This is a genomic window from Saccharococcus thermophilus, from assembly GCF_011761475.1.
Taxonomy (GTDB): Bacteria; Bacillota; Bacilli; order Bacillales; family Anoxybacillaceae; genus Saccharococcus; species Saccharococcus thermophilus.
In genome coordinates this window covers 229,443-287,113 of record NZ_JAASRS010000001.1, presented here as the reverse complement: position 1 = coordinate 287,113, position 57,671 = coordinate 229,443, and the positions used below count along the sequence as shown (strand labels likewise).

The 57,671-nt window shown below is 44.0% G+C and carries 52 protein-coding genes and 1 pseudogene (2 of these 53 cut by a window edge); 13 read left to right on the top strand and 40 right to left on the bottom strand.

Translation table 11 applies throughout. The features are described 5' to 3' along the window. From qoxB to BDD39_RS01595, 3 genes are all read right to left on the bottom strand, one after another. Positions 1-1,565, bottom strand: partial view of a cytochrome aa3 quinol oxidase subunit I gene (qoxB, locus tag BDD39_RS01605; protein WP_166907531.1) — the 5' portion only. The gene continues 382 nt to the left of window position 1, outside the view; the window shows 1,565 of its 1,947 coding nt (coding positions 1-1,565); it begins with the start codon at positions 1,563-1,565; its stop codon lies off the left edge, out of view. Positions 1,566-1,589: 24 nt separating this feature from the next. Beyond that, a complete protein-coding gene (gene qoxA / locus BDD39_RS01600) occupies positions 1,590-2,525 on the bottom strand; it encodes a cytochrome aa3 quinol oxidase subunit II (protein ID WP_166907529.1) in 936 nt (311 codons plus the stop codon). 229 nt (positions 2,526-2,754) lie between these two features. Further along, positions 2,755-3,468 carry a TrmH family RNA methyltransferase gene (locus BDD39_RS01595; RefSeq protein WP_166907527.1) on the bottom strand — a complete coding sequence of 238 codons (714 nt, stop codon included), beginning with the start codon at positions 3,466-3,468 and terminating at the stop codon, positions 2,755-2,757. 335 nt (positions 3,469-3,803) lie between these two features. Here BDD39_RS01595 and BDD39_RS01590 point away from each other — a divergent pair, with 335 nt between their 5' ends. Beyond that, the gene (locus tag BDD39_RS01590) at positions 3,804-5,198 is read left to right on the top strand and encodes an amino acid permease (protein ID WP_208404314.1); all 1,395 of its coding nucleotides are present in this window, start codon (positions 3,804-3,806) and stop codon (positions 5,196-5,198) included. 111 nt (positions 5,199-5,309) lie between these two features. Here BDD39_RS01590 and BDD39_RS01585 read toward each other — a convergent pair. From BDD39_RS01585 to BDD39_RS01575, 3 genes and pseudogenes are all read right to left on the bottom strand, one after another. Beyond that, positions 5,310-5,696 (bottom strand): annotated as a pseudogene (locus BDD39_RS01585) (PspA/IM30 family protein); the annotation flags it as partial. 15 nt (positions 5,697-5,711) lie between these two features. Next, positions 5,712-6,056 (bottom strand): lmo0954 family membrane protein, encoded by a 345-nt coding sequence (locus BDD39_RS01580; protein ID WP_166907525.1) that lies wholly within the window; start codon positions 6,054-6,056, stop codon positions 5,712-5,714. A gap of 174 nt (positions 6,057-6,230) precedes the next feature. Continuing rightward, entirely contained in the window at positions 6,231-7,592 is a 1,362-nt protein-coding gene (locus BDD39_RS01575; protein WP_166907523.1) for an ATP-binding protein, read from the bottom strand. Between the two features lie 221 nt (positions 7,593-7,813). On the opposite strand from BDD39_RS01575, the gene BDD39_RS01570 reads away from it, so the two are divergent. Then, entirely contained in the window at positions 7,814-9,340 is a 1,527-nt protein-coding gene (locus BDD39_RS01570) for an FAD-dependent oxidoreductase (protein WP_166907520.1), read from the top strand. A gap of 182 nt (positions 9,341-9,522) precedes the next feature. Then, positions 9,523-10,479, top strand: a complete 957-nt coding sequence (gene manA, locus BDD39_RS01565; RefSeq protein WP_166907518.1) for a mannose-6-phosphate isomerase, class I — start codon at positions 9,523-9,525, stop codon at positions 10,477-10,479. A gap of 146 nt (positions 10,480-10,625) precedes the next feature. Here manA and BDD39_RS01560 read toward each other — a convergent pair whose 3' ends face one another. The 3 genes from BDD39_RS01560 to desB form a co-directional block, all read right to left on the bottom strand. Continuing rightward, positions 10,626-11,768: a glycerate kinase gene (locus BDD39_RS01560; RefSeq protein WP_166907516.1), complete on the bottom strand. Its 1,143-nt coding sequence runs from the start codon at positions 11,766-11,768 to the stop codon at positions 10,626-10,628. A gap of 19 nt (positions 11,769-11,787) precedes the next feature. Further along, the gene (locus BDD39_RS01555) at positions 11,788-13,056 is read right to left on the bottom strand and encodes a GntP family permease (RefSeq protein WP_380741377.1); all 1,269 of its coding nucleotides are present in this window, start codon (positions 13,054-13,056) and stop codon (positions 11,788-11,790) included. Between the two features lie 142 nt (positions 13,057-13,198). After that, positions 13,199-14,317, bottom strand: coding sequence for a Delta(10) desaturase DesB (desB, locus tag BDD39_RS01550; protein ID WP_166907512.1), 1,119 nt, complete (start codon positions 14,315-14,317; stop codon positions 13,199-13,201). Between the two features lie 387 nt (positions 14,318-14,704). Between desB and BDD39_RS01545 the strand changes: the two genes are divergently transcribed. After that, entirely contained in the window at positions 14,705-15,940 is a 1,236-nt protein-coding gene (locus BDD39_RS01545; protein ID WP_166912208.1) for a diguanylate cyclase, read from the top strand. Between the two features lie 38 nt (positions 15,941-15,978). Here BDD39_RS01545 and rlmH read toward each other — a convergent pair whose 3' ends face one another. The 20 genes from rlmH to BDD39_RS01445 all read right to left on the bottom strand — a co-directional run bounded on the left by rlmH (position 15,979) and on the right by BDD39_RS01445 (position 35,752). Continuing rightward, positions 15,979-16,458, bottom strand: a complete 480-nt coding sequence (rlmH, locus tag BDD39_RS01540; RefSeq protein WP_166907510.1) for a 23S rRNA (pseudouridine(1915)-N(3))-methyltransferase RlmH — start codon at positions 16,456-16,458, stop codon at positions 15,979-15,981. Between the two features lie 83 nt (positions 16,459-16,541). Further along, the gene (locus BDD39_RS01535) at positions 16,542-16,697 is read right to left on the bottom strand and encodes a CxxH/CxxC protein (RefSeq protein WP_166907508.1); all 156 of its coding nucleotides are present in this window, start codon (positions 16,695-16,697) and stop codon (positions 16,542-16,544) included. Between the two features lie 78 nt (positions 16,698-16,775). After that, a complete protein-coding gene (locus BDD39_RS01530; protein ID WP_166907506.1) occupies positions 16,776-17,999 on the bottom strand; it encodes a S1C family serine protease in 1,224 nt (407 codons plus the stop codon). 121 nt (positions 18,000-18,120) lie between these two features. Beyond that, positions 18,121-18,915, bottom strand: coding sequence for an MBL fold metallo-hydrolase (locus BDD39_RS01525; protein WP_166907504.1), 795 nt, complete (start codon positions 18,913-18,915; stop codon positions 18,121-18,123). Positions 18,916-18,921: 6 nt separating this feature from the next. Further along, the gene (locus tag BDD39_RS01520; RefSeq protein WP_166907502.1) at positions 18,922-19,701 is read right to left on the bottom strand and encodes a two-component system regulatory protein YycI; all 780 of its coding nucleotides are present in this window, start codon (positions 19,699-19,701) and stop codon (positions 18,922-18,924) included. After that, positions 19,688-21,025 carry a YycH family regulatory protein gene (locus tag BDD39_RS01515; protein ID WP_166907500.1) on the bottom strand — a complete coding sequence of 446 codons (1,338 nt, stop codon included), beginning with the start codon at positions 21,023-21,025 and terminating at the stop codon, positions 19,688-19,690. The genes BDD39_RS01520 and BDD39_RS01515 overlap by 14 nt, the downstream gene beginning before the upstream one ends. After that, positions 21,018-22,847 carry a cell wall metabolism sensor histidine kinase WalK gene (walK, locus tag BDD39_RS01510; protein ID WP_166907498.1) on the bottom strand — a complete coding sequence of 610 codons (1,830 nt, stop codon included), beginning with the start codon at positions 22,845-22,847 and terminating at the stop codon, positions 21,018-21,020. The genes BDD39_RS01515 and walK overlap by 8 nt, the downstream gene beginning before the upstream one ends. Before the next feature lie 9 nt (positions 22,848-22,856). Further along, positions 22,857-23,564 carry a response regulator YycF gene (yycF, locus tag BDD39_RS01505; protein ID WP_166907496.1) on the bottom strand — a complete coding sequence of 236 codons (708 nt, stop codon included), beginning with the start codon at positions 23,562-23,564 and terminating at the stop codon, positions 22,857-22,859. Positions 23,565-23,737: 173 nt separating this feature from the next. Beyond that, on the bottom strand, positions 23,738-25,024 hold the full coding sequence (locus BDD39_RS01500) for an adenylosuccinate synthase (RefSeq protein ID WP_166907494.1): 1,287 nt from the start codon (positions 25,022-25,024) through the stop codon (positions 23,738-23,740). Positions 25,025-25,197: 173 nt separating this feature from the next. Next, positions 25,198-26,562, bottom strand: a complete 1,365-nt coding sequence (gene dnaB / locus BDD39_RS01495) for a replicative DNA helicase (RefSeq protein WP_166907492.1) — start codon at positions 26,560-26,562, stop codon at positions 25,198-25,200. 155 nt (positions 26,563-26,717) lie between these two features. After that, positions 26,718-27,167 carry a 50S ribosomal protein L9 gene (rplI, locus tag BDD39_RS01490; protein WP_166907490.1) on the bottom strand — a complete coding sequence of 150 codons (450 nt, stop codon included), beginning with the start codon at positions 27,165-27,167 and terminating at the stop codon, positions 26,718-26,720. Further along, positions 27,164-29,140 carry a DHH family phosphoesterase gene (locus BDD39_RS01485; protein ID WP_166907488.1) on the bottom strand — a complete coding sequence of 659 codons (1,977 nt, stop codon included), beginning with the start codon at positions 29,138-29,140 and terminating at the stop codon, positions 27,164-27,166. The genes rplI and BDD39_RS01485 overlap by 4 nt, the downstream gene beginning before the upstream one ends. 45 nt (positions 29,141-29,185) lie before the next feature. Continuing rightward, a complete protein-coding gene (locus BDD39_RS01480) occupies positions 29,186-30,112 on the bottom strand; it encodes a YybS family protein (protein WP_166907486.1) in 927 nt (308 codons plus the stop codon). A gap of 73 nt (positions 30,113-30,185) precedes the next feature. Further along, positions 30,186-30,422 carry a 30S ribosomal protein S18 gene (rpsR, locus tag BDD39_RS01475; protein ID WP_013401907.1) on the bottom strand — a complete coding sequence of 79 codons (237 nt, stop codon included), beginning with the start codon at positions 30,420-30,422 and terminating at the stop codon, positions 30,186-30,188. 57 nt (positions 30,423-30,479) lie between these two features. Continuing rightward, positions 30,480-30,974, bottom strand: a complete 495-nt coding sequence (gene ssb / locus BDD39_RS01470) for a single-stranded DNA-binding protein (RefSeq protein ID WP_166907484.1) — start codon at positions 30,972-30,974, stop codon at positions 30,480-30,482. A 27-nt stretch (positions 30,975-31,001) separates the two neighbouring features. Then, positions 31,002-31,289 carry a 30S ribosomal protein S6 gene (gene rpsF / locus BDD39_RS01465; RefSeq protein ID WP_166907482.1) on the bottom strand — a complete coding sequence of 96 codons (288 nt, stop codon included), beginning with the start codon at positions 31,287-31,289 and terminating at the stop codon, positions 31,002-31,004. A gap of 108 nt (positions 31,290-31,397) precedes the next feature. Beyond that, complete coding sequence (ychF, locus tag BDD39_RS01460; RefSeq protein WP_166912206.1) at positions 31,398-32,498, bottom strand: redox-regulated ATPase YchF; 1,101 nt, start codon at positions 32,496-32,498, stop codon at positions 31,398-31,400. Positions 32,499-32,577: 79 nt separating this feature from the next. After that, positions 32,578-34,590: a molybdopterin-dependent oxidoreductase gene (locus tag BDD39_RS01455; RefSeq protein ID WP_166907480.1), complete on the bottom strand. Its 2,013-nt coding sequence runs from the start codon at positions 34,588-34,590 to the stop codon at positions 32,578-32,580. 43 nt (positions 34,591-34,633) lie between these two features. Next, positions 34,634-34,831 carry a DUF951 domain-containing protein gene (locus BDD39_RS01450; protein WP_017435777.1) on the bottom strand — a complete coding sequence of 66 codons (198 nt, stop codon included), beginning with the start codon at positions 34,829-34,831 and terminating at the stop codon, positions 34,634-34,636. Between the two features lie 21 nt (positions 34,832-34,852). Next, positions 34,853-35,752, bottom strand: a complete 900-nt coding sequence (locus BDD39_RS01445) for a mechanosensitive ion channel family protein (protein ID WP_166912204.1) — start codon at positions 35,750-35,752, stop codon at positions 34,853-34,855. 173 nt (positions 35,753-35,925) lie between these two features. Here BDD39_RS01445 and yyaC point away from each other — a divergent pair, with 173 nt between their 5' ends. Then, on the top strand, positions 35,926-36,549 hold the full coding sequence (yyaC, locus tag BDD39_RS01440) for a spore protease YyaC (protein ID WP_166907478.1): 624 nt from the start codon (positions 35,926-35,928) through the stop codon (positions 36,547-36,549). Positions 36,550-36,606: 57 nt separating this feature from the next. On the opposite strand, the gene BDD39_RS01435 is transcribed toward yyaC, so the two are convergent. The 4 genes from BDD39_RS01435 to noc all read right to left on the bottom strand — a co-directional run bounded on the left by BDD39_RS01435 (position 36,607) and on the right by noc (position 39,957). Then, on the bottom strand, positions 36,607-37,308 hold the full coding sequence (locus tag BDD39_RS01435; protein WP_166907476.1) for a DUF554 domain-containing protein: 702 nt from the start codon (positions 37,306-37,308) through the stop codon (positions 36,607-36,609). A 50-nt stretch (positions 37,309-37,358) separates the two neighbouring features. Next, positions 37,359-38,219, bottom strand: coding sequence for a ParB/RepB/Spo0J family partition protein (locus BDD39_RS01430; RefSeq protein ID WP_166907474.1), 861 nt, complete (start codon positions 38,217-38,219; stop codon positions 37,359-37,361). Continuing rightward, positions 38,212-38,973 (bottom strand): AAA family ATPase, encoded by a 762-nt coding sequence (locus tag BDD39_RS01425; protein ID WP_166907472.1) that lies wholly within the window; start codon positions 38,971-38,973, stop codon positions 38,212-38,214. The genes BDD39_RS01430 and BDD39_RS01425 overlap by 8 nt, the downstream gene beginning before the upstream one ends. Positions 38,974-39,111: 138 nt before the next feature. Beyond that, the gene (gene noc / locus BDD39_RS01420; RefSeq protein ID WP_166907470.1) at positions 39,112-39,957 is read right to left on the bottom strand and encodes a nucleoid occlusion protein; all 846 of its coding nucleotides are present in this window, start codon (positions 39,955-39,957) and stop codon (positions 39,112-39,114) included. Positions 39,958-40,195: 238 nt separating this feature from the next. Here noc and BDD39_RS01410 point away from each other — a divergent pair, with 238 nt between their 5' ends. Next, positions 40,196-41,377, top strand: coding sequence for an IS701 family transposase (locus BDD39_RS01410; RefSeq protein WP_081189990.1), 1,182 nt, complete (start codon positions 40,196-40,198; stop codon positions 41,375-41,377). A gap of 56 nt (positions 41,378-41,433) precedes the next feature. Here BDD39_RS01410 and rsmG read toward each other — a convergent pair whose 3' ends face one another. The 7 genes from rsmG to rpmH form a co-directional block, all read right to left on the bottom strand. After that, the gene (gene rsmG / locus BDD39_RS01405) at positions 41,434-42,090 is read right to left on the bottom strand and encodes a 16S rRNA (guanine(527)-N(7))-methyltransferase RsmG (RefSeq protein WP_166907468.1); all 657 of its coding nucleotides are present in this window, start codon (positions 42,088-42,090) and stop codon (positions 41,434-41,436) included. A 22-nt stretch (positions 42,091-42,112) separates the two neighbouring features. Continuing rightward, the gene (mnmG, locus tag BDD39_RS01400; RefSeq protein ID WP_166907466.1) at positions 42,113-44,002 is read right to left on the bottom strand and encodes a tRNA uridine-5-carboxymethylaminomethyl(34) synthesis enzyme MnmG; all 1,890 of its coding nucleotides are present in this window, start codon (positions 44,000-44,002) and stop codon (positions 42,113-42,115) included. 16 nt (positions 44,003-44,018) lie between these two features. Next, the gene (gene mnmE, locus BDD39_RS01395; RefSeq protein WP_166912202.1) at positions 44,019-45,404 is read right to left on the bottom strand and encodes a tRNA uridine-5-carboxymethylaminomethyl(34) synthesis GTPase MnmE; all 1,386 of its coding nucleotides are present in this window, start codon (positions 45,402-45,404) and stop codon (positions 44,019-44,021) included. Between the two features lie 254 nt (positions 45,405-45,658). Next, positions 45,659-46,285: an RNA-binding cell elongation regulator Jag/EloR gene (jag, locus tag BDD39_RS01390; RefSeq protein ID WP_166907464.1), complete on the bottom strand. Its 627-nt coding sequence runs from the start codon at positions 46,283-46,285 to the stop codon at positions 45,659-45,661. Beyond that, positions 46,282-47,049: a YidC family membrane integrase SpoIIIJ gene (spoIIIJ, locus tag BDD39_RS01385; protein ID WP_166907462.1), complete on the bottom strand. Its 768-nt coding sequence runs from the start codon at positions 47,047-47,049 to the stop codon at positions 46,282-46,284. Before spoIIIJ ends, jag begins: the two co-directional genes overlap by 4 nt. Positions 47,050-47,180: 131 nt before the next feature. Beyond that, a complete protein-coding gene (gene rnpA / locus BDD39_RS01380; protein WP_166907460.1) occupies positions 47,181-47,519 on the bottom strand; it encodes a ribonuclease P protein component in 339 nt (112 codons plus the stop codon). Positions 47,520-47,596: 77 nt separating this feature from the next. Then, positions 47,597-47,731, bottom strand: coding sequence for a 50S ribosomal protein L34 (rpmH, locus tag BDD39_RS01375; RefSeq protein ID WP_043906386.1), 135 nt, complete (start codon positions 47,729-47,731; stop codon positions 47,597-47,599). A gap of 478 nt (positions 47,732-48,209) precedes the next feature. Here rpmH and dnaA point away from each other — a divergent pair, with 478 nt between their 5' ends. The 7 genes from dnaA to BDD39_RS01340 form a co-directional block, all read left to right on the top strand. After that, positions 48,210-49,562, top strand: a complete 1,353-nt coding sequence (dnaA, locus tag BDD39_RS01370) for a chromosomal replication initiator protein DnaA (protein ID WP_166907458.1) — start codon at positions 48,210-48,212, stop codon at positions 49,560-49,562. A 176-nt stretch (positions 49,563-49,738) separates the two neighbouring features. Continuing rightward, entirely contained in the window at positions 49,739-50,875 is a 1,137-nt protein-coding gene (gene dnaN / locus BDD39_RS01365) for a DNA polymerase III subunit beta (protein ID WP_166907456.1), read from the top strand. 104 nt (positions 50,876-50,979) lie between these two features. Then, the gene (yaaA, locus tag BDD39_RS01360; RefSeq protein ID WP_166912200.1) at positions 50,980-51,201 is read left to right on the top strand and encodes a S4 domain-containing protein YaaA; all 222 of its coding nucleotides are present in this window, start codon (positions 50,980-50,982) and stop codon (positions 51,199-51,201) included. An 11-nt stretch (positions 51,202-51,212) separates the two neighbouring features. Further along, complete coding sequence (gene recF, locus BDD39_RS01355; protein ID WP_166907454.1) at positions 51,213-52,337, top strand: DNA replication/repair protein RecF; 1,125 nt, start codon at positions 51,213-51,215, stop codon at positions 52,335-52,337. Positions 52,338-52,376: 39 nt separating this feature from the next. Continuing rightward, positions 52,377-54,299 (top strand): DNA topoisomerase (ATP-hydrolyzing) subunit B, encoded by a 1,923-nt coding sequence (gene gyrB, locus BDD39_RS01350; RefSeq protein WP_166907452.1) that lies wholly within the window; start codon positions 52,377-52,379, stop codon positions 54,297-54,299. A 64-nt stretch (positions 54,300-54,363) separates the two neighbouring features. Beyond that, the gene (gyrA, locus tag BDD39_RS01345; protein ID WP_166907450.1) at positions 54,364-56,835 is read left to right on the top strand and encodes a DNA gyrase subunit A; all 2,472 of its coding nucleotides are present in this window, start codon (positions 54,364-54,366) and stop codon (positions 56,833-56,835) included. Positions 56,836-56,959: 124 nt separating this feature from the next. Continuing rightward, on the top strand, positions 56,960-57,671 hold the 5' portion of the coding sequence (locus BDD39_RS01340; protein ID WP_166907448.1) for an HD-GYP domain-containing protein. 368 nt of this gene lie beyond the right edge of the window; 712 of the gene's 1,080 nt are visible here — the first part of the coding sequence; the start codon lies at positions 56,960-56,962; its stop codon lies off the right edge, out of view.

Below are 57,671 nucleotides of genomic sequence, written 5' to 3'. Positions count from 1 at the left end.
ATGTCGCGCTCGCCGTACCGCGCGCTGTAATAAATGTTATAGCAAAGCATGATAAAGCCGATACCCATCAGCGCCGCGCCAATCGTCGCGACAACGTTCAGCGGCGTCCAGCCAAGTCCGGCAGAGTACGTGTACATGCGTCGCGTCATTCCCATTAATCCTAAGAAATACATTGGAAAGAAGCAAACGTTAAATCCAATCATAAAGAGCCAGAACGTCCATTTTCCTAAACGTTCATTTAATAGATGACCAAACATTTTCGGATACCAATAATGAAGCCCAGCAAAACAAGCAAACACCGTACCAGCAATTAATACATAATGGAAATGGGCAACTAAGAAATAACTATTATGATATTGATAGTCCGCCGCTGCCATGGCGAGCATGACGCCAGTAACCCCGCCAATGACGAAGTTTGGAATAAACGCTAACGCCCAAAGCATCGCTGTCGTAAAACGAATTCTTCCTTTGCGCAGTGTAAATAGCCAGTTGAACACTTTTACCCCAGTCGGAATCGCAATCGCCATCGTTGTAATCGAGAAAAACGAGTTTACCGCTGGGCCTGCACCCATCGTAAAGAAGTGGTGCACCCAAACGAGAAAGCTTAAAAAGGCGATGCCAACGATCGAACCGACCATTGCTTTATAACCAAATAGACGTTTGCGGGCAAACGTGCTGACAATTTCCGAAAAAATCCCGAAAGCTGGCAAAACGACGATATACACTTCCGGATGGCCCCAAATCCAGAACAAGTTTGCCCAAAGCATGGACATACCACCGTTAGCCATCGTGAAAAATTGCGTGTCAAACAAGCGGTCAAACGTCATTAACGCTAATGCGACCGTTAAGACTGGAAACGCGAAAATAATGATTACACATGTAATTAAAACCGTCCATGTAAACATCGGCATGCGCATAAGCGTCATACCCGGCGCCCGCATTTTTAAAATGGTCACCAAAAAGTTAATTCCGGTCATCAACGTCCCAATTCCGGAAATTTGTAAGGCAACTGCGTAATAGTTATTGCCAACCCCTGGGCTAAATTGATTGCTAGCAAGTGGAAAATACGACGTCCAGCCAGCATCTGGGGAGCCACCAATGACAAACGAAATATTAAAAAGCAGTGCGCCAAAGAAAAAGAGCCAGAAGCTTAACGCATTTAAGTACGGATACGCGACATCACGCGCCCCGATTTGCAGCGGTACGACAACGTTCATTAATCCAATAATAAACGGCATCGCCATAAATATAATCATAATCGTACCATGCGTGGTAAAAATTTCATTGTAATGTTGCGCATTGAGAAATTTCAGATTCGGTGCCGTTAGCTGTGCCCGCATTAATAGCGCGTCTACGCCGCCGCGGAACAACATTAATACGGCACAAATAATATACATGATCCCAATTTTTTTATGGTCTACTGTCGTTAACCACTCATCCCAAAGCCATTTCCATTTTTTAAAATACGTCAACACAAAAACGATACCGATAATCGTTAACACAATCGCGACATCCGCTGCATAAATAAGCGGCTCGCCAGTGACAAAAAACTCGCTCCACTTCATATGCGGTTCCTCCTTTCCCGCCAATTAATGTGCGTGGCGATCGTTTTCCATGTTCCCATGATGATCGCTATGTTCTTCCTTGTTCGTATTGTTTGTATTGCACATATTGTCCATATTGTGGTTGTTTTGTTTCGCATGGTCTATCCACTCAAGATGCGTATTCAAAAACGTCATCCGTCCGACTAACCCAGGTTTTAAAATTTGCGCATATTTCTCTTTATTTAGCTTTGGCGCCGTTTGTTGCACTTCTTTTACCCATTTACCGAAGTCTTCTTTCTTCTGTGCGACAACTTCAAACTCCATATGCGTAAATTGTTTTCCTGAGAAGTTTGCGCTTCGTCCCATATAGGTACCTGGTTTGTCTGCTTGCAAAATTAATTGTGTTTCCATACTGTCCATCGCATATTTTTGTCCGCCTAATTCCGGCACCCAAAATGAGTTCATCGGACCGACGGATGTCAGTTTAAACTTTATTGGAACACCTGCAGGGATATTTACATAATTCACCGTTTCAATATGTTGGTCTGGATAGCTGAAAATCCATTTCCAGTTTGCCGCGGTGACATGGATCGTTAACGGCTTGACATCATGGCGCTGCGGTTTTTCGAGCGCAAACGTCGCTTTCACCGTTGGAATTGCCAACAAGGTGACAATCATAATTGGAATTGCCGTCCATACGATTTCCAATAATGTATTTCCCTCTTCTTCCGGTGGCTCATAATCGGCATTTTCCGGCTTTTCGCGATATCGAATCAGCACAACCGCAAATAATACGAAAACAACAATCATAATAAATGCCATAAAACCAATCGACCACATAATTAAATGATATTGTGTTTTGGCGACAGGTCCTTGCGGATTCAATACCGCTATCTTTTCACTGCAACCACTTAATAGAAGCAACAATGATAGGGGAAGCAATGAAAACCATTTCCGTCCCCGCTGTTTTGCCTGCTTCATCGGCATGCTTCCTCCTTTATGCTCGAATAACATGACTATTTGTTTCTAACATATCAAAAGTGAAAATAGTTGAAACTCATAAGAAGGTAATTTCATAAATTCGAAACACATTTGTCACAAACCATTCAATAATTGTTCAATAAATATTCACGATTGTGACTAAAAAATGAAATTTACCCAATAATATCCCTTTCAAAAAAAATTAACCTTCCCCATGAACTAGGGAAGGTTAAAAAGAATAGCCTAACCGTGCCTTAAGCTGTTTGCGAATGCGTGGATTTAACGTCTGCCACATCCATTTTTCATATAGTTCCTTTTTTTCTTGAAATGATAAATAATAGCGCTCGCCTGCTTGTTGGCGTGCTCTTTCGGTTACATCATATAATGAAAGCGCAGCTGCTACCGATATATTAAAACTTTGGACAAACCCATACATCGGAATCATAAACGTCGCATCGGCAACATGAAGCGCCTCTTGCGACACGCCGCTATGTTCGTTGCCAAAGAGAAGCGCCGTCGGTCGCGACACGTCGATGTTAGAAAGAGGAATCGTTCCTTCTCCAAGATAGCTGGCATACACTTGATATCCCTTTGCTTGCAACTCTTTAATCGCCGTTACAATATCCGGTTTTCGATAAAGCGTCAGCCATTTATCGGCATGCCGCGTCACTAAAGGATTCGGTTCAAAAGGCGCTCTTCCCGTGACGATATGGACATCCTGCACGCCAAACGCTTCCGCTGTCCGCAACACCGCTGCCTGGTTGTGCGGATCATCGACCGCTTCAGTCAACAAGGTAACATAACGCGTCCGCCGGCAAAGCACGTCATACATCCGCTTTAACCGTTCCGGCAAAATCATTTCCCAAATAGGACGCGTTTCTTCCGTCAGCAGTCCTTCTTCTTGCAGCTGTTCAATGAACGTTTTTGCTTCTTGTTCGTTCATTGCCATCACCTTCATTCCGCATAATAATTAAAGCGAATTTCATTTTACAAAATTTCAAGCACGTGGGCAATCAGGCCTGCAAATTACCAAAATGAATTCCCTCATGGGAAAGCATACTAAGTATAACAAGGCAAATTATAATATCCTAATTTTAAAAATATTATTAATATTATAATAATAAATAAAACATAGACTATTTACCATATAAATACATTTACAAATACTCATGAATTATGTATATTTAATGTAAACGTTTTATAAATTATTTTTTTCGCTATAATTTTGTTTATTTTTAGAAAAATAATCTTTGTCCTGACGGATGGGAGGAAACAAGGATGCAAATCTCAAAAAATGAACAAAAACTGCATCGCGGGCTAGAGGAGCGACATATTTCGCTGATGTCCCTTGGAGCCGCGATTGGGGTTGGCTTATTCCTCGGATCAGCATCAGCGATTAAGCTGGCGGGGCCAGCTATTTTACTGGCATACGCGGTAAGCGGCGCGGTCATGTTTTTTATTATGCGCGCTCTCGGAGAAATGGCCGTCGAAAATCCCGTCGCCGGTTCCTTTAGCCGCTATGCGCACAACTATTTAGGACCGCTTGCTGGTTACTTAACTGGATGGAACTATTGGTTTTTATGGGTCGTTACCTGTATAGCGGAAATTACCGCTGTCGGCATTTATATGCAGTTTTGGTTTCCGGATACACCAAGATGGGTATGGGCGTTAGCAGCTTTAGTACTGATGACGACTATCAACTTTCTCGCCGTAAAAGCATATGGAGAATTAGAATTTTGGTTTGCCCTTATTAAAATTGTCACGATTGTATTTATGATTGTCGTCGGCTTGGGCATGATTCTGTTTGGCATCGGCAACGGCGGAATCGCCACCGGCATCAGCAACCTTTGGAAACATGGCGGCTTTTTCCCGAACGGCATTACCGGTGTATTAATGTCCTTGCAAATGGTCATGTTCGCTTATTTAGGCATTGAAATGCTTGGCGTCACTGCCGGCGAAGTGAAAAACCCGGAAAAATCGCTCACTCGGGCCATTAACAGCGTATTTTGGCGCATTTTAATTTTCTATGTCGGCGCGCTGTTTGTCATTATGTCGATCTATCCATGGAATGAAATCGGGCAAAAAGGAAGCCCGTTTGTGCTGACGTTTGAAAAAATCGGCATTCACACCGCTGCGGGAATCATCAACTTTGTCGTGTTAACCGCGGCCTTGTCTTCCTGCAACAGCGGTATCTTTAGCACCAGCCGGATGCTCTTTAACCTTGCCGAACAAAAGGAAGCGCCGTCTTCTTTCGCCAAATTGACGAAACGCGGCGTCCCTGGAATCGCACTGATCGTTACGGCCATCGCAATGCTGTTTGGCGTTTATTTAAACTATGTATCCGAGAAAGTATTTCAATGGGTAACGAGCGTCGCCACATTCGGCGCGATTTGGACATGGGCGATTATTTTGCTGGCGCAATTGCAGTTCCGCAAACGCTTAAGCCCAGAAAAGCAACGACAATTAAAATACAAAGTGCCGTTCTATCCTTACAGCTCTTATATTTCTCTCGCCTTCCTCATCGGAGTTGCTGCTTTAATGGGCTACTTCAAAGATACACGAATCGCGCTCATCATCGGACCAGCCTGGCTCATCTTGCTCGTGGCCGTCTATTATGCAAAAGGCTTGCATAAGCGGCATATCGAAGCTGCGGACAAAAAGCAAGTCGGCTAAACGAGACATCCATCCCCTTGCCATCTACCTAGGGGATGGATGTTTTTTTATCGCCGTCTTCATGTCGTTTTTGTACTTTATTTATGGCCTTCATGGCCTTCGTTGCGTTATTTTCCTTTCTTCATATTTTCTTTCCAACTGCTCTAGCTCGTTTGTTACTTGCTGGAGCAGCTCTTGTATTCGCGATGCCCTTTCTTCATATTTTGTCTGCTCTAAAATGGCAAATTCATATAGTTCATTTTCCCCCGCTTGGGAAGCGATTTGCGCTTGGTACTTCCGCTTATCCGCAAGCTCTCTCGCCTGATTGTATTCGCGCGTGAGTTCTGTCTTCAATAGGTGCTGCCGCTCAAGCAAATGACGAACCCTTTCTACCTCCTTTTCGCATTGCCGTAAATATTCATTTAATAAGGCAATTGGATTTTGCTTTTCTTTTTGATTGATCATCTCATGCAAATCAGCCATGATGATATTTTTAATTCTCGTCAATAAATCGGCCACCACGGTTTTCCTCCTTTAAAAGCTTCGTTCTAACTCTGCCCACTGCTTTTCAAAATGAGCAAACGGGTCATCGATTTCCTTCGTCTGTTTTGTTTCATTCCATTTTTTATAAACTACATACAACACATACGCTGCGGCAACTGCAATGAGCGCAGGCGCATTCAAAGCGGAAGCAACGAAAGCGATAATTCCGACCGCGATCCAAAACAGTTTTTTCATCGTTGTGTTCGCTTTCATCCATCGCTTCCATGCGTAATACAAAATGACAAGGCTCACTGCTAAAACGGCGAGAGAACTGATGTTTGCAAAGAACATAACCGCCGCAATCGCACCGATGATAAACAATCCAAGCTTTTTCACCTTTTTCTCCTCCTTTCTGTCTTCCATCCTACCAATCATTCCATATTTCGCTAATGAGCCAAGGTGTTATTTTTCTCTAAGACTTGAGTCGTAATTTTCTAATCAACATCTGTATGGTTTCGATGCGCACCATTTACGTGACATAAAAAAGAAGGCTGCCTGGTCGGCGCCTTCCTATTCCGTCGCTTTCATATACGCTTGTTTCGGATGATTCGGCTGATCTGGATATTTCAGACGGATTTTTCCTTCCTCTAATAGCTTGCCTAAATAGTTGTTTCTTAATCCATCCGGCGTTCTTTCCAATAGTGCCGCTAATTCCTTTAACATCAACGGCCTTTGCTCACAAAGCTGCAAAATGATATTTTCCATCACACTTGGAGGCAATCGTTTTTTCTTTCTTGCTAACTCTGCGATATTCCATAGTTTCTCATCGATTTCATCAGAGGATAACTCATTATTTACGGAGTTGAGCAAGCTATTTACGGAGTTATCCCCTTTATTTATGGAGTATACATCACTATTTACGGAGTTAGAGTCTATATTTACGGAGTTTCGTTTGTTATTTACGGACTTTTTGCGATTATTTACGGAGTTAGGGTCGTTATTTATGGAGTTAAACTCCTTATTTAAGGAGTTGAGATTGTTATTTACGGAGTCCGGTTCTTCGTCCATAAATGAGATATCGATGTCTTCCTCATCATGCTGTTTCATATTTTGATATATATCTGTTTCATAAGTAGCCGCTGTTTCAGCTGGAAAATGAAATGGATATAATACAACGATCGTCCGTTCCGGATTCGAATGTTGAATAAATTCTGGCTGCTTCCAGCGCCGATCGTTCCAGGTAGCCGCAATATGTCTTAAACCAAATCCGGCCCGTTTGCAAAGGCCAATTAAAATAAACATTTTAAATAAATTCGGATTGCGAAGATTGCTCATATGTCCGGAAAGAGCGGAATCGACTGGGATGCGGAACAGCCCTGGATTGGCAAAACGAAATATGCCATTTTCTTTTTCGATGATAATGCCGCCTTCTCCTAAATAATCGGCATGCACAATCGCATTCATTAATGCTTCATATACCGCTGTTTGCAGCGCGGGATCCATCTCATGGCGCTGAAACTGCGATATTACTTTATGATAAAAATCATATAAATTACCTGACCACGTACCGTCCTGCGAGGTAAACCGCGTCGTCCAATCGCCGGTTACTATACCGTTCAAACTTTCCCGATATTCAAGAAAGTATTGTGGCAAAACTTCTGTAATGATGCGCTCTTCGCTAAACATTAACAATCCCGCTAATGTTACCCCTTCTTTGCTGCTGTCCCGCAGTTTTCCCCATGCACCAATTTTGTATAAAAATTCTTTCGTCTCCAGCCCATTCCATGGATGATTGGGTTTTACCGAAGCAAATTTTTCCCGATAACTTTTCACCGATTCAAAATTTAGTTCATTTAAACCGTAATGCTCTAAAATCGAGCTATCATGCCAGACAGCTGCATTTTCTTCGTGAAAATTTGAATATTTATTCACTCCCGATCTTCCTTTAACTATTATTTTTATAAAATATTCGGATCGTTCTTTACTCCTATTGTATCATCTTTCGTTTTTCTTGCGTGCAATTACCAAAAAAAGAAAAGCAGATGCCGTTCTTTACACCTGCCTTTCCGTACATCATTTTTTCTAACCACGGCGGATAGTTTTTCCCTTATCAAGCCAAACTAATAAAAACACGACAAGGAGGCTTGTGTGATATGCCATCTCTTCCTTCATCATTGGAGCCATATTGGCGGACATCAGTCGATCTGCCTTCGTTTCCAAAACTAGAAGAAGATATTCGTACCGGTGTTGCCATTATCGGCGGAGGAATCTCTGGAATTACCACGGCTTATTTGCTTGCTACAAAGGGGGTTCGTGTCGCTTTATTAGAAGCGGATCGCCTTCTTAACGGAACAACCGGGCATACGACCGCAAAAATTACGGCACAGCACGACATCATTTATGATGAGTTTATTCAACACCTTGGACAGGAAAAGGCAAAACTGTACTATGAGGCATGCATGGACGCATTGCATTTTATCCGCAATACAGTCAAGCAGCACGACATCAATTGTGATTTCAAGGAACAGGATGCATACATATACACTACTTCTTCCGACTCGCTAACGAAGTTAATCAATGAATGGAAAGCATATGAAAAGCTCGGCATTGACGGGGCGTTCTTAGAAACGATCCCGCTTCCAATCCCGGCGAAAGCCGCGGTCGTCATGAAAAATCAAGCGCAATTTCACCCGCTGAAATACTTAACGAAACTAGTCGACACTGTTGTCCAGGCAGGCGGAAAAATTTACGAACACACGCCCGCCGCCGACATCGAGCAAGGACAAGAGCTGACTGTCGTCACCCGAGACAAAAAGCGGGTGACGTGCGAACATGTCGTCATTTGTTCCCATTTTCCGTTTTATGACGGCGGTTTCTATTTCTCCCGCATGTATGCGGAACGCTCTTACGTATTAGGCGTGAAAATCGCTGAAGCCTATCCTGGCGGCATGTATTTAAGCGCCGATCATCCAAAACGCTCGATCCGCTATACGTCCATGAATGGGGAAAACTTAATTTTAATCGGCGGGGAAAACCATAAGACAGGACAAGGCGTCCCAACGATGCGGCATTACGAGGCATTGCAGTCGTTTGCCTCGGAGTTATTTACAGTGACCGACATCCCTTACCGCTGGTCGGCGCAAGATTTAACGACACTTGATAAAGTGCCGTACATTGGGAACATGACCGCGGACACGCCGAATATTTATGTCGCGACAGGGTACCGCAAGTGGGGCATGACGAACGGAACAGTGGCGGGGTTACTAATCAGCGACCTGATCCTGGGACACGACAACCGCTACCGTGACTTATATACGCCGTCGCGGTTTTATGCCGACCCAAGCGTCAAACATTTTCTCACACAAAATATCGATGTCGCGAAACACCTTGTTGAAGGGAAAATCGAAGTGGTCGTCCGCAAGCCGGAAGACTTGGCCAACGGCGAGGGCGCGGTCGTGACCGTAAACGGAAAGCGCGCTGGCGCGTATAAGGACGAAGACGGGACATTGTTCCTCGTAGATACGACATGCACCCATATGGGATGCGAAATTGAGTGGAACAGCGGCGACCGCACTTGGGACTGCCCGTGCCACGGCTCGCGCTTCTCCATTCACGGTGATGTCGTCGAAGGGCCGGCGAAACGGCCTTTAAACAAAATCGAGGATTATCCATCACAATAAAGGGCTGCCCAAATAAGGCAGCTCTTTTTCTCTTTCCATGAGGATGATGAATTTCGCGAACATCTTCTACAAGCCAAAACAAAAGAAGAAGTCATACGATTATTTGAACAAGTATAAACAAAAATATTTTTGTATAATGAAGTTAGGAAAACCTGTATAACTCTATAAAAGGGGTGATTTCCGTGCAAATCGAGCCAATTTTTCTCACTCCTATTTTTCAAGAACGAATTTGGGGCGGTACAAAGCTGGCAGAACGATTCGGCTATTCGATTCCTTCGCCGCATACAGGCGAATGCTGGGCGGTATCGGCCCATCCAAACGGGCAAACCGTCGTTCAAAATGGACCATTTCAAGGAATGACACTTGGCCAATTATGGGAAGAGCGGCGCGACTTATTCGGCCACTTTCCGTCGGACCGCTTTCCGTTATTGACGAAAATTTTAGATGCGAACGCGGATTTGTCGGTGCAAGTGCATCCCGATGACGCATACGCAAAAGAACATGAAAATGGCGAATTCGGAAAAACGGAATGCTGGTATATTATCGACTGCAAACAAGGCGCAGAGCTTGTTTATGGGCATCATGCAAAGACGAAAGAAGAACTGAAGGAAATGATGGAACAAGGACAGTGGGACAAGCTGCTTCGCAAAATCCCGATCAAGCCTGGCGACTTTTTCTATGTCCCGAGCGGCACGATGCACGCCCTTTGCGAAGGAACGCTCGTCCTCGAGACACAGCAAAGCTCGGATACGACCTATCGCGTCTACGACTATGACCGCGTCGACAGCAACGGGAAGAAACGCGAACTGCATTTAGACAAAGCGCTCGACGTCATTACCGTCCCGCATCACGACGCCGCTGTCCACCCGCGCGTCACACAAATGGACGGCGCTGTCGTTACCACCTTTATCGAAAGCGACTACTTTGGCGTGCAAAAGTGGGAAGTCGACGGGACTGCCGAATTCGAACAAACGCGGCATTTTTTGATCGTCAGCATCCTTGACGGACAAGGGGAACTCGTATCCGGGGAACGTTCTTACGCACTGAAAAAAGGAGATCATTTTATTTTGCCGCATCAATTTGGCCGCTTTGCCATCAAAGGAACATTAGAAGCAATCGCCTCATGGCCGCGCGCATAATACAAAGGGAGCTGTCTATAATGGTCAGCTCCCTTTGTATGTTTTCATTTACTGTTTTAGCGCGAGAGGTTGAATATCTTTTTCTCAAAAATCCGCGCCGGTAATCCCTAGCTTCACTGGGTCAAAGATAGTGTCTTTTGACCTTCTCACTCTATATTTTTTCCAATTTTGCATGCCGCAGCAATGTTCCGCGCCACCTTTGTAATATAATATTCGGCGTTTTCGATTGCTTTTTCCAGTGAAATAATTCCTGGGACAATGCTGTAAAGCGCGTCAATGCCGTGGTTCAGCACAACGTCGCTGTCATCGGACAGAGAACCGGCAATAGCGATGACCGGTATACCGTACCGCTTGGCCGTTTTAGCGACACCAACAGGCGTTTTTCCGAAAATCGTCTGCCCATCGATGCGCCCCTCTCCGGTGATCACCAGCGCGGCACCTTGAATTTTCTCAGCAAATTTTACCGTTTCCAGTATAATGTCAACGCCGCGCTTTAGCTCTGCGTTCAGAAAGGCAAGCAGCCCCGCGCCTAAACCACCTGCCGCCCCAGCGCCAGGGATGTCTTTTACTTGTTTTCCTAACACCCGTTCAATGACAGTGGCATAGTGCTGCAAATTTTGATCGAGCACCGCGACCATTTCCGGCGACGCTCCTTTTTGCGGGCCGAATATCGCTGAGGCGCCTTTTGGTCCTGTCAGCGGATTGTCGACATCGCAGGCCACCTCCATTTTGACGCGTTTCAGCCGCTCATCTAGCCCGGAAAGATCAACGTCGGCCAGTTCGGACAAGCTGCCGCCTCCAGGGCCGATTTCCTGTCCATATCGGTCTAAAAGGCGGCCGCCAAGTGCCTGAATCATGCCAGCACCGCCATCATTGGTCGCGCTTCCGCCGATGCCGATAATAATATGCTCAGCGCCTTCGTCGAGAGCGGCGAGGATTAATTCTCCCGTTCCTCTTGTTGTCGTCACCAGCGGATTGCGCTTTTCCCGCGGGACAAGGTGTAAGCCGGAAGCGGCCGCCATTTCAATCGCAGCCGTTTTCCCGTCGCCAAGCATGCCGAAAAAGGCCGACACGCGCTCCCCGAGCGGTCCGGTCACTTCCGTTTCGACGATGCGTCCGCCTGTCGCGTCAACGAGCGACTGAACGGTGCCTTCTCCGCCGTCCGCCATAGGCACTTTCACGTATTCCGCCTCCGGGAATACCTCGCGGAAGCCTTTTTCCACTGCATTCGCCACTTCGAGTGCGGAAAGGCTTTCTTTAAACGAATCTGGCGCAATAACGATTTTCATCTTTCTCCCTCCATTAGAATCATGAAAACAAGCGAAAGACGCCAAAAATAAGCGTCGAGATGACGGTAAGTGTCAAGCCGATCAGCGACTCATACGGAATTAATTTCAGCCGTTCCTTTATCTCCATATGGACGCTGCCCGCCGTCGCATGAAAGAAGCTACCATGCGGCAAATGATCGAGCACCGTCGCCCCGGCATGAATCATAGCGGCTCCAGCTAATGCGGAAACGCCTAGACTCATAATTGTCGCACCGAAGACGCTGCTCGCGACAGCGGTTCCAGCAGTCGTCGAAGCAGTCGCCCCGGACATCAAAATCCCCGAAATCGGCGCTAGTACGTACGCGGGTAACCCGAAATGATCCAAACCGTTAATGATAGCGTCTTTTAGCGAGGAATTAGCAACAATACCCGCCAATGTCCCCGTCCCGACTAACATGATGGCAACACCAGACATTTTCGATAATCCAGACATAGCATAGCCATTCAGCTTCGTCCCTTTTTTCATCGCTAGCGCACCAACAATACCGCCAACTGGAAGGGCAATCATTGGGTCAATCGCAATATCAAATAATGGTCGCAGTGAGAGCAATAATATCGCGACAAGCGGGGCAATGATGGCCGCAAGGAACGAAGGCACTTGCCCGCTGCTTTCTCTTTCCTGTACATCATCAACAAACGTTCCTTTTTGCGCAAGTTTTTTTGCGATGATATACGTAACAGCAAGCCCGAATACCGCCGGGACGATCCCAGCCGCCATTAAGGATGTCAGCGGAATATGGAATGCATCCGCCGCGGCGATGGCGTTCGGATTTGGCGATATAATGTTTCCCGCCTTTCCGCCGCCAATCATTGCGAATAAAATCGCCGTTTTCGAGATATTCGCCCGTCTCGCAATCGCCAATGCAATCGGCGCGACAGTAATGACCGCGACATCGACAAACACGCCAACCGCCGTCAACAGCATCGTCGCTATGGCAAGCGCAAGCAAAGCTTGCGTTTCGCCAAGTTTGCCAACAATCGTTTTGGCGATCGATGCCGCCGCCCCTGATTCCATTAACACTCCCGCCAGCACCCCGGCGGCCAAAATGCGCAAGACGGCGGGAACCATTGCTTTTGCTCCTTCCATCATCACATTGACCGTATCGGTTATATCCGCGCCGCCGACGATGCCGCCGATAAAGGCTCCGGCGATCATTCCGTAGGCGGGAGAAACTTTTCGCAAAATCAAAACGATAGCCACTGTTAAGGCAACAAACGCTCCTAAGGCGCTTATTTGAATATTCACCATCATTCCTCTCCCACATGAATTTTCATAACACTTACATTGACTAATTCTATTCCATTTTTATCCTTTATCGAAAAAGGAGTGTCAAATACGATTTGAATGAAACAAAAAAGGATTCTTCATCAATGATGAAGAATCCTTCTTTTTACTCTTTCCCTGCTCCTGTCGCTTTTTTCATCACTACCCGTTTATGCTCTAAGTCAGACAATGGTGTTGTCTCTAAGTTTCGATACATAATATGGTCAGGATCCAATCCATTTCCTAGCACGCCATAAACATGACCTTGCCGCGGCTCAATCAGTTCATTTTGCTGATAATAGACTCTCGGCGTTTTCCATAGCGCGGCCAATGCTTTACTCATCGGCATTTCATGATATCTATCCGGCCACATTCGTTTAATATGCTCTTTCACTAATGGATAATATTTCGAGCTCATCGCTGGAAAGAGATGATGTTCCGTATGATACGAAAAGTGAAAGTGAAGCACATCGATCCACTTCGGCACGGTCACCGAGAGGCTGTTCGCTAACGGATCATTCACCGGAACTAACGGATTTAAACGATGATTAGTAGAAATATAGCTCATCACGATAAAATTTGCAATGAACAACGGCAACAAAAAGGCGAAAAACCAACGTTCCCAACCAATGATTAATAATAGCCCAATCCACGTAGCCCATGGCAGGCAAAACTGAAGCAATACGACTCTTCGAGTTTTTGGCTGAAAATCTTTGAAGAAATACACTAACATCTTGATAGAATGAATCGTAAACATCACCGATAAGGAACTAAAAGCAAAAAACGCGCGAATCGGAAACGGAATCTTGTATACCCAGCGCAATAAGCGGCTTTTGGCTAATTTCTCTAAACTTGGCCACGCATCAGGATCCAATTCTTCATCCTGTGTGTGTACATGATGAGTCACATTGTGCCATTTTCGCCATAGCTTTGGTCCGGTGCATAGCGGCCAAAACGCAATCGCGCCTAGAACATCGCGCAGCCACGGTTTTCGCACGACCGTGCCATGCAAAATTTCATGTCCTAAAAATCCTAATGACGCGAAACTGAAGCCTAGCACAACAGAAATGAGGAGATTCCATATCGGATGAAGATTCAAAAGAGAAACAGCGAGGATTCCACTGATGGTCAACAATAAATAAGCAAAACCTCCAAAAAGACGGGACTTGACAGGTTGAAACGCTTTTTTCGGTAAATATGGGGAAATTTTTGCCGCATACCAACCGAACGTATGAAATTCTTTCATTCAATAGCTCCTTTCAAATCATTCCCCGTTTGATAAGCAGCGATAAAGAAACCCTCCCCCCATGGATCATCGCGTTCATCAAAGCGCTTAGCTCAACGAAGAACCATATCCTTCTTAACCAAACGTGCAATTTTATGTGTCGAGTATCTAAAATTTAAAATCGCTATTGGTTATTTGGATTTCATGCTAACATCTTTTAGCTTGTCCTGTCAATCATTTTATGATCCAGCTCTACTAAAATTTCCTAATTATAGGTATTTAATAAACGAAAAAATGGAGATATAATTTTAAATACAATAAAAATTGTTCTACTTATTATTTTAAAATTAATTATCTGTTAAATCAGAATATTTTTGTTGACAATGATTCGTAGGAGAGAAATAGATGATGCTATCGCGGGCAAGAAAGCTGATTTTTGCTGTCTTCTTTACTTCCATTGCCATCGCCGTGTATTCCCAACCTTTTACCGCCAATGATACATATTTCACAGCACTGTTTTTATACTGGCTTTTTTCTAGCCTTTATTCCCATTTGCGCGTCGTCGATAAAACAAAAAGCAATATTCCTGTCGATTACGGCATCAATTACAGTTTATCGTTCGCTATTTTTGCCGGCCCTCTTGGATTGTTTATTTTTGAGGCATTGTTTCGCCTGACCGAACACATTACGAAAAAATGGCTAAAAACGGCGGAACCTGACGAATGGCTGCATACGATATACAATATTGGCTCTTTTGTGACGTTTAATTCCCTTGCATTCTACTTATATCACCTTCTTTATCCTTTTTTCGACCGCATCCCGTTTGGTTTTTGGCTGCTTTTGTTTTTGCTAATCGTTATCGTCTCCTTGTTGACGGACATTGGTCTTATTATTGTCTTCCATATTGTAGGCGATATAAGAACATGGCAAGAGGCAATTGACTTTATTAAAACAAGAAGCTGGTTTGACATGGGGAAAGCTTCGTTAACGAACGGCCTGCTGTTGATTTTCTTGGAAGAAAAACGATGGGGCATGCTCATTAGCTTGTTTTTGCTTAATTATTTCGTCAGCCGCTCCTTTTTCTCCAAATCGCAAAGCATCCAGCATAAAATCGAGCGCGACCAATTTGAAAAAATGGCCTATACCGATTTTCTCACCGGTGTCCATAACCGCGCGTTTATGGATAAAAAGATAGCCGAATTAAATCAAACAAATGAATGGATGAGCGTTGTCGTCGCCGATATCGACAATTTTAAAAAAATTAACGATACATATAATCATGCCGTCGGCGATCAAGTAATCCGGCATTTTGCCTCGACATTGCAACGCTTTCTAAATAAAGACGATTTCTTATTCCGCAGCGGCGGAGAGGAATTTACGATATTCCTGCGCAACCGGACTTTTGAAGAAAGCGTCCAGCTCGTGGAAACGATTTTGCAGGCGATTCGCGAAAGTGTCGTATATGTAGAGTATGAGGCTGAGGAGCGGCTCATCTCCTATACTTCTTCCTTTGGTTTGTATTTCTTTCAAACCGGCGGCCATGTATCCATAGAGAAAGCATACGTATACGCCGATCAGCTGCTTTTGCAATCAAAAAACTGCGGGAAAAACAGAGTGTCAGTAAAATATGAAGGAACCGCGTAACACACGGTTCCTCTTATTATGCAAACTCCCCATTTTCCCTATTTATGATACGGTTCCCCCCTATTAATCCGGAACGCCCGATAAATTTGTTCAAGGAGAATGAGACGCATTAGCTGGTGCGGGAACGTCATTTTGGAAAACGATAACGCTTCGTCGGCGCGCCTCATTACTTGTTTGCTTAAGCCGAGCGAGCCGCCGATCACAAACGCTACTTTGCTTTTTCCGTAAGTAGCCAGCTTGTCCAAATCGGCGGCAAACTGTTCCGATGACTTCATTTTCCCTTCTATCGCCAGGGCAATGACATAGGCGTCATCAGGAATTTTCGCTAAAATCCGTTCTCCTTCTTTCTGCTTGATCTGCTCTGCTTCCTGCTCGCTTAAATGTTCCGGCGCTTTCTCATCCGGAACTTCCATAAGGTCGATTTTCGCATAGGCGGATAGCCGTTTTGCATATTCATTCACCCCTTGTACTAAATATTTTTCTTTCAACTTACCAACAGCAACAATATAAATATGCACAGCTCATCCCCACCTTGTGAACATGTTATCAACAACACTTATCCACATATACACAATACATATCCACATATTGTGTAAAAACGTTAGTTCCCTACTATATATACAGCCTTATTTTCGCAAAAATCGCACGATTGATCGGAGTTATCCACAGGAATCAATGAAATATTAGGGGCTTGTTCTGTTTCATCCACATACATATCAATAGCTATATCCACATGTTCTTCACAGCAAATAAACATCGGTCCCACTCCTTTTATCCACTTGTGGAAAAAGAAGAAGGAGCGTGAATCCGCTCCTTTCCCCTTTTTCAATCTTGATTAAAAGGATTCTCTTTCCAGCTTCATCGTCACCGTATGTTTTTCCCCGTCACGGTAGAATGTCACTTTCATTTTATCGCCAATCGATTTTTTCGTATACAAATATTTTCGCAAGTCCAATACATCACGAATTTTGTGATCGTCTAAGGCAACGATGACATCAAATTGCTTTAAGCCCGCTTGTGCGGCCGGCGACATCGGCTCAACTTGAATGATCGCCGCCCCTTCGGTTATATTTTTCGGCAAATGCAGTGTTGCCTGTAAATGATACGAGGAAATATCGCTTAAAGACCGAAGCTCTACCCCCATGTATGGACGACGCACTTGCCCGTACTTTTCTAAATCTGAAATAACCGGAATCACTGTATTAATTGGGATGGCAAATCCAATTCCCTCTACCGCTTCTTGGGCAATTTTCATTGAGTTAATGCCAATAACTTGCCCTTGAATATTGACAAGGGCTCCACCGCTATTACCTGGGTTAATGGCCGCATCCGTTTGCAATACTTCCGCATTCCAATCCGGACTACCATCTTGGTCTAAGTCAACTTCTACTGTTCGATTCGTTCCTGATATAATTCCTTCTGTAACAGAACCAGCAAATTGTAGCCCAAGCGGATTGCCGATCGCAATGACAGGTTCTCCCGGTTTGACTGTATCTGAATTGCCAAATTCGGCTACTTTTTTGACATGCTTCGCATCGATTTCCAATACCGCTAAATCCATATACACATCGCTTCCCAACAGCTTCGCTGGCACTCTTGTTCCATCTTTTAAGCTTACTTCTAATTGACTGGCGTTCTCCACAACATGATGGTTCGTCACAATAAAAGCTTTCCCATTCTCTTTTTTATAGATGACGCCTGAGCCGGTTCCCGCTTCCTCTTCTCCGTCCTGCGACCAAAAATTCGCTTCTTGAATGTTAACAACACCAACAACCGCATCGGACACTTTATCAATCGCTTTTGTTATTTGGCTTGTCACATCAACGGAAACGTTTTGCTGGATGGGAGGCACCTTGGCTGTTTCCTTATTTGATGCTTGTTCACTTTCTTTCGGGACAATATCATAAGGAAGCACGTCCCACCGCGAAAGAGCCGGAATAGAGATTACTACTAAAAACGCCCCTAACACAGCGCCTACTAACGTAGAAACAAACCAGCCTCCGCGTCTTCTTTTTTGAATTGGCTGGTACTGCTCATAATGGTCATCGTAGTACCCCATGCGCATCAATCCTTTCCGTAACGATCGTTCCTTCCGATAGGCTGTCCATTCCTCATTATAATCATGGATAAGCAGAAAAATCCATGGTAAACACGTTTATCTATTTTCGACAAAACGATAGTCAGACATACGCTAACGCCGTTGCTTTTTTCGGATCGGTATCGTATAAATCAAACTGATCGCCAACCCCCAGCCCTTTATTTGCCAACACTTGTGCTACTGTCATCCGCGCTAATTCTTTTATATTATTATCTTGACTTAGATGGGCCAAATAAATTCGCTTTGTACGGTCGCCAATGACATCGGCTAACGCCAGCCCTGCATCTTCGTTTGAAATATGGCCGACATCGCTTAAAATGCGGCGTTTGACATTCCACGGGTATTTTCCCATCCGCAGCATTTCGACATCATGGTTGCTTTCAAAAATAAAGACATCGGCATTTTCAATCGTCCCTTTCATCCGGTCACTGACATACCCCGTATCTGTCATTAGCGCCAGCTTTTTTCCTTCATGATGAAATACGTAAAACATCGGCTCGGCCGCATCATGCGATACACCAAACGATTCCACATCCAAGCCGTCAAACGACTGCACTTTCCCTAATGGAAAAATAAACTTTTGCTCGGTGGGGATTTCGCCAATCATTCCCTCCATTGCTTTCCATGTTTTTTCGTTCGCATAAATAGGCAAACGGTACTTGCGAGCAATCACGCCCAACCCTTTAATATGATCGCTATGTTCATGGGTGATTAACACAGCGGTGATATCTTGCAGCTGGCGGTCGATTTGCGCAAATAATTGCTCTAACTGTTTGCCGCTTAAACCTGCGTCGACAAGGAGCCGCTGCCGCTCTGTTTCTATATAAAATGCATTTCCTGTACTGCCGCTTGCTAAGACACTAAACTGCATCCCCATTATTTCTCACTCCAAAACATTCCCCTCATCGTTAATGATTTGTCCTTCAAAGGCGTTAATAAAATAATCTTCTTTCCCGTTTACGACAATGTGCCACGTTGGCGTTAATACTTGTGAGGCGGTAAACTGCACAAGGCCATAGTATCCCAGCTCCACCGAGGTAACGCGGTCTCCCGGCTGCAAATATCCTTTTTTATATAACGTTTCGATTGCCTTAATAGCAGGAACAATGTCTTGCTTTCTTTCATATTTTTGTAAATCATCTAACATCGTTTGCTCATAAGATACCGCTTCATTGCGATCATTGACATGTATTAACAGTTTGCTGTTTTCATTATAAATGATTTTGCCATCGTACGTCTGATAGCAAATGACCGTATTAGATTTTCCATCAAACGCCCAAAACGTATATTTTTGGCCGTCTATAATATGCCGCTGCAAAAATTCTTTCAACCGGTACGGATCCTTAAAATTGAGCGATATCGGATGCACGAATGTCCCTTTTAGCTCTTTATCATCCTGTATCGTTACTTTTTGCCCCGACAATTTTTTCACTTCTTCTTCCGTAAACTTCTTGCTTTTGCCGCTCACATAAGCCGCCTTTGTAATTTCTTTCGGCAGTTCGACGTAGGTGATGCCGTTTGCATCCAACTGCTCTTCAATGGTTGTTTCTAAAATGACGTCCAACTGGCTGCTATTTCGCTTTTCCATAAACTGATAACCTAAAAAACAATCGAGGATCAGGAACGTAATAATGAAAATCGTCTTTGTTTTACTCCAATCCATTTACGTTCCCTCCTCTTTTTTCAAGATCCTGATCATCTATGGGTACTTTCTTCCACGTCTGGCCATACAAGTAAAACCATGCCGGCTCTAAAATAATCACTTTTTCACGTTCCGGATCTTTCATAAGCTCATAGCCAACTGTAATATCTTTGACTAGACCCTTTCTAAGTCCTTTTATCTTTTCGAGCTTTTCGATCACTCCATGACCGGATAATAGCGTTTTTGGCACATGGGCGCGGTCGGCAATTTCTAAACGAAACAGAGGCCGCTGATATTTTACAAGGTCGCTACCTCCCCATGTTTGTACGATTTCAGACATACCGTATTCATTAAACACGGGACAGCCGTTAACCGTAAGGCGGAATACAACTTTCCGTTCCTCCTTATTCCATTTTGCAAAATGATACATATCGGTCCAGCCGCCATGTTCGTTGACAAAATCAATGCTTTTTTGGATTAAATTCTCATTTTGTTCATTCCCGTCACTGTTCTCCATCCACGCCGCCGGATTGACGTACAGCAACATTCGTTGCAGAAAATCAACGTCCATTAGACGTGACCCATCCGTATACTCTTCGCCAAATGTAATTAAATCTTTTTTTACAAAACTTGGATCACTAAACAACGCCTCTTTAAATTTATCAGGGTCGAGCTCGTCCGTATAATACTGCAGGCGATCCATGACCACTTCTTCTTCCGGCAAATAAATCTGCTTCGTTTCACTAACGGCATAAGGGAAGTAGCGCGGATAGCGATCGATTTCCTCGGTTAGTTTGTTTATTTCCGATAATGTAACATCGCTTGCCAGCGCCTTGTACACTTTCCGTTTTTCCGTAGAAATAAAATAAACAGAGAGCTCATTTTTGTTCGCTAATGGAATGACAATGCGGTCAAAATAGACATTTTTTATCCCTTTATCTTTAATTTGGAAAATGGACCGGTACACATCGATAGGAATGCTATCGGGATAAACGAGCTCCAGTCTTTGTTTTTCGTATAAAAACGATAAAAATTTTCCGGTTGGAATCGTCGAAGAAATATCTTCAAAATCATCGATTGTCCATTTTTTTATTTCTTTTAAAATCTCATTTTTTTCCTCATCCTTGTCGATTCCATAATGGGCATTATTTTTATGAATCAATATTTGCGAAGGCTGGACGATCATCGCTGTATCTACTTGAGTGTTGCTGACGGAAACATGCTGAATATATTCGTCATTTTGCAACACATCATATTTTGGATGGTATGTCCATAATCCAAACGTTAAAATAATGCTTATGAGCACTAAAGTGGTTAACACAATCGACTTCACTGTTTCATACATCGTACCAGTCATCCTTTTGATCACGTTCTAGCGGTAAGGTAAAGAAAATCGTTGTTCCCTTATGCTCTTTACTTTCCGCCCAAATCGTTCCCCCATGGGCAACGACGACTTCTTTCGCAATTGCCAGCCCGAGTCCAGTACCGCCAAGTTTGCGGGATCTTGCTTTATCAACACGATAAAACCGTTCAAACACTTTCGCCAAGTCCGCTTTCGGAATGCCGACCCCTTCATCGCTGACGCTGACAATAATTTCATCGGCAAGCTCTCTGACACGAAACGTAATCGTTCCGCCTTGCGGAGAATATTTGATAGCATTGGAAATAATATTATCTAACACTTGTGTAATTTTATCTTCATCCACTTCAATAAAAATGGCTTCCTGTGGAATTTTGCGCACAAATGTGATATTTTCGCTTTTCGTTAATTCAAAGCGATCAATCACTTTATGAAAGTACGCGGAAAAATTGATCCATGATTTATTCAGCTTATAATCTTTACTATCGAGTTTAGAAAGCTGCAATAAATCGTTGACTAAGCGGATCATCCGTTCCGTTTCGTTTTGCACTACTTGAATAAATCGCGGAGCGATCTCCTTGTCTTGCCAAGCCCCTTCCGCCAATGCTTCCAAATAGCTTTTCATCGTTGTCAGCGGCGTACGGAGCTCATGGGAAACATTCGCAACAAATTGCCTCCGTTCCCGGTCGATTTTTTCCTGCTCAGTAATGTCGTGCAAAACAACAATCAACCCGTTCACAAAACCGGTCCCTTTTTGAATAACCGATAATGAAGCGCGCAAAATATATAATTCCTCATCGGTGCTGAAGTCTAAAATAAGCGAATCGCGCTCCTCGAGCAACGTTTCAAACGTGTATTGATCACCGATTCCAAGCACGTCAATAATGGAACTCGACAGCACTGTTTCACGTGAAACATTCAAGATGTTCAAGGCGGCGTCGTTAATGAGGATCACCCTGCCGCGGCGGTCCGTCGCAATCACCCCGTCGGTCATATGCGTCAATACCGACTCCAGCTTGCGGCGCTCCCCTTCCGTCGTTGCCTGCGCTTCCTGCAGTTTTTTCGTTAAATTATTGAACGTCATCGCCAATTGTCCGATTTCATCGTAACCGTAAATTTTTACTTTGCGTGAGAAGTCCCCTTTTGTCATCGCCAATGCCTGTTTACGCATGTCGGAAATCGGACGGGTAATCGTGCGTGACAAAAAAATACTGAGCACAGCAGTAATGGCAAGGGCAATGCCGGTCCCCGTTGCTAAAATTGTGTTAATTTGCCTCATTTGGGAAAATACGTTTTCCATCGAAGCGATAACGTATATTACTCCCTTTACTTCGCCGCCTGACTTAATCGGCGTAGAAGAAATATACATGCGATGCCCTGTTTTGGGATCAAGGAGCATGCGGTCGACTATTTCCCCTGTTACAAGCGATCGTTTGACATAAATCTCTGTCGTCCGCTTTCCTACAATATTTTGCATATAAGGGTTGGATGTTGCCAACACTTTGCCTTTGTCATCAATGACACGCACTTCGGAAATATCTTGGGAAACAAAATCGTGAAGAAGGGAGCGAATATCTTCTTCTAACGTCGGGCTTTTCGCATCTCTCTCCCTATTCATAGCCTGCTCCACATTGTATGCCAGCAGCGTCACCCGTTCATTTAGGGAATTTTTAAAACTTTGTACTAGCTCTGTTTCTAGCTTTCTGACAAAATACACACCGATGATTTGCATCGCGACAAGAATAAGCAAAACGTATATAACGACAAATTTGAAGTGAATCGAACGAAATGGGCCTACTTTTTTCATCTGCTTTCGTTACTCCTGTTCTGGGTTGCGCAAATAATAGCCGACTCCCCGCCGTGTCACAATCCATGAAGGGTGTGACGGATTGTCTTCAATTTTTTCACGAAGACGCCGCACCGTTACATCGACCGTACGGACATCGCCGTAATAATCGTATCCCCACACCGTTTGCAACAGGTGCTCCCTTGTCATCACTTGTCCAATATGTTTGGCTAAATAATGAAGAAGTTCAAACTCACGATGCGTTAATTCAATCGTTTCCCCTCGTTTCAACACGATATAGGCATCAGGACGAATGACGAGCGAACCGATAATAATCTCATTCATATCATTGGCATCCTCCTGCGCCGCGATTTGCGAATGGCGACGTAAATTCGCCTTTACCCGCGCCAATAGCTCCCTCGTGCTAAACGGCTTCGTGACATAGTCATCTGCCCCTAACTCTAAACCAAGCACTTTATCGATCTCGGAATCTTTCGCCGTTAACATAATAATCGGCATATCGTATTTTTTCCGCACTTCCCGGCATACTTCCATTCCGTCTTTTTGCGGAAGCATAATATCTAGCAAAATAAGGTCAGGCATGATTTCCTCGACTTTTTGTAACGCTTCTTCGCCATCGTATGCGCAAATCACTTCATATCCTTCTTTTTGTAAATTAAATTGCAAAATATCCGCAATTGGCTTCTCGTCATCAACAACTAAAATCCGCTTTTCCATCTTCTTCACATCCTTTCTTTGTCGATGGAATCAGAAATAGATTTGTCATTATTAATTTATCATGTTATCAAAATGAAATCACTCCTAACCGTTTGCCATTTAAAGGAGAAACAAAAAGAAAAGCATAGATACATCGCTGCATCTACGCTTTTTCTATAATTATTATACATATTTCACGCATATACGCTACGGATCACGTTTGTTTGCGAACGGTCCGGGCCGACGGAGAAAATGGATAATGGAATTCCTGTTAATTGCGAAATGCGCTCAACATAATGGCGGGCGTTCGCCGGCAGTTCGTCCAAGCTTTTTACCCCGGTAATATCTTCAGACCAGCCTGGGAGCTCCTCATAAATCGGCTCGCACTCTGCCAATACTTTTAAACTTGCCGGAAATTCTTCAAGAACTTTTCCCTTATAACGATAGGCAACACATATTTTCAGCGTTTCAATTCCCGTTAATACATCAATCGAATTAAGCGATAAATCGGTAATACCGCTGACGCGGCGAGCATGACGGACAACCACGCTGTCAAACCAGCCGACGCGGCGCGGACGGCCCGTCGTTGTTCCATATTCACGACCGACTTCACGGATGCGGTCGCCAATTTCATCATGTAGTTCTGTTGGGAATGGCCCATCGCCGACACGAGTCGTATATGCTTTCGCAACCCCAACGACATGTTTAATTTTCGTTGGTCCAACCCCAGCACCAATCGTCACGCCACCGGCGACTGGATTCGAGGAAGTAACAAACGGATACGTTCCTTGGTCAATATCGAGCATGACGCCTTGTGCGCCTTCAAAGAGAACACGGCGTCCTTCATCAAGTGCATTATTTAACACTACAGACGTATCGCAAACATATTTGGCGATTTGCTGCCCATATTCGTAATATTCATCTAAAATATCTTCTAGTTTAAATCCTTCAACGCCGTATACTTTTTCAAATAGGACATTTTTCTCTTGCAAATTACGCGCCAATTTTTCTTCAAATACTTCACGATCCAATAAATCGATGATGCGGATGCCGATGCGTGCCGCTTTATCCATATAGGCAGGACCGATGCCTTTTTTCGTCGTACCGATTTTGTTTGCGCCTTTCCGTTCTTCTTCAAGCTCATCTAATTTTAAATGATATGGCAAAATGACGTGCGCGCGGTTGCTGATGCGTAAATTATCGGTAGAAATGCCGCGGTCATGCAACCCGTTCAACTCCGTCACTAACGCTTTCGGATCAACGACCATTCCGTTGCCGATCACGCAAATTTTATCTTTATAAAAAATCCCGGACGGAATTAAATGCAATTTATATTTCTCTCCGTTAAAGACAATCGTATGTCCAGCATTGTTTCCGCCTTGATATCTCGCGATGACTTCCGCGTTTTCCGATAAAAAGTCGGTAATTTTTCCTTTTCCCTCATCGCCCCATTGTGTCCCGACAACGACAACTGACGACATGGCGAGCACCTCCACTTTAACTCGATATAAACATTGTAAGTGTAGCAGTTTTTGTTAGGAAAGTCAAGAAAACACGAACGTTGCTGTTTATTAGCATTTAATTTATTCGTATTTTAAAAGCACTGTCCAATAAAATGAAGAAGGCGTCAGTAAAAAATGACACCTTCTTTTCGTTACGCCCCTGGCGGAATTTGCGCATCATCAAAACGACGTTCCAAATTGACGAACTTATTATATTCTTTAATAAATGCAAGCTGCACTGTCCCAACCGGGCCGTTGCGCTGTTTAGCGATAATAATCTCGATAATGTTTTTGTTCTCCGAATCTTTATTGTAATAGTCATCACGGTATAAAAAGGCGACAATATCGGCGTCTTGCTCGATACTTCCTGATTCGCGGATATCGGACATCATCGGCCGCTTATCTTGACGCTGCTCGACGCTTCGGGACAGCTGCGATAACGCGATGACCGGTACTTCTAATTCACGGGCTAACGCTTTTAAGGAGCGGGAGATTTCCGACACTTCCTGCTGCCGGTTTTCCCTGTTTCTGCCGCTTCCTTGAATGAGCTGCAAGTAATCGATCACCACCATGCCTAGTCCGCTTTCTTGCTTTAGACGCCGGCATTTGGCGCGAATATCGCTGACGCGGATGCTAGGCGTATCATCGATATAAATGCCAGCGTTCGACAGACTCCCCATTGCCATCGTAAGTTTGCCCCAATCTTCCGGCGTCAGTTTTCCGGTCCGCAAATTTTGCGCGTTAATATTTCCTTCCGCGCATAACATCCGCATCACTAGTTGCTGAGCGCTCATTTCCAAACTAAAAATCGCGACGTTTTCATTCGTTTTTGTCGCCACGTTTTGCGCAATATTTAAAGCAAACGCTGTTTTTCCTACAGATGGACGGGCCGCAACAATAATAAAATCGCTGCGCTGAAATCCCGATGTCATGCGGTCAAGCTCCGTAAATCCAGTCGGGATTCCCGTCACCTCGCCTTTTCGATTATGGAGCATTTCAATATTATCATATGTCTGCACAAGGACTTCTTTAATATTTTTAAATGTGCCTGAATGTTTGCGCTGCGAAATCTCCATGATTTTCCGCTCTGCTTCGTCAAGCAAAACGTCTACTTCATCTTCTCTTGTGTAGCCGTCTTGCGCAATCGACGAGGCGGTGCGAATCAAGCGGCGCAACACGGATTTTTCTTCTACAATGCGCGCGTAATATTCAACGTTGGCCGCTGTCGGCACTGAATCAGCAAGCTCGCTTAAATACGAGACACCGCCCACTTCTTCCAATTGCTGCGTATCGGCAAGCTCGGCCGTTACCGTAACTAAATCGACTGGTTCACCTTTATCCGCGACACGAAGCATCGCATGAAAAATCTTTTGATGGGCAGCGCGATAAAAATCTTCCGGAATTAAAATTTCCGAAGCTAACGTTAAAGCGGAAGGATCAAGGAATACGGCGCCTAGCACAGCCTGTTCCGCTTCAATGCTTTGCGGAGGAATCCGTTCCGAAAATAGCTCGCTCATTGTTTCACCACCTTTTCCCCCGTTTTTCCTATCATAAGAAAAATGTGATTATATGAGGAAAAGCTCCCCATAAAATCACATTTATTCTTCTGTATCTCGATATACCGCTTCCCTTTCATGAAGACATAAAATTAAACTGAACAACGACCACGCTCTTATTTCTGTTCTGTTACGTGTACTTTTAATGTCGCTGTGACTTCTGGATGAAGTTTGACAGGCACATTTGTATATCCTAGTGAACGAATCGCATCGTCAAGTTCGATTTTACGCTTATCGATTTTGATATTATGCTGGGATTGAAGCGCCTCGGCAATTTGTTTGCTTGTAATGGATCCGAATAAACGGCCGCCTTCTCCGGCTTTCGCCGCCAACTCTACGGTAATCTTCTCCAATTCCTCTTTTAATTGTTTGGCCTTTGCGAGCTCTTCTTCCGCTTGCCGTTGCTCTTTCCGTTTTTGCGCCTCTAACGCTTTGATGTTTGCCGGTGTTGCTTCAATCGCAAGCCCTTGTTTGAAAAGGAAATTAGTCGCATAGCCATCCGCGACATTTTTAATTTCTCCTTTTTTCCCTTTCCCTTTGACATCTTTCAGAAAAATCACTTTCATGATGGTTTACCTCCTTCTAAATAATCATCAATGGCGGCGCGCAATTTCTGTTCCGCCTCCTCGACGGTTATATCGGAAAGCTGTGTGGCAGCATTGGTTAAATGTCCGCCGCCTCCTAAGCGCTCCATAATCACTTGCACATTGATGTCCCCTAACGAACGGGCGCTAATGCCAATCGTTTCATCCGCCCGCTTGGAAATGACAAACGAAGCGACGACCCCGCTTAAGGTGAGCAACGTATCAGCCGTCTGAGCTATTAGCACTTGATCATATGTTTCATTTGGATCTCCTTTGGCAATGGCGATGCCTCTTGAATCAATAGAGGCATGTTCAATCATTTTCGCCCGTTTGACGTAATTGGTGATGCTCTCTTTTAACAATTTTTGCACTAATACCGTATCTGCGCCTTGGGCGCGCAAATAAGAAGCAGCGTCAAACGTCCGCGAGCCAGTACGAAGCGTAAAGCTTTTTGTATCGACGACAATTCCTGCAAGAAGCGCCGTCGCCTCTAGCATCGTCAGTTTCACCCGTTTTGGCTGGTATTCAAGCAGCTCGGTGACGAGTTCGGAAGTGGAGGAAGCATATGGCTCCATATAAACGAGAATCGGCGCATCAATAAATTCTTCGCCGCGGCGATGATGGTCAATGACAACAATATGGTCAGTCCGATACAATAATCTTTCTTCGATTACTAACGAAGGACGATGCGTATCGACGATGATCAGCAATGTATCTTCTGTCACTAACTCCAGCCCTTGTTCCGGCTTAATACACCTTGACCATAGCTCCGAATGCTTTTTCAATTCTTCTATTAAGCGTTGGGCCCCAGCATCTGTTTTCGCTGTATCAATCACGATAAATCCTTCTTTTTGATTAGACTGGGCGACTTTTAAAATTCCGATCGCGGCGCCGAGTGCATCCATATCAGGATATTTATGTCCCATAATCAGCACTTTATCGCTTTCGATAATTAATTCTCTAAGCGCATGGGAAATGACGCGGGCGCGAACCCTTGTACGTTTCTCCATTGGGTTTGTTTTCCCGCCGTAAAATTTTACTTTTCCGTTTCCTTGTTTAATAGCGACTTGGTCACCGCCACGGCCTAACGCTAAATCCAAACCGGACTGTGCTAACGCTCCCAATTCCGGAAGCGACGAAACACCAGTGCCAATTCCAATGCTTAACGTCAACTGGACGTTATATTTCATCGTTTGTTCACGAACTTCATCCAAAATGGAAAATTTGCTTTTTTCTAATTGCTCGAGAATATGTTCATTTAAAACAGCGATAAACCGGTCTGATGAGGTGCGTTTTAAAAACATACCATAATCATTCGCCCATTGGTTTAATATGGACGTCACATGGCTGTTCATCTGGCTTTTTGCCGGATCGTCCATTCCCTGGGTAATCTCGTCGTAATTATCGAGGAAAATAATGGCCAATACTAGCCGTTCCGCTTCATATCGTTTTTGCAGGTCCACCTGTTCTGTGACATCAAAAAAGTAAAGCAGTTTTTCCTCGCGGCGAATGACGACTTTAAATTGTTTTCCATGGATGTTGATGATCTCTTCATTCGTCTGCCCCTGCTTCACAAAAGCGGCTAACGAATCAGCAAGGTCATATAGCGAATAGCCGACTAACGTCTGCTTCTTAAAACAGGAAACTAAAAATTGATTTGCCCATTCTACCTCATAGTCATCGTTAATTAGCATAATGCCAATCGGCATTTGCATTAACGCTTCTTCGCCGACTTTTTTTACCCGATACGATAAATTAGAAATATATTGTTCCAACTCCGCATATAATGATCGCTGTGATTGAATGACGTAATAAAGTACAAAACCAAGGAGCAACAAGCTAACTATCCCTAAAATCCATTGAAAATAAAACAAGCAGGCGGCAAACATCACCGATAAGGCAATAAAGGCGTACAAGGGATAGCGATACGCTTTCCTTTCATAAAAATGAGACATTCAAGTCAGCTCCTACATCGAAGAATAATGTACCTCATCTAATGATTATATGCGTTTTCGCAAATCAAATCCTAAATCAATTATACCTAATATCGCGATAAGATAAAGTAGAAAAGGCAGGAATAAGCATAACACCGTTCCGCCAATGACCATCCCTTTTGGAATACCTTTTTTATTCGCCATATGATATAAAAAGGAAAATCCTTGCACCGTCAAAAGCAGCTGCAATACATAATATACGTTTAAAATAGCGATATAGGCAAACGTTCCTTTTTCGAATGGGATAAAAGATAGGACAAGCACCAATACATAAACCCATAATAGACTTTTTGGCAACGTTATATCCCGAAACGGCGGCCACGTGCCGACCGGCAGTTTCAATCGCTTTAAAACCGGAATAGAGACGATGATCGTTATGTAAGCAAGCAGAAAAGCAACAATGACAAACGACGAAGGCACAACATATTTTAGAATCTCGAATCCTTGGTGAATTTGTTCCTGCAACTGCGGCGACGGATTCTGCCCCATCCCTTTCATCATTTTCATCGCCATATCAAATGATTGGCGAAAAGTTGAAAGCGTTTCCTGAATGATGTCCATCTGCAAAAATTTTACGGAGATGGCATAATCGATGACTAGGTTAATAAGAAATATAAGCGCGCTGATAAGTAAAATTATATGACGGCTTTTATTTCTGGCAAGCATTGCCCCGATTGCAATCCCCGCTGTTCCGAACATCAGTGCCATCAACATGGAAAACAGCGAGCCAATCAGCGCGGAAATAATGAGTGAAGCAACAAGGAGCAAAAGCGCATAAGTATACCCATGCCTTATCGTAAAAATAATAAACGGCAGCGCCAAAAACAAAGTCGCAATCACTCCGATGAGCGGCACGTATAAAGCAATCAAAAATAACACAGCAAATAAGGACAATTGGATAGCGCCTTCCGTGATCACATATGTTTTCCGCAACAACCGTGCCTCCCTTCTTGAAATTTAAACATAAGAAAAAGCAGTAAGGACATCCCCCTTACTGCTTTTTTTCTTATTCGTCTGCTACATATGGCAATAATGCCATTTGCCGAGCGCGTTTAATCGCAACCGTTAATTTGCGTTGATATTTCGCGCTTGTTCCCGTAACACGGCGAGGCAAAATTTTACCGCGTTCGGAAATGAATTTTTTCAACAAATCAACGTCTTTATAGTCAATATGTGTAATTCCGTTCGCTGTGAAATAGCATACTTTCCGACGTTTTGCGCGTCCGCCTTTGCGTCCTGCCATTTCATATCCTCCTTTCTTTTTCTTCTTTGTCCGATCAAAACACCTTTTGCTTTTCGATTAAAATGGCAAATCATCATCCGAAATATCGATCGGCTGGCCGTCATTGGCAAAAGGATCTTCATCTATGCGACTAAAATCTTTTTCATTTGGATAGCGATGGTTCTGATCTGGTCCAAGTGGGAATGGCTCCCCATAGTAGCCGCCTGCTGTCGTTCCACGCTGTTCTGTGCTACTTTTCGGCTCAAGAAATTGGACGCTATCAGCAACCACTTCTGTCACATATACACGTCTTCCATCTTGACCTTCATAGCTGCGGGTTTGCAAACGACCGTCGACTCCGGCTAAACTTCCTTTTTTTAAGAAATTCGCCACATTCTCCGCCTGGCGCCGCCAAACGACACAATTGATAAAGTCGGCTTCCCGTTCGCCTTGTTGGTTGGTAAACGGCCGATTGACAGCGAGCGTAAACGTTGCAACAGCCACCCCACTTGGAGTATAGCGTAATTCCGGATCTCTCGTTAACCTTCCGACGAGAATTACGCGGTTAATCATCAGAACCACCTCTTAACATGGAAAAAATTATTCTTCTTCTTTAACAACGATATGACGGATAATATCATCACTGATTCGCGCTAAACGGTCAAACTCTTGCACCGCTTTTGGTTCAGAAACGACATTAACAATCATGTAATGGCCGTCACGATATTTTTTAATTTCATATGCTAAGCGGCGTTTGCCCCAATCCGTCACATTTGTAATTTCCGCACCATTTTCTTTTAAAATAGTATTGAAACGTTCTACTAGAGCTTGTCTTGCTTCTTCGTCCATATTTGGGCGGATGATGTACATAATTTCGTATTTTCTCACGTTCGTCACCTCCTTTTGGTCTAAACGGCCCTTTTGATAAAGGGCAAGGAGCAATAAAACATTACTCACGTTTTTTGATTATATCATGGCCAGGAAGGATAAGCAATATCAAACATTAAAGCGGAAATAAATAATATCGCCATCCTGCACTTCGTAGTCTTTTCCTTCAAGGCGGATTTTTCCAGCTTCGCGCGCCGCTGCCATCGATCCCGCTGCAACTAAATCTTCGTATGAAACCGTTTCGGCGCGAATAAACCCGCGTTCAAAATCAGAGTGAATAATTCCCGCGCATTCCGGTGCTTTCATGCCTTTACGGAACGTCCAGGCACGCACTTCTTGTTCTCCCGCGGTGAAAAATGTCGCCAGACCAAGCAAGCTGTACGATGCGCGAATTAATTGATCGAGTCCTGATTGTTCAATGCCAAGTTCTTGTAAAAACAGCTCTTTTTCCTCATCGTCCAATTGCGCGATTTCCTCTTCAATTTTTGCGCACACGACAATAACTTCCGCATTGTCGCTTTTTGCAAATTCGCGAACTTGCTGCACAAACGGATTGCTGTTTGGGTTCGCCACGTCTTCTTCACCGACGTTAGCTACATATAACATTGGTTTAATCGTTAATAAATGAAGCTGTTTTACCACTTTCATTTCTTCTTCTGTAAAAGAAAGGGTACGCGCAGGTTTTCCAGCCTCAAAGGTTTCTTTTAAGCGCAATAAAATATCATATTCAAAAGCGGCATCCTTATCTTTTTGTTTGGCGATTTTGCCGACGCGGTCGATTCGTTTATCCACCGTTTCTAAGTCGGCCAAAATTAACTCTAAATTGATCGTTTCAATATCGGCAAGCGGATCGACTTTTCCCGCTACATGGGTGATATTTTCATCCGTAAAACAGCGGACAACTTGGCAGATTGCATCGACTTGGCGAATGTGCGATAAAAATTTATTGCCAAGCCCTTCTCCTTTGCTTGCCCCTTTAACGATGCCAGCGATATCGGTAAATTCAAACACTGTTGGTACCGTGCGCTTCGGCTTAAACATTTCCGTCAACACTTTTAGCCGTTCATCCGGCACTTCGACAATGCCGATGTTTGGCTCAATGGTACAGAAAGGATAATTGGCAGACTCTGCTCCTGCCTTCGTAATCGCATTAAATAGCGTCGACTTGCCGACATTTGGCAACCCGACGATTCCAGCTGTCAATCCCATACATTCCACTCCCTCTTTCCCGGTCGCATCTTTCCTCATTATAGTGACTCCAAAAGAAAATGACAAGCGCCTTCTTGCACTAGTCATTTTCCACCTTTTCGATATTGACTAAACAGTCGTATAAAGTGCTGCCGCGCCCGTTGTCCGATTCGCGGTCCGATGTCAACACATTGACCGCACCGCCAAATTTCGCCCATTGTCCTTCATCAATATTGATCGTTTTCGGATGGGCTTTAGCAAGAATTTTTACCGTTCCTATTAATTCGCCGCGATCGTTGAACACCCTTGCCTTATCTCCTTCTGACAATCCCTTTTCTTCCGCAACATCTTTTGCCACTTCGATTTTTACCGCTTGAATCGCTTCGACAAGATGATAATGTTGGGAATGATTCGAACGGAGCGGGTGAATCGTCAACAAACGGTACGGGTATTTTTTCGCTAATAACGGATTCGTTATTTCCGACTCGGCTGGATACATGATTTGCAGTTTGCCATTCATTCCCTTTTGCTTTGCTAATGCGGAAGTAAACTCATACTTTCCGCTCGGCGTTTGGAAGCGGTAGTCGCTCCATGGCACAGGCTGAACCGGGAGAAGCAGATGCTTTTCCTCTTTTAGCCGTTCGAGCGTGATGCCGTATTGTTCCAATGGCTTTAACCCCATTTTTAAAAATTCTTCCCTTGTATAAGCAAAATCAGCGCCAAAACCAAGCCGTTTCGCCAGCTCCGTCCAAATCCAAAGGTCGGATTTTGCCTCACCCGGCGGTTCAACAAGCTTTGGTCCATAGTTGACGTAAGCATGGTACATGGACGAATAATAAATGTCTTCTTCCTCAAATACCGTCGTTACCGGAAATACATAATCGGCCAGTTCGGCAGTATCCGTCATAAACTGTTCGAATACCACGACCGTTTCTACGGACTGGAACGCCTTTTTCACTAAGTTCGTATTCGGCACTTGTGTGAGCGGGTTTCCGCACGTCACGATGATCATTTTAATATCCGGGTTTGTCGCCTGCAAAATGCTTTCCGCCTGTTTCATCATCGTAAACGTACGGGAAGCTGTTTTTCGCTGTGGAAGAGCAAGTGCGGCAATATCAAAAGATTGTCCGACTTGCAGATTGCCGAAATTCGCCCCGCCCCCTGGAATGCCGACATTACCGCTTATCGCCACCAGCGCGTCAATCCAGCGGATCGTATTGCCTCCGTTCGCGTATCGTTGCATGCCAAGCCCTAAATAAGTAGCGGTTGGGCGATGTCCGTAAATAACAGCTAATTGCGTCATCACGTCGCGCTCCACTTCCGTAAGCCGCTCAATTTTTTCCATCGTTATACTTTCTAGTATCGCCTCGACGTCGGCAAACCCAACGGTATGCTGTTCAATAAACGCGCGGTCTTCCAAACCTAGGCGCAGCATTTCTTTTATAATTCCCATCGCTAAAAACGCATCCATTCCTGGTCTTACGGATACATACATATCGGCGATTTGCGCCGTTTGCTGAAACAGCGGATCAATGACAATGATCTTTGTTCCCCGCTTTTTCGCCGCAAGCAGATGCTGAAACAAATGCATATTCGTCCGCGCCACATTCCGCCCCCAAATAACGACGTGGCGGCTGTTTTGAATATCTTCCGGAGCGTGGCTATAGGAATTGCCAAAATCCCATGTCTGTGCTTCAATGCCCGCCCCCCAGCATAAACTGCCTGTTAGTTCCGTCACGCCGCCATAGCAGTTAAAAAAGCGTTGGTCTAAATTTTTTAACAATCCGTTATTGGCGTAATCATGGCTATGAAGCACCGAGGTCGTCCCGTAACGTTCCTTGATTTCCCTCATTTTTTCCGCCACTTCATCGAGCGCTTGCTCCCAGGAAATACGCATAAACTGACCGTTCATTTTTTTTAATGGATACAAAAGGCGCTCACTTGAATTCGTCCGCTCTTTGAGCATACGGCCGCGGGCGCAAATTTTCCCTTGCGTAATCGGATGTGTTTCATCCCCGTCCACTTGTTTCACTTTTCCGTCTTGAACCGTTACTTTTAGTCCGCACACATCCCAGCAGTTTAGCGGGCACGATGTGACGTGCGTTACTCCCATTAATTTCCTCCCCTTTTCCGTTTATAGAAAGAGCATGAGGAAACTACTCCTCATGCTTCACCAACACTTTTTTCAGCTTTCTTACAAACTCTTTGCGCGGAAGAAGCACACTATGGGCGCAACCTTCGCATTTGATGCGAATATCGGCGCCTAAACGGATGACTTTCCAGCGGTTCGTGCCGCACGGATGCGGCTTTTTCATTTCCACGATATCATATAATCCAAATTCTTTATTTTCCATTGGCTCACCCCTATCTTTTATCTAGGCGTTTTCTTTGGCTTGCTGAACAGATTGTTTTTCTTGCTCATTGCGATTATGAAGAACGAGGCGTGGATACGGAATTTCGATTCCCTTTTCATCTAAATGCATTTTTATCTCTTTTCGAATCGCTCTTGCCACAGAAACATGACGCATCGGTTTTGTTTCGCAGACGATGCGCATCACTACTTCAGAATTAGCTAAATTTTGCACGCCCAACAATTCAGGCGGAGCAACCATGTCTTCGTATTTTGCCGGCAATTGCGGCAGCAGTTCGCTAATCGCTTCTTCTACTTTTTCAATATCCTCTTCATACGCAATGCTGACATCGACTACAGCAACGCTATTGCTGAGAGAGTAGTTCGTCACTTGCGTAATGCTTCCGTTTGGCAAAATATGAATTTCTCCCGTCCAACTTTTAATTTTCGTTACCCGTAAACCGATTGCCTCCACATATCCTTCAAAATTGCCGATGCGGACATAGTCTCCTACCGCAAACTGATCTTCAAAAATAATAAAAAATCCGGTAATGACATCCTTTACTAAACTTTGCGCGCCGAAACCAACAGCAAGTCCGACAATTCCCGCGCCTGCTAAAAGCGCTTGTACTTTCGCGCCCAACGTATCTAAAATCATAATCAACGCAATAGAATATAGTACGTACTTAATCACATTATCGAGGAGCCTTAACAATGTTGCTTCCCGCCGCTCAGAAATGCGGATCGGCGCCTTTTGCCGCACTTTGAAAATATTATGGACGGCTACTGTCAACACTTTTTTGGCAACGGTGCATAACACCAAAATCAAAATGATTTTTAACGCTCCTGCCCCTAAATTGACCCAAAACTCTTCGTCTGTAGCAAATCCAAACAATCGGTCGAAAATCTTGCTCTGTTTTACCATATCCAATGTTTTCTACACCTCTATATCGTTTTACGCTTTGCATCACTATTTATTTTAACAAGATTACCAATCAATTTGTACTAATAAGCGAAAACAAGGCACCTATATGTATATAATTTTCGTTTTTTCCGTATACTGTTAATACTTTGAATGGGAAACCGGGAGTGAATCGAATGAGCATACCATCTATTTTTTTCTCTTCGAAAGATGATAAGGAACGTGTTTTTCATGATGAGCATGGGGCTTCAACGTTCATTGCGCTGCGGCTTGTTTCATTACTTCCTGATCCGTTATCTCAGCCTGTCGCCATTGTTTGCATCGGCACAGACCGTTCAACAGGAGATTCCCTTGGACCGCTTGTTGGCACTATGTTAAAAGAAAAACATCTTTCCCACTTTCATGTATATGGAACATTGGAAGAGCCGATCCATGCTGTCAACTTGGAAGAAAAAATCAACGCTATTCGCTCTATTCACCATGACACGTTTATGATTGCTATCGATGCCTGTTTAGGCCGGCTGAAAAGCGTCGGCGCGATCACAATCGCAAAAGGACCGGTACGGCCTGGAGCCGGAGTGAATAAACAGCTTCCTCCTGTCGGCGACGTCCATATTACAGGAGTAGTCAATGTCAGCGGCTTTATGGAATTTTTCGTGTTGCAAAACACCCGCCTCCATCTCGTGATGAACATGGCGAAAACGATCGCCAACGGCATTTACGAAGCCGACCGGCAGTTAAACCGAAAAGAGTTTTTGACAAATACAACATTTGCTAAAGATTATCGTCAGCCATGGTAATCATTTATAAAAAATCCCCTCTTTGTTGCGATAAACAAGAAGGGGGTTATTTGCTTTTCAAAAGAAATAAAGAATGGAAACGGCAAAGGCAGTAACGATGATGCTAGGCAATAGATTTGCTACACGGATGTTCGTAATGCCGAGCATATTCAAACCAATCGCCATAATTAAAATTCCTCCTGTTGCCGTCGATTCGGCAATGAATGAATCGATAATTTCTTTTGGCACCCATCGTTCAATTTGGGTAGCGAGCAGCGCAATGCCTCCTTCATAAATCATAACAGGAATCGCGGAAAAAATAACACCAATTCCAAGCGTTGTCGTTAAAATAATGCTTGTAAAGCCATCTAAAATCGATTTTGTATACAAAACGCGATGGTCTCCACGCAATCCGCTGTCCAGGGCGCCGACAATCGCCATGGCGCCAATGACAAATAATAACGTAGCGCTGACAAATCCTTTTGCGATATTTCCTTGCTGACTGCCTCCGACTTTTTTCTCGACCCATTCGCCAAGCTGGTTTAGTTTTTGATCCCAATCCCATATTTCGCCTAACACGCCGCCAAGGACAAGACTAAAAATGACGATTAGAAATTGTTCGCTTTTTATCCCCATTTGAATTCCGAGCAGTGCTACCGCGAGACCGATTCCCCCCATCACCGTTGCCTTTACTCGTTCAGGAATACGGTGGAATATTTTTCCTAACAATGATCCAATTGCAATGCATATTCCGTTGACAATGGTTCCTAATAGTACCATGATGAATTCCTCCTAATAAAAAAATAAACCACCGTCATAGGATGGTCACTTTATTCATCCAACCGCACATCTAGTAACTCTAGTATTCTCTCTAAATCTTCAGAAGAGAAAAACTCGATCTCAATTTTTCCTTTTTTTCTCGTTTGTTTAATCGTCACATTCGTTCCTAGCTTCTCCCGCAATAATGACTCGCTTTCCTTCAAAAAGACGCTTTTTTCCACCGGTTTTCGCCTCGGTGTTTCACGTGAAACATTTTGATTGATTTGCTGAATGAGTTTTTCTAATTGACGCACATTCAACTGCTCGCGCATAATGCGTTCGACAACCGATTTCATCTTATTTTTGTGCTTTAATCCTAACAGAGCTCGGCCATGCCCCATTGTCAACGTTCCGTCTACAATCAGCTTTTGTATATCTTTTGGCAATGACAACAGACGGAGATGGTTGGCGATATGGGGACGGCTTTTTCCCACGCGGCTAGCAATCTCTTCTTGAGTAAGCTGTAGCTTGTCCATCAGCATTTTATAGGCCATTGCCTCTTCGATCGGGTTTAAATCTTCCCGTTGCAAATTTTCTAACAAGGCAAATTCCATCATTTGTTGATCCGTCAATTCCCGCACGACTACGGGAACGGTCTGTAAATTCGCTTCTTTCGCAGCGCGATATCGCCGCTCCCCTACGACGATTTCAAACCCTTTTATCGACTTGCGGACGATCAGCGGCTGCAGTATTCCATGCTGCAAAATCGACTGCTTTAATTCTTCGATCGCTTCCGGCTGAAACGTTTTTCTTGGCTGGTAAGGATTCGGATGAAGCTCATCAATGCTCACTTCTTGGATCGTTTCCTCTTTTTCCGTTAACGCCAGATGGGAAAACAGCGCGTCAATGCCTTTGCCAAGACCTTTAGCCACGCTCTAGCACCTCCTTTGCCAATTCTAAATACACTTCCGCTCCCCGCGATTTTACGTCGTACAAAATGATTGGTTTTCCGTGGCTTGGCGCTTCGCTCAGCCGTACATTTCTCGGAATAATCGTGTTATATACTTTTTCGCGGAAGTATTTTTTTACCTCCTGAATGACTTGAATGCCTAAATTCGTACGGGCGTCTAGCATCGTTAACAAAACGCCTTCAAGACGCAAATCATGATTTAAATGTTTTTGTACAAGCCGGATTGTGTTGAGTAGCTGGCTCAGCCCTTCGAGCGCATAATATTCGCATTGTACGGGAATAAGAACGGAATTGGCCGCCGTTAACGCGTTTAACGTCAACAACCCTAGCGAAGGAGGACAGTCGATAATGATGAAATCGTAAATTTCCCGCAAAGGGTCAAGCGCATTTTTTAAGCGAATTTCACGGGAAATGACCGATACAAGCTCAATTTCTGCTCCCGCTAATTGAATGGTAGCCGGAATGATATGTAGATTTTCAATATTGGTTGGTCTTATGACATCTTTCGCTTTTAAATCGCCAATAATGACGTTATAAACGCATTCATCGACATCCCCTTTTTCAATTCCGATCCCACTTGTCGCATTGCCTTGCGGATCGATATCTACTAATAATACCTTTTTTCCGATATGCGCTAAACAAGCGGCTAAATTGACCGCTGTCGTCGTTTTTCCGACTCCGCCTTTTTGATTCGCAATTGCAATTACTTTGCCCACGATGCCACCTACCTCTAATTCTTACTCATATTGTCTATTTTATCATGAAAAAAATAAAATGAACTTGTTTTCTATTTGCCACCGAAAGAAAAAACCCCATCAAAAGCAGCTTGATGAGGCAAGACATCCTTGTGTTTATTACTTTTTCGGAATGCGAATGGTAATTTGATAATAATCGTCAAATTCTTCCTCTTCCGAATCAACGGCTACACCGCTGTTTGCCACCATCGTCAACGACTGTCGGATCGTGTTGACGGCAATGCGCATATCTCTACTGAATGCTTTCCGTTTCGGCTTCGGTTTGCGATTAGCCGATTCCAACATTTTCAGTACTCGGTCTTCCGTTTGTTTGACATTTAGTTGTTTATCAATAATTTCCTGCAACAATTTTAATTGCTTTTCTTTATCTTTTAGGACGATTAAAGCACGGGCATGACGCTCGGTAATCGTGCGATGCAACAATGCTTCCTGGACCTCTTGCGGCAGTTTTAACAGGCGCAATTTGTTAGCAATCGTCGATTGTCCTTTTCCAAGTCTCTGCGCAAGCGCCTCCTGCGTCAGATCATGTAGCTCCAACAGCTTCGCATACGCCATCGCTTCCTCAATCGGCGTCAGCTCTTCCCGCTGCAAATTTTCAATCAATGCGACTGAAGCGGTTTCTTTGTCGTTTAAATTTTTTACAATCGCTGGAATTTCCGTCCAGCCAAGCTTTTGAACGGCACGCCATCTGCGCTCCCCCGCAATAATTTCAAACTTCCCATTCTCGCATTCGCGGACGACAATCGGCTGAATGATCCCATGCGTATGAATTGTTAAGGCCAGTTCTTCAATTTTTTCTTCGTCAAAAATAGCCCGCGGTTGGAAACGATTTGGAATAATTTTAGAAACCGGAATTTTTTTTACTTCTTCTTTTTCGTGTTTTTCGATTAATTCTTCCTGTTCCTTTTCTCCAAAACTGAAAAAGCGAGAGAAAGGATGTTTCATTCCCCTACACCACCTTTAAAAACTCTCCCCTAGATTGTAAAAACATTTATTGAATCGGTTGTTTATTCGGCATTCCAGGTTTGCGAGGATATTTGCTTGGCGTACTTTTTACTTTTTTACTGTAGATGAGCAAATTCACTAACATAAATTTACATCCATACAAAAAAGGAGACATGAACCCGATTCCTTGATTAGAATAGATGTGTCACCAAACCATTCTCAAGGAGGTTCATGTCTCATGAATAGACTACCACATCACCAAGGAATCGACAAGTTTTTCGCAATGTTGGGGCTGGCCCTTTATTTCTCTAAGCCGGTCATGAAGCATCTCATTCATATTATCGATGCGCTGACAACGAAAGGATTTGCGGGAACCTTGACCGATCTGCATCACGAGAGCTTTCATCCCAACCATCGAACGACACTGAGCCATTTTTTCACGAAAAGCCCTTGGGATGAAGAAATCTTGCTTCGCAAACTCCAGCAGTGGATGCTTCGTCATGTGGAACGAACGGCCAAGCGAGAGAATCACCCCATTTTTGTTTCGATCGATGATACGATCTGCCGAAAAACGAAGCCTTCGTCACAGGCGAAACACGCTATTGAAGGGTGTAATTGGCATTATTCTCACGCGGACAAAAAGTCGATTTGGGGACACTCTCTCGTCTGGCTCATGGTTCATACGATGACGCAAGCCTTTCCCTTTGCGTTTCGCCTCTACGACAAGGCGGATGGGAAAAGCAAGGGTCAATGGGCCATCGAGATGCTTTCTTCTTTGGATGTGCACGGTTCTGTTTATGTGCTGATGGATTCTTGGTACCCATCGAAAACACTCGTGGAAGCCTGCCTGAAAAAAGGATTCCACGTCATTGCGATGCTCAAGACGAATCGGGTTCTCTATCCAAAAGGCATTGCGATCCAAGCCAAGCAGTTTGCACGCTACATCGAACCGGAAGACACCCATCTCGTCACGGTGGGAGAAGAGCGTTATCGCGTGTATCGCTACGAGGGAGCGCTGAAAGGTCTCGATGATGCCGTTGTGTTGTTGGCTTGGAAAGCCGATCAGCCGATGACACCTGAACATCTTCACTGCGTCTTGAGCACCGACCGGGAGCTAAGCGATGAAGAGATCTTGCGCTACTATGCCCAGCGTTGGTCGATCGAATGCTTTTTTCGACAAGCGAAAGACCAGCTGAAGCTCGATGGGTACCGCGTTCGTCAACGTCGGGCGGTGAAACGGTATTGGATCTTGGTGCAACTCGCTTATGTGTACAGTATGGTCGAATCCAACAGCGATTTCTCTACCGGGCTTGACTTCCTTCGAAAGAAGAAAGGACATAGCCTCGTGGAGTTTATTTACGATGCAGCCAAACAAGATATTCCCATTGATGTCGTTAAAAAACAGCTTCATGTGGCATAAGGGGTACTCCGTTTGTCTCTTTTTACATGGTAATTATTGTAATGAAAATTGCTCAACTACAGTTTTTTAATAAAAATAATGGCTCGTTCACTTTGTTCCATCGGCAACGCAAAATGTTTGACCGCAGAAATATCGCCGCCAAGCAGGGCAATCGCCTTTTCCCCTTCTTTTAATTCTTCCTGTGCCGAAGCACCTTTCATCGCGATAAACGTGCCGTTGACTTTCACCAGCGGGAGACATAGCTCGCTAAGCACTGGCATTCGCGCCACTGCCCTGGCCGTAACAACATCAAACGATTCGCGAAATTCCTTTTTTCGGCCAAACGTTTCAGCGCGGTCGTGATAAAACGCGACATCCGTTAAGGCTAATTCATCTGCTAAATGTTGCAGAAAGGTAATGCGCTTTTGCAATGAATCGACAATCGACAATTTTAAATGCGGAAAACAAATTTTTAACGGAATGCTTGGAAATCCCGCTCCCGCACCTACATCGCACAGCGATAAAGATTTGGAAAAATCGTAGTAAAAAGCCGGAGAAAGAGAATCAAAAAAGTGTTTGACATACACGCTAGGCTTGTCCGTGATGGCGGTCAAATTCATCTTTTCATTCCATTCGATTAGCAATTCATAATACCGCTCAAATTTTTCTAGCGCTTGAGAAGAAAGGAGAATTCCTTTCTCCTCAAGCATGGCCTGAAACTGTGCTGTATCCATACGCCAATCCTTTCCCTAATTTTTATTCATTCGACACGCGTGCGATTCTTCCTTGTTCTAAATACACTAATAATATCGAAATATCGGCAGGATTTACCCCAGAAATGCGCGAAGCTTGCGCAATCGACAACGGCCGCACTTGTTTTAATTTTTGCCGCGCTTCTGTTGCTAAGCCGTGAATCGCATCGTAATCGATATCTTCCGGAATTTTTTTGTTTTCCATTTTTTTAAGGCGCTCTACTTCTTGCAGCGATTTTTGGATATAGCCTTCATATTTGATTTGAATTTCGACTTGTTCCGCTACTTCCGGCGAAATTTCTTCCTCTGCCGGAGCGAGCTTTTGAATATGTTCGTACGTCATTTCCGGACGCCGCAGCAAGTCAGCGGCGCGGATGCCGTCTTTCAGCTCACTTCCGCCAGCTTGTCGGATCACTTCCTGCACTTCTGGAGTCGGTTTGATAATAAACGTTTGCAGCCGTTTTTTCTCTCTTTCGATCGCCTCTTTTTTTGCTAAAAACTTTTGATATCGTTCTTCAGAAATGAGGCCGATTTTATAGCCAAGTTCTGTTAGACGCAAATCCGCATTGTCATGCCGAAGCAGCAAGCGGTATTCAGCGCGAGACGTTAACAATCGGTATGGCTCGTTTGTTCCTTTTGTGACAAGGTCATCGATTAACACGCCGATATACGCATCCGAACGGCTTAAAATAATTTCTTCTTTTCCAAGCGCCCGGTGCGCGGCGTTAATCCCTGCCATAATTCCTTGTCCAGCCGCTTCTTCGTATCCAGACGTTCCGTTAATTTGTCCAGCCGTATATAAGTTTTTCACCAGCTTCGTTTCCAACGTCGGCCATAGTTGTGTTGGAACAATCGCATCGTATTCGATCGCATAGCCGGCCCGCATTAACTGTGCTTTTTCAAGTCCTGGAATGGTCGCTAGCAGCTGGCGTTGAATATGTTCCGGCAAGCTTGTTGACAATCCTTGTACATAAACTTCTTCCGTTTCGCGTCCTTCCGGCTCTAAAAAGATTTGGTGGCGCGGTTTATCATGGAAACGGACGATTTTATCTTCGATCGACGGGCAATAACGCGGTCCTGTCCCTTTGATCATTCCGGAGTACATCGGCGATAAATGCAAGTTTTCATCAATAATGCGATGCGTCTCTGCTGTTGTATACGTGAGCCAGCATGGCAATTGATCGGTAATATATTCTGTCGTTTCATAGGAAAACGCCCGCGGCACATCGTCCCCCGGCTGAATTTCCGTTTTGCTGTAGTCAATCGTACGGCTGTTGACACGCGGCGGTGTCCCTGTTTTAAAGCGGACAAGCTCAAACCCCAGTTCTTCTAAATGCTCGGACAATTTAATGGATGGCTGTTGATTGTTTGGACCGCTTGAATATTTAATGTCACCGATAATAATTTCGCCGCGCAAAAACGTTCCCGTCGTAATGACAACCGCTTTCGCGTAATAATGAGCTCCGGTGTGAGTAATGACGCCTTTGCATATGCCGTCTTCCACGATTAAACGTTCCACTTTTCCTTGGAGCAATGTCAGATTTTCTTGGTTTTCCAGCGTTTTTTTCATTTCCCGCTGGTACAGCACTTTGTCCGCTTGCGCGCGCAATGCCCGTACCGCCGGACCTTTCCCTGTATTTAACATCCGCATCTGGATATACGTTTTATCAATATTTTTCGCCATTTCCCCGCCTAGCGCATCGATTTCGCGGACGACAATCCCTTTTGCCGGACCGCCGATCGATGGATTGCATGGCATAAACGCGATCATATCTAGATTTAACGTAATGACTAACGTTTTCGCGCCGATGCGCGCTGCTGCCAGCGCCGCTTCACATCCTGCATGGCCGGCGCCGACAACAATGACGTCATACGAACCCCCATGATAGTCCATATATATACCTCCTCTGTTATTTTCCTAAGCAAAACTGAGAAAATAGCTGATCAATCAAGCTTTCGTGCACCGTATCGCCAATAATTTCGCCAAGCAGCTCCCATGCTCTTCTTAAATCGATTTGCGCCAAATCGACTGGCATTCCTGCTTCAATGCTGGAAATCGCATCTTCAACCGCCTTTTTCGCTCGCTGAAGCAAGGCGATGTGGCGAGAGTTGGAAACGTACGTAAGGTCGCCCGCTTCGACCGAGCCGCTGAAAAACATTTCTGAAATCGCCTTTTCTAAATCGTCAATTCCTTTTTCATTTAATAGCGACGTAGCAATAATCGGTCGGCCGTCTGCTAGTTGTTTGACCTTATCCATATCGATATTTTTCGGTAAATCCGTTTTATTCACAATCACCATAAAGTTCATTCCCGCGACCATTTCAAACAGCCGTTCGTCTTCTTCCGTCAGCGGCTCATGATAATTAAGCACAAGCAAAATGAAATCCGCCTGCTTTAGCATTTGCCGCGACCGTTCAACCCCAATTCGTTCGACTATATCTTCCGTTTCGCGAATTCCCGCCGTATCGATTAATCGAAGCGGAACGCCGCGGACGTTTACGTATTCTTCAATGACATCGCGCGTTGTTCCCGGAATATCCGTGACAATCGCCTTATTTTCGTGAACGAGCGCATTTAATAGCGACGACTTCCCGACGTTTGGCCGTCCGATAATGACAGTGGCCAACCCTTCACGCAAAATTTTTCCTTGCTGCGCGGTTTGCAGCAGCTTTTTAATTTGTTCCCGCACGTATTGCGCTTTTTCAAGCATCAGCCGCGGCGTCATTTCTTCGATATCCTCATATTCCGGATAGTCAATATTTACTTCTACGTGAGCGAGCGTCTCTAAAATCGTCTGCCGCAATTCGCGAATTAATTTCGACAAGCGCCCTTCCATTTGCTGAAGCGCTACGTTCATCGCCCGATCCGTTTTCGCCCGGATCAAGTCGATCACCGCTTCCGCCTGTGATAAGTCAATCCGTCCGTTTAAAAACGCTCGTTTTGTAAATTCCCCTGGCTCGGCCAACCGTGCTCCATTCGCTAACACAAGCTGCAACACGCGATTGACAGAAATCAATCCGCCGTGGCAGTTAATCTCGACGACATCTTCTCTCGTAAATGTCTTTGGCGCCCGCATCACCGATACCATGACTTCCTCGACTGTCTGCCCGCTGTCCGGATCGATAATATGACCGTAATGAATCGTATGGGATGGAACATCTTTCAGCCATTTTCCGCTTGGGCTTTTAAAAATGCGGTCAGCAATCGCAATCGCCTCGTCCCCGCTCAATCGGACAATCGCGATCGCTCCCTCTCCCATCGGTGTAGAGATGGCCGCAATTGTATCGAATTCCATCATGTTTTCACCTCTCTTTGCTGTCCAAAAACGAATCTATCTATATGTTAGACAACTGCCGTTGCCGATAACAATCTATCCACAAATTTTATATATCATTTCAATTTTAACTTATCCACATGTGAATAACAACATGAAGTGCTTATTCATTCATCCTAAAAAATGTAAGAATAGACGATGCCCATCGTAAAAAAAAGAGAAAAAAGAGGCTGTCTCGTTCGCTGCAGAGATAGCCCCTTTTTGCCGATATCGATTTATTTTGCGGACGGAGATACGACGACATAGCGATGCGGCTCTACCCCAACCGAATAAGTAACGACTTTTTTATGATTCGCTAACGCAGTATGGATAATTTTCCGCTCATGTGCCGGAAGCGGCTCCAGCTTTATTTCTCTTCCGGTTTTCATTACTTTTTCCGCTAGCTTTTCCGCCAGTTGCATCAACGTTTTTTCTCTTCGTTCCCGATAGTTTTCCGCATCCACAATGATAGAAATATATTCCTCTGCATAGCGGTTGGCGACAAGCTGCGTAAGCAGTTGCAAGGAGTTTAACGTTTGTCCATGTTTTCCAATCAATAAACCTACTTGTTCGCCTGTGATCATAAATGTCACTTGCTTGTCATGTTGCTGTTTTTCAATCGTTACCGCGGTTACTCCCATTTGTTGTATAACCTTTTGTAAAAACAGCTCCGCTTCTTCCACTGGATTTATTTTTAAAATGGCTTTTACAACTGCCGGCTTGCTTCCGAAAATGCCAAACAACCCTTTTTTTCCTTCATCGAGCACAACGATTTCTGCACGATCTTTCGAAACACCGAGCTGTTGCAGCGCTGACTGCACGGCTTCATCTACGGTAGCAGCGGTTGCGGTTACTTCTTTCACTTTTTCGTTCCTCCTGAATGGGCAGAGTCAACATTTGGCCCTTTAATCAAATATGTTTGGACAATAGAGAAAACATTTCCTACTACCCAATAAAGCGACAAAGCGGCGGGAAAATTAATAGCAACAATAACAATCATAATCGGCATCATCCAAAGCATCACGGCCATTTGCGGATTTTGCTCTCCAGCGCCGGCCATCATTATTTTTTGTTGGATAAACGTTGTGACTCCTGCAATAATCGGCAAAATGTAATATGGGTCTTTATCACCAAGGTCAAACCACAAAAAGGTATGTTCGGCAATTTCTCTTGTGCGCCTAATTGCATGATAAAATCCGATTAAAATCGGCATCTGAATAAGGAGTGGGAAACAACCTGCCATCGGGTTGACACCGTGTTTTTGAAACAGCAGCATCATTTCCTGCTGGAGCTTTTGCTGGGTTTGCATATCTTTGGAGCTATATTTTTCCCGAAGTTTTTGTATTTCCGGCTGAAGCGCTTGCATTGCTTTCGCGTTTCTTGTCTGCTGGATCATTAACGGCAGAATCAGCAAGCGAATAAAGATGGTTACGACAATAATCGACAGTCCAAAGCTTCCGCCTAAAATGTGGGCAACATATTTAATTAACCAGGAAAGCGGATAAACGATGTACTCATTCCAAAATCCTTTGCTTTGCGGCGTGATCGGTTCATTAATTTGCGAACATCCCGACAGAACCGCAATTACTGCAATGAACGCAACGATTAACCAAGTTCGCCTCTTCACCTTCTTTTTCCTCCTAAATTTACGAATTCACATTATCCTAAATATGTATTTTAACATTATTCTAAACATAATAGGGAACTTTTTCATGAGAATATTTGCCCAACAGGAAAAAATAACCTAATGAAGCCGTTTTATTTCAACGCTCCTGCCTTTCGCAATACATGAATCAAACTTTTCTTTACCTCAAAATAGTCCATTTCCGCAACCGGTAACCTGGCGATAATGACATAATCTTTGCCGGGCATAATCTCCTCTTTCATTTCTAAAAAAAATTGGCGGATATAGCGCTTGATTCGATTTCTCACAACCGCTTTTCCAAGCTTTTTGCTCACCGACAATCCGATGCGAAAGTACGGTTGTTCCGGCCGATCCAGCATATAAACGACAAACTGCCGGTTCGCCATCGACGTGCCGCGCTGAAACACCTCTTGAAACTCCTCATTTTTCTTTATACGATACTTTTTCTTCATGCCCCGGGAACACTCCATCTTTTTTAGTATCGATTCACACGATCCTTGAGAAAAAAGACCACTGAAGTTTCAGTGGCCTATGCGGATAATACTTTTCTTCCTTTACGACGACGACGCGCAAGCACTTTTCTTCCATTTTTCGTGCTCATACGTGCGCGGAATCCGTGAACTTTGCTGCGCTTACGGTTATTTGGTTGGTATGTCCGTTTCATCTATGACACCTCCCTAGGGAATAACTGTTACGGGCAGTCTTTCTCATTATATTGAACAATCTAATAAGATGTCAACCGCTCGCGAACTTTTCTCTCATTTTACAACGATGTGGATAATTTTTCAGACGCCATTTAGATATCCACACTATTTATCGACATTTTTTTCACACTTTTCACTATGTGGATAATTAAGTTTTTCACAGTCCTTCTGTTTTGTGGATAATTTTAAAAATCCGTTGCAACATGCTATTTTATTTGCTATTATTATTGTGTTTTCACTATGGATAATGGTGTGGATAAAGAAAAAATATCCACATTTTGTGGATATGTTGTGGATATGTTTCTCCACATCTTGTTTATAACGTTATCCACAAGTGGTGGATTTTGTCGAAATATCTCTTTTTTCCTTATTATAAGCTATTTCCACAATTATTTTTTTTAAACGAATTATTATCCTCTAATAAGGGAGGGGCAACGGTTGGAAAATATCCATGATTTATGGAATCGCGTGCTCGGGGAAATAGAAAGGAAAATTAGCAAGCCAAGCTTTGAAACTTGGCTAAAATCAACAAAAGCCCACTCTTTACGAGGTGACACGCTCGTTATCGTGGCCCCAAACGAATTTGCAAGAGACTGGCTTGATTCCCGCTATTCTCATTTGATTGCTGAAACCATTTACGACATTACTGGAGAAGAACTGTCGATTAAATTCATTACTCCTCCTAATCAATCGGAAGATGATTTTGAATTTCAGCGATCTTCGAAAAAGCACCGGAAGTCATACGAAGAATCAACGGATTTTCCGCAAAGCATGCTGAATCCAAAATATACGTTTGACACGTTTGTCATCGGTTCTGGCAATCGCTTTGCCCATGCGGCTTCTTTAGCGGTTGCAGAAGCGCCGGCGAAAGCGTATAATCCGCTATTTATTTACGGCGGGGTTGGCTTAGGGAAAACGCATTTAATGCACGCGATCGGTCACTACGTTATTGAACATAATCCGTCGGCTAAAGTCGTTTATTTATCTTCGGAAAAATTTACAAATGAGTTTATTAACGCAATTCGCGACAACCGTCCTGATGATTTTCGCAACAAGTACCGGAATGTGGACGTTCTACTAATTGATGATATTCAATTTTTAGCGGGAAAAGAACAAACGCAAGAGGAATTTTTCCATACGTTTAATACATTGCATGAAGAAAGCAAACAAATTGTCATTTCTAGCGATCGGCCGCCAAAAGAAATTCCAACGCTAGAAGACCGGCTTCGCTCACGGTTTGAATGGGGGCTTATTACGGATATCACTCCTCCCGATTTAGAAACGAGAATCGCCATTCTTAGAAAGAAGGCAAAAGCGGAAGGATTTGATATTCCGAATGAAGTGATGCTATACATCGCGAATCAAATTGATTCCAACATCCGCGAGCTAGAGGGCGCCCTTATACGCGTTGTCGCCTATTCATCGCTGATCAATAAGGAAATTACCGCTGACCTAGCCGCGGAAGCCTTGAAGGACATTATTCCAAGCACCAAACCAAAGGTTATCACGATCCAAGATATTCAGCGCGTCGTCGGCGAGCATTTCAATATTAAACTAGAAGATTTTAAAGCGAAAAAAAGAACAAAATCCGTCGCTTTTCCACGTCAGATTGCCATGTACCTTTCCCGCGAGCTCACAGACTGCTCATTGCCAAAAATCGGAGATGAATTTGGAGGCCGTGACCATACGACCGTCATCCATGCGCATGAAAAGATTTCAAAACTTTTGCAATCAGATGTACAGCTGCAAAAACATATAAAAGAAATTCAAGAGAAATTAAAACAATTGTGAATAATTGACGAAGATTTATGCACAGCCTATCCACATGTGGACAGGCTGTGCTTCCTTTACTTCATTTACTTATCCACATTTCAACAGGTATTATTACTAGTATTATGATTTTGTTTTTTTATATTACTATAAAAAAATAATTTATTTCCCCAATTCATTTCAGGAGGCATTGCACGATGAAAATTGCCATTGATCGAGAAGCGCTAGCCAAAAGCGTTCAAGATGTGATGAAAGCCGTATCCCCGCGCACGACTATTCCTATCTTGACAGGAATTAAAATTACTGCGACTTCACAAGGAGTGACATTGACGGGAAGCGATTCCGATATTTCTATTGAATCGTTCATTCCTGCGGAAGAAGAAGATAAGCTGCTTGTTGAGGTAAAAGAGGCTGGAAGCGTTGTATTGCAAGCACGTTTTTTTGCCGAGATCGTTAAAAAATTGCCGCAACAGACAGTGGAGATAGAAGTCGGACCAAACTTTTTAACGGTCATTCGTTCCGGCAAAGCGGAATTCAACTTAAACGGTCTTGATGCCGATGAATATCCGAGATTGCCGCAAATTGAAGAGGAAAATGTATTTAAAATCCCAACGGATTTATTAAAAACGATCATTCGCCAAACGGTATTTGCTGTTTCGACCTCAGAAACGCGTCCGATCTTGACAGGTGTCAACTGGAAGTTTGAAGATGGAGAGCTTACTTGCACGGCGACAGACAGCCACCGTCTGGCGTTAAGAAAGGCAAAAATAGAAACGGAGAATCCGCAGTCGTATAATGTCGTCATTCCGGGAAAAAGTCTAAACGAATTGAGTAAAATTTTAGATGACAGCAATGACCCGGTTGACATTGTCGTTACGGCCAATCAAATTTTATTTAAAACAAAACATTTGTTATTCTTTTCCCGCCTGCTTGATGGAAATTATCCAGAAACTGCCCGTCTTATTCCAACGGATAGCAAAACCGATATTATCGTGAATGCAAAGGAATTTCTACAGGCGATTGACCGCGCATCTCTATTGGCGAGAGAGGGAAGAAACAACGTAGTAAAACTAACTACATTAAATGACGGCATTATTGAAATTTCTTCCGTTTCCCCGGAAATCGGAAAAGTAACGGAAGAAATTCAAAGCGAATCTGTTGAAGGAGAGGAATTAAAAATTTCCTTTAGCGCAAAATATATGATGGATGCGCTTAAAGCGCTCGATGGCACCGATATTAAAATCAGCTTTACTGGCGCGATGCGACCATTTTTGCTTCGCCCTTTGCATAACGATTCGATGCTTCAGCTTATTTTGCCAGTAAGAACGTATTAATGCTAAAGAAAGCTGCTACCATACTAGCAGCTTTCTTTGCTAGTATGTCATTTTTTCGTTAAAATAAAAAAATGGGCAGTTTTAAGAAAGTGAGCGATGAACAGATGGAGAAGAAAATAGCAATTACAACGGAGACAATTACGCTTGGGCAATTGCTCAAACTTGTTCAAGCCGTTGGTACAGGCGGTGCGGTGAAATGGTTCCTGCAAACAAATGAAGTGTTTGTCAACGGTGAAAGAGAAAACCGGCGCGGCCGAAAACTAAAAAATGGCGATAAAGTCGAAGTTGAAGGATTGGGTACGTTTATTGTAACGAAGGCAGAGTAGGTGAAGAGCTGTTGTTTTTAACACACTTATCACTAAAAAATTATCGTAATTATGAAAGCCAGACACTGGAATTTACGAACAATGTCAATATTATTTTGGGAGAAAACGCCCAAGGAAAAACAAATATGATGGAGGCTATCTATGTATTGGCGATGGCGAAATCGCATCGCACGACAAACGACAAAGAGCTTATTCGCTGGAATGAAGACTATGCTAAAATAGAAGGAAAGGCAGTAAAAAAACAGGGGGCGTTATCGCTCGAATTGATCATTTCAAAAAAAGGAAAAAAGGCGAAATGCAACCATATTGAACAGCAGCGGTTAAGCCAGTACGTCGGCCATTTAAATGTCGTGATGTTTGCCCCAGAAGACTTAAATTTAGTGAAAGGAAGTCCGCAAGTAAGACGCCGTTTTATTGACATGGAAATTGGGCAAGTTTCCCCCGTTTATATACATGATTTGAGTCAATATCAAAAGCTTTTGCAACAGCGCAACCATTATTTAAAAATGCTGCAGACGCGCGAGAGTCAAGATGAAACGATATTAGATATTTTAACAGAGCAGCTGATTCCGCTGGCAGCGAAAATTACGTTGAAGCGTCATGAATTTTTATTTTTGCTTGAAAAGTGGGCGGCGCCTATTCACCATGAAATCAGCCGTGGATTAGAACAGCTGCAAATTCAATATGAACCGTCTATTGATGTATCAGAAAAGGTAGAATTGTCGAGAATAATAGAAGCATATAGCGAAAAGTTTGCTACAATAAAAGAAAGGGAAATCCAGCGGGGAATAACGCTTGCTGGCCCGCATCGTGACGATATTTCATTTATTGTAAATGGAAAAAATGTGCAAACATTTGGTTCTCAAGGACAACAACGCACAACAGCGTTATCCATCAAATTGGCGGAAATTGAATTAATCTTTTCTGAACTTGGCGATTACCCCATTCTTTTACTTGATGATGTACTATCGGAACTAGATGACTATCGGCAAACCCACCTCCTTGATACGATCCGGCGAAAAGTACAAACATTTGTGACGACGACAAGCATTGACGGGATTAAGCATGACATCATTAAGGAAGCTGCCATTTATAAAGTCCATTCCGGCTCCATAACCGCCCCTTCCTGTCATTAATGCTTTGAACGTTTGGAAAGAAAGCGTAGGTGATTTGACATGACAATGGAACAAAAAGTCGAACATACGTATGATGCGAGTCAAATTCAAGTGCTCGAAGGGTTAGAAGCAGTTCGAAAACGTCCTGGAATGTATATTGGTTCGACGGGGGCAAACGGGCTGCATCATCTCGTATGGGAGATTGTCGACAACAGCATCGATGAGGCGTTAGCCGGTTATTGCACAGAAATTAACGTGACGGTTGAAAAAGACAATAGCATTACCGTTACGGATAACGGTCGTGGTATTCCTGTTGACATTCAAGAGAAAATGGGACGCCCGGCTGTTGAAGTAATTATGACCGTCCTGCATGCCGGGGGTAAATTCGGTGGCGGCGGTTATAAAGTGTCGGGTGGACTGCATGGAGTTGGCGCTTCTGTCGTCAATGCTTTATCGGAAGAATTGGAAGTATATGTGTATAGAGAGGGAAAAATACATTATCAAAAATATCAACGCGGTGTTCCTTGCGCCGATTTGCAAGTGATTGGCGACACAGATCGGACAGGCACTACCGTTCATTTTAAACCTGATCCGGAAATTTTTACGGAAACGACCGAATTCGATTATGAAACATTGGCAACTCGTCTTCGTGAGTTAGCTTTTTTAAATCGCGGTTTGAAAATTACGCTTGAAGATAAGCGGGTAGAAAATCGAAAAAATGAATATTGCTACGAAGGTGGAATCCGTTCTTACGTTCAGCATCTAAACCGGACGCGCGAAGTGCTTCATGAAGAGCCGATTTATATCATCGGCGAGCGCGACGGCATTTATGTGGAAATTGCGCTCCAATACAATGATGGCTATAGCAGCAATATTTATTCATTTGTGAACAACATTCATACACACGAAGGCGGAACACATGAATCCGGTTTTAAAATGGCGCTGACGCGCATTATTAACGATTACGCACGCAAACAGCAAATTTTAAAAGATAATGATCCAAATTTAACTGGTGAAGATGTTCGCGAAGGGTTAACAGCAATCGTTTCGATTAAACATCCGTCCCCGCAGTTTGAGGGACAAACGAAAACAAAACTTGGAAACAGCGACGCCCGGACGGTTACCGATGCGATTTTCTCGGAACAATTTGAAACCTTTTTATTAGAAAATCCAACGATAGCAAGAAAAATTGTGGAAAAAGGAATGATGGCAGCGCGGGCGCGCGTAGCGGCAAAAAAAGCGCGCGAGCTGACACGTCGAAAAAGTGCGCTGGAAATTTCTAACTTGCCTGGAAAGCTTGCTGACTGTTCGTCGAAAGATCCTTCGATCAGCGAACTGTACGTCGTGGAAGGAGATTCTGCGGGCGGTTCGGCCAAACAAGGACGGGATCGTCATTTCCAAGCGATTTTGCCGTTGCGTGGGAAAATTATTAACGTCGAGAAAGCGCGTTTGGACAAGATTTTATCGAACAATGAAGTTCGTGCCATTATTACCGCACTGGGCACGGGAATTGGCGAAGACTTCGATATTACAAAAGCGCGCTACCATAAAATCATTATTATGACAGATGCCGATGTCGACGGGGCACATATCCGCACATTATTGCTCACCTTCTTTTATCGTTATATGCGCGAATTTATTGAGCGGGGATATGTATACATCGCCCAACCGCCGCTTTATAAAATTGAGCAAGGCAAACAAGTAAAATACGCCTATAACGACCGGCAGCTGGAGAAAATTCTTGCGGAATTGCCGGAAAACCCAAAACCGACGATCCAGCGTTATAAAGGTCTTGGCGAGATGAATCCAGAGCAATTATGGGAAACAACAATGAATCCGGAAACAAGAACGCTGCTTCAAGTTAGTTTGCAAGATGCCATTGAAGCTGATGAAACGTTTGAAATTTTGATGGGGGACAAAGTAGAACCACGAAGACAATTTATCGAAGAAAACGCAAGGTATGTAAGAAATTTAGATATTTAGTTTGGAGAGTGTTGAGCAATCACCCTCCCCACTCCAAATTTTTTTATAAGGGAGGTTTTTATGAATGGCAGAAAATCAACATCCGCGCATCCGTGAAGTCAATATTAGCCAGGAAATGCGTTCCTCGTTTCTCGATTATGCGATGAGCGTCATCGTATCACGGGCATTGCCTGATGTTCGCGACGGGCTAAAGCCTGTGCATCGCCGCATTTTATATGCCATGCATGATCTTGGCATGACCGCGGACAAACCATACAAAAAGTCGGCCCGCATCGTCGGCGAAGTCATCGGGAAATACCACCCGCACGGTGATGCAGCCGTATACGACACGATGGTCCGCATGGCGCAAGATTTTAACTATCGCTACATGCTTGTCGATGGGCACGGAAACTTTGGATCGATTGACGGTGACGCAGCTGCCGCGATGCGCTATACAGAAGCGCGCATGTCCAAAATCGCGATGGAACTGTTACGCGACATTAACAAAGACACGATCGATTATCAGGATAACTACGACGGTTCAGAAAAAGAACCAGTCGTTTTGCCGTCGCGCTTTCCTAACTTATTGGTAAACGGTTCATCCGGAATCGCGGTCGGGATGGCGACAAACATTCCGCCGCACCAGCTCGGTGAAGTGATCGACGCCATTTTGGCATTAAGCAAAAATCCTGATATGACGGTAGCTGACTTAATGGAATACATTCCAGGGCCAGATTTTCCGACGGCGGGGCAAATTATCGGCCGCAGCGGCATCCGTAAAGCATACGAAACAGGGCGCGGCTCGATTACATTGCGTGCGAAAGTTGAAATCGAACAGCAGTCCAACGGAAAAGAAACGATCATCGTCCGCGAGCTTCCTTATCAAGTCAACAAGGCAAAATTAATTGAACGCATCGCGGAGCTTGTCCGCGAAAAGAAAATTGACGGCATTACCGATTTGCGCGACGAGTCAGACCGGAACGGAATGCGGATCGTCATCGAAGTGCGCCGCGATGCCAATGCCAAAGTCATTTTAAACAATTTATATAAACATACGGCATTGCAAACAAGCTTCGGCATTAATATGCTTGCGCTTGTTGATGGCCAGCCGAAAGTGTTAAATTTAAAAGAATGCCTGGAGCATTATTTGAAACATCAGAAAGTAGTGATCCGCCGCCGGACAGCTTACGAGCTGAAAAAAGCAGAAGCCCGCGCCCATATTTTAGAGGGCCTTCGCGTTGCTCTTGATCACCTTGATGAGGTGATTAACCTAATCCGCAGCTCGCAGACGACGGAAATCGCTAGGGAAGGGCTGATGAAGCAGTTTTCGCTCAGCGAGAAACAGGCGCAAGCGATTTTAGATATGCGTTTGCAACGGTTAACCGGATTAGAACGAGAAAAAATTGAACAAGAATATCAAGATCTTGTCCGTTTCATCGCTGAATTAAAAGCGATTTTAGCGGATGAGGAAAAAGTGCTGCAAATTATTCGCGACGAGCTGACGGAAATTAAAGAGCGGTTTAACGATGAGCGGAGAACAGAAATCGTCGTTGGAGGAGCCGAAGAATTTGACGATGAAGATTTAATTCCGCGCGAACATGTCGTCATCACCCTCACACATAAAGGGTATATTAAGCGTTTGCCTGTTTCTACGTACAGAAGCCAAAAACGCGGCGGGCGAGGCGTCCAAGGCATGCATACGACCGAGGATGACTTTGTCGAGCATCTTTTGATTACGTCGACCCATGATACTATTTTATTCTTTACGAATAAAGGCAAAGTATACCGGGCAAAAGGATATGAAATTCCGGAATACAGTCGGACCGCGAAGGGACTTCCGCTTATTAATCTTTTAGAACTGGATAAAGATGAGTGGATTAATACGATTATCCCTATTCACGACGAATTTGACGACAATTTATATTTGTTCTTTACAACAAAACAAGGCATTGCCAAGCGTTGCCCACTTTCTGCCTTCGCCCATATTCGAAACAACGGTTTAATCGCCATCCATCTGCGCGAAGGGGACGAGCTTATTTCGGTTAAGTTAACGGATGGATCGAAACATATTATTGTCGGGACGAAAAACGGTATGCTTATTCGTTTTCCGGAAACCGATGTGCGTACAATGGGACGGAGTGCAACGGGAGTGAAGGCGATCACGCTTGATGAGGATGATGAAGTAGTAGGCATGGAAATTTTAGAGGATGATTGTGACGTATTAGTCGTGACGAAAAACGGATATGGCAAGCGCACCCCTGCCTCTGAATATCGTCTGCAAAGCCGCGGCGGAAAAGGAATTAAAACATGTAATGTGACGGAGAAAAACGGTCCGGTTGTTGCGGTGAAAACGGTCAACGGGGAAGAAGACTTAATGCTCATCACAACAAGCGGCATCCTCATTCGCATTGCTGTCAGCGATATTTCACGGGTAGGAAGAAATACGCAAGGGGTAAAATTAATTCGTCTATCGGAAGAAAATGAACATGAATATGTTGCTACGGTAGCGAAAGTTCCGACAGAAGAAGAAAAAGAGGAAGAGGCTCATTTAGCATAATAACAAAGGTGTCCGAAAACTCCGCTTTCGTGACACCTTTCTTTTTTATACACATAAAGTACTACAACTTATTTCCTAATATGTTAGTATAAAATTACACGAACAAAACATGGGAGTGTCAGCGATGATTCGGGTAAAGCTTCACCAGTTGCAAGAAGGATGTATTCTTGCCGAAGATGTGCTAGGGAAAACGAAAAAGCCAATTATGCCAAAAAATACGATAGTGACGTCAACACTATTAAACGTATTAGAAAAATTTTTAATTGAGGAAGTATGTGTCGAGCCTATTTTGGCAAACGGCGAGCCATTCCGGCCGGCGGAGTTGCCTGAAGCGTACCATGAAGGCGCTATAAACGGCGAAAATCTGATATCTCTTTACTTAAAGGCAGTTCAAAAATATAAAAAGGCGTTTCAGTCATGGCAATCTGGCTCCCCAATTGACATTGCCGAAGTAAGAGAGATCATTATTCCACTATTAGACAAATTTATACATAATAAGAGAGAATTGTTAATCTTATACCGTTATGCGACAAAGGAAGATTATTTATATCACCATGCTGTTAGTGTCGGGTTGTTAGCAGGCTTTTTAGCAAAACAAATGGATTATAGCAGAGGGGATTGTTATCAAATCGCGCTTGCCGGTGTATTATCTGACTGCGGAATGGCGAAGGTCGATAAAAGGATTTTAACAAAGCGGTTCGCGCTTACTACTAGCGAATACAAAGAAGTACAGCAACATGCCGTATTTGGCTATCGAATGGTGCAAAAAATAACAGCGTTAAAACAGGGGGTAAAGCTGGCGATATTGCAGCACCATGAACGAAATGACGGAAGCG

Coding starts and splice junctions, on each gene's coding strand:
- rplI (WP_166907490.1), bottom strand. CDS start 27,167: ATGAAAGTGATTTTTCTGAAAGATGTCAAAGGGAAAGGGAAAAAAGGA.
- BDD39_RS01500 (WP_166907494.1), bottom strand. CDS start 25,024: ATGTCGTCAGTTGTCGTTGTCGGGACACAATGGGGCGATGAGGGAAAA.
- BDD39_RS01515 (WP_166907500.1), bottom strand. CDS start 21,025: ATGTATGAAACAGTGAAGTCGATTGTGTTAACCACTTTAGTGCTCATA.
- BDD39_RS01595 (WP_166907527.1), bottom strand. CDS start 3,468: ATGAACGAACAAGAAGCAAAAACGTTCATTGAACAGCTGCAAGAAGAA.
- BDD39_RS01410 (WP_081189990.1), top strand. CDS start 40,196: ATGAATAGACTACCACATCACCAAGGAATCGACAAGTTTTTCGCAATG.
- BDD39_RS01455 (WP_166907480.1), bottom strand. CDS start 34,590: ATGGGAGTAACGCACGTCACATCGTGCCCGCTAAACTGCTGGGATGTG.
- BDD39_RS01570 (WP_166907520.1), top strand. CDS start 7,814: ATGCCATCTCTTCCTTCATCATTGGAGCCATATTGGCGGACATCAGTC.
- gyrB (WP_166907452.1), top strand. CDS start 52,377: ATGACAATGGAACAAAAAGTCGAACATACGTATGATGCGAGTCAAATT.
- yycF (WP_166907496.1), bottom strand. CDS start 23,564: ATGGAAAAGCGGATTTTAGTTGTTGATGACGAGAAGCCAATTGCGGAT.
- yaaA (WP_166912200.1), top strand. CDS start 50,980: ATGGAGAAGAAAATAGCAATTACAACGGAGACAATTACGCTTGGGCAA.
- BDD39_RS01435 (WP_166907476.1), bottom strand. CDS start 37,308: ATGGTACTATTAGGAACCATTGTCAACGGAATATGCATTGCAATTGGA.
- ssb (WP_166907484.1), bottom strand. CDS start 30,974: ATGATTAACCGCGTAATTCTCGTCGGAAGGTTAACGAGAGATCCGGAA.
- qoxA (WP_166907529.1), bottom strand. CDS start 2,525: ATGAAGCAGGCAAAACAGCGGGGACGGAAATGGTTTTCATTGCTTCCC.
- mnmE (WP_166912202.1), bottom strand. CDS start 45,404: ATGGAATTCGATACAATTGCGGCCATCTCTACACCGATGGGAGAGGGA.
- BDD39_RS01450 (WP_017435777.1), bottom strand. CDS start 34,831: ATGGAAAATAAAGAATTTGGATTATATGATATCGTGGAAATGAAAAAG.
- desB (WP_166907512.1), bottom strand. CDS start 14,317: ATGAAAGAATTTCATACGTTCGGTTGGTATGCGGCAAAAATTTCCCCA.
- BDD39_RS01590 (WP_208404314.1), top strand. CDS start 3,804: ATGCAAATCTCAAAAAATGAACAAAAACTGCATCGCGGGCTAGAGGAG.
- BDD39_RS01445 (WP_166912204.1), bottom strand. CDS start 35,752: ATGGTAAAACAGAGCAAGATTTTCGACCGATTGTTTGGATTTGCTACA.
- BDD39_RS01530 (WP_166907506.1), bottom strand. CDS start 17,999: ATGGGGTACTACGATGACCATTATGAGCAGTACCAGCCAATTCAAAAA.
- BDD39_RS01535 (WP_166907508.1), bottom strand. CDS start 16,697: ATGTTTATTTGCTGTGAAGAACATGTGGATATAGCTATTGATATGTAT.
- walK (WP_166907498.1), bottom strand. CDS start 22,847: ATGAAAAAAGTAGGCCCATTTCGTTCGATTCACTTCAAATTTGTCGTT.
- BDD39_RS01525 (WP_166907504.1), bottom strand. CDS start 18,915: ATGGGGATGCAGTTTAGTGTCTTAGCAAGCGGCAGTACAGGAAATGCA.
- rnpA (WP_166907460.1), bottom strand. CDS start 47,519: ATGAAGAAAAAGTATCGTATAAAGAAAAATGAGGAGTTTCAAGAGGTG.
- yyaC (WP_166907478.1), top strand. CDS start 35,926: ATGAGCATACCATCTATTTTTTTCTCTTCGAAAGATGATAAGGAACGT.
- rsmG (WP_166907468.1), bottom strand. CDS start 42,090: ATGGATACAGCACAGTTTCAGGCCATGCTTGAGGAGAAAGGAATTCTC.
- noc (WP_166907470.1), bottom strand. CDS start 39,957: ATGAAACATCCTTTCTCTCGCTTTTTCAGTTTTGGAGAAAAGGAACAG.
- rpsR (WP_013401907.1), bottom strand. CDS start 30,422: ATGGCAGGACGCAAAGGCGGACGCGCAAAACGTCGGAAAGTATGCTAT.
- BDD39_RS01545 (WP_166912208.1), top strand. CDS start 14,705: ATGCTATCGCGGGCAAGAAAGCTGATTTTTGCTGTCTTCTTTACTTCC.
- ychF (WP_166912206.1), bottom strand. CDS start 32,498: ATGGGATTGACAGCTGGAATCGTCGGGTTGCCAAATGTCGGCAAGTCG.
- gyrA (WP_166907450.1), top strand. CDS start 54,364: ATGGCAGAAAATCAACATCCGCGCATCCGTGAAGTCAATATTAGCCAG.
- BDD39_RS01485 (WP_166907488.1), bottom strand. CDS start 29,140: ATGTCTCATTTTTATGAAAGGAAAGCGTATCGCTATCCCTTGTACGCC.
- mnmG (WP_166907466.1), bottom strand. CDS start 44,002: ATGGACTATCATGGGGGTTCGTATGACGTCATTGTTGTCGGCGCCGGC.
- BDD39_RS01555 (WP_380741377.1), bottom strand. CDS start 13,056: ATGGTGAATATTCAAATAAGCGCCTTAGGAGCGTTTGTTGCCTTAACA.
- BDD39_RS01520 (WP_166907502.1), bottom strand. CDS start 19,701: ATGGATTGGAGTAAAACAAAGACGATTTTCATTATTACGTTCCTGATC.
- BDD39_RS01560 (WP_166907516.1), bottom strand. CDS start 11,768: ATGAAAATCGTTATTGCGCCAGATTCGTTTAAAGAAAGCCTTTCCGCA.
- rpmH (WP_043906386.1), bottom strand. CDS start 47,731: ATGAAACGGACATACCAACCAAATAACCGTAAGCGCAGCAAAGTTCAC.
- dnaN (WP_166907456.1), top strand. CDS start 49,739: ATGAAAATTGCCATTGATCGAGAAGCGCTAGCCAAAAGCGTTCAAGAT.
- dnaB (WP_166907492.1), bottom strand. CDS start 26,562: ATGAGCGAGCTATTTTCGGAACGGATTCCTCCGCAAAGCATTGAAGCG.